Source organism: Chryseobacterium cucumeris (assembly GCF_001593385.1).
Classification (GTDB): domain Bacteria; phylum Bacteroidota; class Bacteroidia; order Flavobacteriales; family Weeksellaceae; genus Chryseobacterium; species Chryseobacterium cucumeris.
Genome location: NZ_LUVZ01000003.1, coordinates 1 through 57671, shown reverse-complemented (window position 1 = coordinate 57671; position 57671 = coordinate 1). Strand labels below are relative to the sequence as shown.

The following is a 57671-nucleotide window of genomic DNA, read 5'->3' as shown; positions in this document are numbered from 1 at the left end:
GGATGATTCCGGCCGTAATGGCGCTTTTGTGCGTACTTTTTTACAAATTCATTTTAAGAATTTTCTTTGGATTGATTATTGTTCCCCAGGACAAAATCGGTTTGGTGACCAAAAAATTTGTGTTGGTAGGAAAACAGGAACTTCCGGAAGGTAGAATTATTGCCACCAACGGAGAAGCAGGTTTTCAGGCTCAGACATTGGCTCCGGGAGTATATTTTGGAAAATGGATCTGGCAGTATTCTATCGATTTTCAATCTTTTACAGTGATTCCGACGGGTAAAATAGGGTTACTGCTGGCAAAAGACGGTATAGAACTGGAAACGGGAAGGATCTTAGCCAGAAAAGTAGACTGCGATTCTTTTCAGGATGCTGAAGCCTTTTTAAAAAACGGAGGAAGAAAAGGCCGCCAGACTGCGATTATTGCACCGGGATCATACAGGATCAATACATTATTATTTGAAGTAGAATTAACGGAGATGACTCAAATTCCTGACAATGCGGTGGGAATTATCACAACAATGGAAGGAAGTCCTTTAGAAGAAGGTCAGATTGCCGGTAAAATTATCAATGATCATAATAAGTTCCAGGATGTGGACACTTTTTTAAGTAACGGAGGATATAAAGGCCTTCAGGAGCAGGTAATCCTGGCTGGTTCCTATTTTCTGAATCCCTGGTTTACAAAAGTTGAAATGGTAAAAATGACGGAAATTCCGATCGGTCATGTCGGAGTAATCATCAGCTATGTAGGTGAAGAAGGAAAAGACCTCAGCGGAGTCGATTTTAAACATGGAAATATCGTAGAGAAAGGCCATAAAGGTGTATGGGCAGAACCCATTGGTCCGGGAAAATATCCTATTAATCCTTATATTATGAAGGTTGAGCTTGTTCCTACCACCAACTTAGTTTTGAACTGGGCTTATGAAAGAAGCGAATCTCATCAACTTGATAAAAATCTTTCAACGATTACCGTTCGAAGTAAAGACGGTTTCCCTTTTAATCTTGATGTTTCCCAGATCATTCATATTCCAACTTATGAAGCTCCAAAAGTAATTGCCCGTTTCGGGAATATGATCAATCTTGTAAGTCAGGTTTTAGAGCCTACGATTGGGAATTATTTCAGAAACTCAGCGCAGGACAGTGATGTGATTGCATTTTTAGGGACACGAAAAGAAAGACAACAGTCGGCAAAAGACCATATCAGCAGTGTTTTGGAACAATATAACGTGAATGCTGTTGATACTTTGATTGGAGCTATTGTTCCACCGGAAAGTTTAATGAAAACTCTAACAGACAGAAAACTGGCGGAAGAGCAGAAAATAACTTATGAAACTGAAATGCTGGCTCAGGAAACCCGTCAGGCACTGGAAAAAGAAACGGCTGTTGCGGATATGCAGAAAGAAATTGTAAAAGCAGATCAGGGGGTTGTGATTGCAGAAAGGATTGCAGATGCATCGGTGAAAAAAGCAACCGGAGACGCCAATTCTGTAAGACTGCAGGCAAACGCGGAAGGAGACCGATTGAAACTGCTGGCAACCGGAGAAGCTGAGAAAACTAGACTTCTCGCAAAAGCCGAAGCAGAAAAAATAGAGTTGCTGGCCAAAGCAAGTGCTGAGCAGATTTCGTTGACCGGTAATGCTGAAGCAGAAAAAATTCTGGCTATCGGTAAATCTAATGCAGAATCTTACAAACTGTCTGTGGAAGCAATGGGCGGCAATAATTTTACCCAATTAAAAATCATGGAAAATATAGCGAATCAGAATGTAAGAATAATGCCTGAAGTGTTAATCGGAGGAAGCGGAGATTCTGCGAATGGAGGAATCAGCGGGCTTTTAGGACTTCAGCTGTTGGAACAGGTTCAGAAGAAAAATGGAGAGACTGTTTCTACTTCTGAAGAAAAGCCTGATAACAATTCTTAACTCAATTGACAAATAATTTAAACTTAACTCAAATTTTGAATTTTTAAAATGATTTATATCGTTCAGCTCATTATAACATTACTGATTATTAGTTTTTTTGTTTTCTCTATTATTGAAATCTATTGTGAAATTGTGAAAAAAAGTTCTTGGGCCTTTTTGGGTATGCTTATCAGCTTGATTTTATTTTTTTTAATGATTACAGTACGCAATCATATGGTTAAAAATGAACTTGTAAAAAATATAAATGCTTCAAAAATAGAACAGAAAAATTCACTTTTTTCAAAAAGAGAATTGTCGGATATTCATCTTGTAAGCGAGAAAATGAGAGTTGTTGATAAAGATATTTATGTTGTGCTTATGCCTCAAAAAGATACACTTTACATGAATCAGGATTTTAATAACAAGAATAAATTCTGGATCCACTATAAAAAGTATGAGATTTTAAAATTTACAGCACCTGTAGGATATATCATTAAAAACTAAAAAATCGCCCGAAAAACTTTCGGGCGATCTCATACTTTTATGCGGTATAACTTGCAAAAGCATCTTCCAGGCTTTCAAATTTAGCTTTAAACTCATCAATAGGGCAGTCCTGAAGAATATTTCCTTTATGGATCAGAATGACTCTAGAGCAAAGCGCCTCCACTTCCTGCATAATGTGGGTAGAAAGTAAAACAGTCTTTTGCTGTCCGATTTCTTTTACCACATTACGGATTTCAATGATTTGGTTAGGATCAAGACCGTTGGTAGGCTCATCAAGAATCAGTAAATCCGGTTGATGAATAATGGCCTGTGCAAGCCCTACACGCTGTTTATATCCTTTAGATAACTGGCCGATCTTTTTAGATTTTTCGGGAGTAATTCCTACCAGTTCGATCACCTCATCTACCCTGGATTCAGAAATTTTGTGGATGTTGGCAACAAACTGAAGGTATTCTTTCACATACATCTCCAGATAAAGCGGATTATTTTCAGGAAGAAAACCGATTTTCTTTTTGCTTTCGATCTCATGGTCTGAGATATTCATTCCATTGAAAATAATTTCTCCCTGATCAATTTTCAGTGCACCGACAATAGATTTCATCAGGGTAGATTTTCCGGCACCGTTTGGGCCAAGAAGACCGATGATCTCATTTTTATCAATAGAAATGTTGATGTTGTCAAGGGCAGTCTGTTCACCAAATTTTTTGGTTAAATTGATTATCTGAAGCGGCATAAGTTTTACTATCTTTCTGCAAAAATAAAATAAAAAAACTCATCCGATAGAATGAGTTTCGCAATATTTATAAAATATAATTATTTTCTTGATTTTTTCTTGGCTCCGCCTGATGCCGGAGTTGCTGTAGAGGCTGTATTTGTGGTTCCCTTATTACCCGTTGGGTTTATCGTGGCCGGTTTGTCATACATCGCATACTTTCCATTGGTTCTTCCAAAAATTTTTTCCACCTGTTTTTGGGTTAAAAACTGTGATTTTCCAATGTACTTTCTGTTTTTGTTGATCACCTGGATAAACTGCATGGTTTGTTGACCATAGTTTTTTTCATAATGAAGTTCTATGATGTCATTGGGAAGTTCCAATACAACATTTTCTTCTGGAGTGGTAACAAAACCATCCATAATAAGCTTATATAATCCGGCCACATCACCATTAAGATTCTGGAATGAAAAAGAGCGGATTGTGTTCAGGTTGCTGGTGTTCAGATCCTGGTAGTTGACTGTAAATTTATCTTCCTTTTTATAGAGACCAACGGAATTATCTTTACCAATTTCCACCAAACTTTCATTTTTCAACACTTTGATCTGTGAGAAAACTGAAATACCGAACATACATGTAATAAGTAGAATTATTTTTCTCATGGAATGAATTTTAATGTTTTATAACTTGGTGCACATAAATTTACTCATAAAAAAGCTAAAAAACAATTTTAATCGTTAAAGCAAAAGTAACACTTTTTTTTAATATTGATACGTGATCATCTGCTGATGCTATGGATTTCATGGTTTATATAAAAGTTTGGTAACCATGAGATTAATTCTTTTTTACTAAAGTGCTGCTATGCTTGTTTGCGATAGGTTTTTGATCGTTGGAAGGATGTAATGTATTGAAAAACAGTTTGAAAAACCTTTACGTAAGATTTAATTAAAAAAATAATTTAAAATAAATAGTAAAATTGAAATTTTGTGAAATAAAATTAGAGAAATTATAACAGTTTGTTTTTAGAAACAGTGTCTACAAAAGCATCAAACTCTTGTTTGTAGCTTCTCCCAACAGAGATCTGGTGTTTGTTGACAATCAGTTTATTATTGTTGAAAGCAGTATTTAATTTTATCTGCTATAAAATTAAATACTGTGTGTTTTAAAAGCCTTTGGTGGATATTTTTTAAAAACTTTTTGTGGTTTACTTAGAAGTTATTGCCTTCAGAACAGCATTTTTTATTGCAGCTTCTTTGAAACTCCAGTATTCACGGTTTTCAGGCATCTGATTTTCAAGGATGATCAATGTTGTATCTGTGGAAGGAAAGTAGGTGTTAAGACAGGTGAACCCATCGCCAAGACCAGTCACGGCAAAATAATCCAGACCTGATTCTTTGATGAACCTTATATTGTACCCGAATCCCATGCTTTCTTTTCCAAATACATTATGCTGAGAACGTGTGGAAGGGGTCATCATTAATTTCTGAAATTCCGGGGAGAGAAGTTTACCTTTAAATAATGCCTGATCCCATTTTGCCAGATCCTGTACGGTGGAAATGATTCCTGCGGCAGGAGCAATGTCATCATTCAGAAAAGACTCTTTTACTTTCTCAAACTGATTGTTTTCATTCATATAACCGGGAACGAGAGATTGATTATTCTTTGGGTTATAAACAAAAGTCTGATCCATTCTTAGTTTTTTAAAAAGAGAACCGGCAAGTTCTGTGAAACTTTTTCCTGTAGTATTTTTAAGAATTTCTCCAAGCATCATATAAGAGAGATTTCCATATTTAAACTGTGAACCGGCTTTGAAAGCTGAGGATTTTTCCAGTTTGGTAATTCCGTGAGTATGGTTCAGGAGATGATGGATTGTTACTGTATCTGCCCAGGTTTGTGTAAGAGTGGGAAGATATTTTTTGATAGGAGTATGAAGATACAGTTTTCCCTGTTCGGCAGCCTGTAGAACCAAAACAGCGGTCACCTGCTTGGAGTTTGACATGATTTCAAACTGATCATCTGTTTTCAAAGGAATTTTTTTTTCAAAATCCTTGTAACCGTTGGATTTCAGATATTGTATATTTCCTTTTTGAGTGACCAGAACAACGCCATTGAACTGTATCGGGCTGGAAGCTGTGATAATGCTGTCAATTTTATGGGCATAAATGTCTTTTCTCTGAGCTGTGGCGTTAATAGATAGCAGGGTAGAAATTGCACCTGTGAAGAGTAATTTTGTTATGGTCATCATTTATTTTTTGTTGTAATATTCATAGGCTGCTTTGGAGATATCAGCAATAATAGCTTCCGCATCACCGAATTTTTCATAAGTATCATGAATAAAAACAGCGATGTAGAACTTTTTCTTACCGGAAATTTCTATAATACCAAAATCATTAACAGCGCCCGTCATTCCTTCTTTATTTGTAAAGGAAGTTCCTGTTCTATGGGCTGTTTTTACATGTTGTGGCAAATTGCCCTTCAGCCTTTTTGTTCCTGTAGTGTTATTAAGCATGGCGTTATAAAGCCACAATGTATGTTTTTTGTTGAGAATTTTTCCATTGTTGAATGCCTCAAGCAGTTTGGTAGTCTCATTGGGTGTTATTTTGTTTACAAATTGAGATTCCCAGTCTTTATGCATATCTTCTTCATTGTTCCTAATTATGAAATCTTTACTATTGATGAATTGTTGTACAGGCTCAGGTCCGCCAATTAACCTTAGCAAAATATCAGTTAAATTATTGTCACTGTAAGAAACCATCCATTTTATAGCTTCTTCCAAACTGATTTCTATATTACCATCAGGATATTCTTTCCTGAATGGGCTCCAGGTATCTTCCAATAATTCCTCTTTTTTAATGAGCAGTTTTTGCTGTAAAGAAAGTTCACCTTTTTCTATTTTGTTCAGAACCGTTAATGCAATTGGAAACTTTACGGTACTGAGCATTGGATAAAGCTTATTGCCATTAATCTGTATTCTTTCTTTGTGGTAAGGATCAATAATTGAAACTCCTACATCTGCCTTTTTATTGGAAATAATGGATTCAATTGTTTTTTTTAGATCCGGAAGTTTAGAACCCTGAGAGAAAAGAGATAAGTGGAATAACAGAGCGAAGAATGTGAAAATAATTCCTTTTTTCATGTGAGTTTGGTCTTAATTTTTAGGTTTCCAAATATATTTTTTTTTGATTACACAATAAAATATTTTCGTCAATTATTATGAGTATAAGCATAAACCTGTCAGATAAATAGTATTATTTTTATCACAAGTTTTTGAATTATATAATTATTTACAGTGCCCTCTCTTATGGAAATTATGAAGCATAAAAATGAAGTCTCTTCTTTAAAAGAAGATAAAAAACATTCAATTAATTCTTCTGTAATGTACAGCCGATTTGTACTTATGGCTTTGATGATGTTCTGTTTTATGTACATCATTATGTACACGATGATAGACAACCCGAGAAATTTTATTTCAAATATTAATAATTTATACATGACTCTCATGATGGTTTCAGCCATGTTACTTATTGAATTATGGGTTATGCGAAAGAGGTATAGAAACAGAAAACTCAATTGTATCATTGTAAGTATTGGAGTGATGACAAGTCTTTTTTCCTGGTTTGGAATCAGAGAACAGGTGAATGTGGATGACAGGCAGTTTGTAAAAAGTATGATTCCTCATCATGCAGCTGCCCTTTTGATATCTGAAAAAGTACACCTCAGCGATCCACAACTGATTATTCTTCAGAGAAATATTTTTAAAACCCAATCTGCAGAAATTAAGCTGATGAAAAGAAAACTTAAGGAGTTGGAAAGAAGGTAGAGTAGGAGGCAGAAAACAACAAGAATGGTGATCTACTGTCATTTTATTCAGGATATTTTAATAATTTAGTTCGTATGAAAATTAAAATTATCTGCTTTTTTGTACTTCTTTTCTCCGTTATTTCCTGTAAAAAAGATAAAGAATACCCTAAATATGTTGAATTGGAATCGGGAAATGGAAGCTATTCACTTTATATAAAAGATGGGAATTTTGAGTTTTTAAAAACAGAACTTGTAAGCTATGATCAAATCTTAACAGCACCTTTTTCAGAAGGTAAATATAAGATATCAGGTGATGAACTGATTTTGAATAGTGACAAAGGGAAAAAATATATTTTCAAAATCGGGAATGACTCTGAACTGATCCCTGAAAAAGTGGATTTCCTGAAAGACCTGAAAGGATTGTATCCTGTTAAGATTCTTCATAACAACAAAATGCCGAAAGAAATGGGACGTCTGGATTCTTTAGGAAGAAAAAATGCGTTGTGGCTTTATTTTAATGAAAAGGGAAAAGTGGTTAACCAGAGATTGTATAAAAATGGTGAACTCGTAAAAGATCATTACAAGTCTGATATTATTATAAAATAAAGAATCTGTAAGAGGCTTTGAAATAAACAGTATTCAATTTTATCGCAGATAAAATTCTTGCGCCTTATAGCAGTCTTCTTAATAGAATTTGCGTCTTTACGTTTTTCAATTATACCTTTATTATTTGTGTTTTTTGAAAACGCAAAGACGCGAAGCTTTTTAATTCTATGAATAATTTTAAGGCGCGAAAAAATCAAAGATTTTTAGCAAGTAAAAGTCAAAAATATATCAGCAACTTACCTTAGTCAATAAAAAAGGCGCCACTTACAAGTAAATGGCGCCTCGTCACTGAATATATTTGAATGTAAAATTGTTTCTGTTTATCTACTCATTCTGTTTGATTTGCGGGTTATTATTAATCTCTTTATTAGGAATCTGGAATCTGAATTTATCAGGAGTCAGGTTGAATCTTCCAAAAGTATGATTCGTTCCGGTGTATACTCTTTCTAAAGGAGTATTAAGTCTTTTCATATCAAACCAGGCGTAGCCTTCACCCCAAAGTTCTATTCTCTTTTGCAGGACAATTTCATTAATCAGCTCGCTGCCTGATTTCGTAGATAATGTGTAAGCCTGATCTCTTTTGGAGGTAATGTCAAATAATACCTGTCTTGCTTCTGCTTCTCTTCCTTGTCTGGCAAGAGCTTCCGCTTGTATATAATATAGTGAAGATGCTCTGATGTAAATATAATCTCCTTCAAAAAGCGTGGGATCTTTAAACTTCCAGCTTACGTAAGGCGGATAATTCTTCGTTTTTCCGTTGAATGTATATGCAGCATTCTGGTTTCCATTGAATACTTTTTTACGGTAATCCGTTGCCGGAATGGCTTCATAAAGACGCTTGTCAATCAGCTTACGGATCTGTGCGGCTCCGGCATATCCTTCATTCGTATTATCAAACATGGAGAAGAAAGAAGCATAATAATTTCCGATGCTCATTGTGGAGATCGTATTATGAAAACCCCATATTACCTCAGGATTATTGATATTGGAAAATCCGGTATTGGTATAATCATCCTCGGTCATAAGGGCAATTCCCTGTTTACTTTCCTGAGCATATTGGGCTGCCTTGATATAATCCCGTGTTTCCAGAAATACTTCTGCGGCAATAGCTTTAGCAGTTCTTTGGTCTATCTGGGCTCTGGAAGGTCTGGTGTAAGTATCCAAAAGCGTTACAGATTCTTCTATATCTTTTTTGATTTGCGTATATACCTCAGCAACTGTTGATCTCGGAAGTCCCTGACTTGGATTAGCTGCGGTAAGAACCAATGGAAGGCCGGGCTCAGACTGATGTCCGTTATAATCATTGGCATAAAAACGCACCAGATAAAAGTAGGAATAAGCTCTTAAAGCGAGCAGCTGTCCTGCAATGGCTCTGTTTTTTGCATTGGCATTTTTATCCAGACCATCCAGCAGCTTGTTGATTACGAATATTCTTGCATAAAAAGTAGTCCATACAATCTCAGAAGCAATATTACTGGCATTAGTGGCTTCATAATTATAAAACATTCCTAAATGCTGGTTGGTAGACTGGATCACATCATTAGACATCAGATCAGCACCTGCTTTAATTCCCATGATTCCGAAATCTGAGTGAACGGTGGTACCGCCTGCACCATTGCTTCGAAGATCAAGATAGATTCCACCCAGAATTTTTTCCGGACTGTTTGCATCGTTATTGAGCTGCTCTCCGGAAATATCCCCTTCCGGTAACGTATTGAGATCATTAGCACAGCTGGTAGCCAAAAAACTTAGGGTTACAGCTGTTATAAAGTATTGTATTGTGTTCATTCCTGTTCTTTTAAAAGTTAAGTTTAAAGCCTAAAGAGACGCTTGACAACAGAGAATACCGGTACGAATCTGAAACTCCCGTCAGCGAAGCTCTCGGATCATAGCCTTTTCTCTTGGACCATAGGTACAGGTTGTTTCCTGTCACATAGATTTTCAAACCTGATAAGCCTGCCTGTTTTGCAAAACCATCGGGAAGCTGATAGGAGAGGGTTACGTCCTGAAGGCTGATATAATCCGATTTGATCAGATACAGCGTTGAATTTCCGTTCTGGTTTGTAGCGGTAAGATCTACTCTCGGTAAGGCAGCCGTTGGATTTTCCGGAGTCCAGGTTTTATCCAGATCTGTTGAATAGTTGGAACCATAGCTGTCAGAATGGAATAAGCTTCTGTAAATATCATCATAGCCATAGCCTCCGAACTGGTAAGCGAAATTCACTGAAAGATTAAATCTTTTAAAGCTGAAATCTGTTCCGAATCCTCCATATACCTTTGGAATCGCTGACTTTCCGGTGTTATAGTCGGTGGCTTCCTTATAATTATTGGTCACTGTTCTTTCTTCCTTTTGGGTAGTTGGGTTGATGGTTGTGCGATACCATAAAGCATCACCGTTCTCAGGATTTACTCCGGCAAATTCTTTTAGGAAATAGGTGTAACGGTCTCCACCTTCTGTCAGGATAAATAAACCTGAAATAAGTCCTGTATTTCTTTGCTCAGCCGGTAATCTGGTAATCTTATTTTTATAGTGAGTGGCATTCGCATAAAAACTCCACTGGAACTCATCACCGCGAAGGATATCTACATTGACATTCGCCTGAACACCTCTGTTGGTCATATCTCCGATATTTCCATACTTCACATAGGAGCCTGCATTGGAGGGAGGAAGAGGAAGCGTGTAAATCATATCCGAAACTTTCCTTTCAAAATAATCAGCATTCAGGTTGATTCTGTTTTTTAAAAGTGAAATTTCAAAACCGGCATTCAGGTTTTTGGAGGTTTCCCATTTTAAATCCTTATTTCCTTGTTTTTTAAGCGACAGAACAGGTTTGTCGTCCCCGAAGTTGTTGATTCCGTAGATATCCTGATACGCATAATAATCTCTGCTGGAACTTCCTAAAAGAATGTTGTCATTTCCCTGCTGGCCGTAAGAAGCTTTTAATTTTAAAGAATTAATCACACTGTTGTCCTTAAGGAAATTCTCTTTTGCGATATTCCATGCCAGTCCCAGTCCATAGAAATTTCCCCATCTGCTTTCCGGAGAAAATACAGAGGAACCGTCTCTACGGATATTGGCATTGAAGAAATATTTTCCGTCATAATTATAGAGTAACCTTGTGAAATAGCCTTCTACCGCATATTCATAACCGCTTCCTGATAAACCGGTAATTTTCACGGCATTATCAAAAGCTTGTGAGTCAGGTAATAAAAGCTGCTGTTTTGATCCTGAAAAGCCATCATCTTTTATTTTATTCAGTTCATGTCCTACAAGGAGGTTGAAGCTGTGATTTCCCAGTTTTTTCTGGTAGGTAAGCAACTGCTGATGGTTCAGTGTATATTTAAAGTTTGAACTCTGCGAAATAGTTCCTCCCACAGAAGATGAAGTTCCTCCTTCCGTATTTCCAAACTGAAGGTTTCTTGTATTTTCAAGATAGGCACCAAAATTATAAGTAAAATCCAGTCCTCTGATGATTTCATAATTTAACCCAAGATTAAGATTGGTCACATTACTTACGATTTGTGATTTATTCTTCTGAAGATTCCCTACAGGATTTTCAAACACCGCATAAGATCTTGTGGCTCCGTTGGGACCCTGGCCGTCTCCGTAATCATATAGAGCATTTCCATAACTATCATAAAGCCTCTGGTAATTGTTATCTCTCAGGAAAACAGGATAGAAAGGAGCAATATTTCTGGCAAACTGGAAAGGGTTGGAAAAACCTCCGGTCTCACCGAAATCCTGCTTGCTGTAAGTGTAAGATAAAGCACTGGTCAGCTTCAGTTTAGAGGTGATAGAGTAGTCCACATTAGACCTGATCCCGAATCTTTCGAAACCTGAAGAAATCAGATATCCTTTATCATCCAGATAATTAAGAGAAGTATAAGATTTTATCTGATCCCCATTGGCATTGATTCCCACTGTTGCTTCCCTTCTCAAAGCCGGTCTGAAAAGCAGCTTTTTCCAGTTGTCCTGGTAGAGCAGCTTTGCGTCGGGATTGAAAGAACCGTCCTTTGAAATCAGTTGATTAAAAGGAACGTTATATACATTATATCCCAGTTTGGTAAGAGCAGCAAGTCCCACATCATGAGGAGAAGGGCCTGAAGGAACAGCTCCCGGCTGTTTCAGTCTTGCAATTTCACCAATTCTTGCTCTGTTGTAATAAGCTGTGTAATAATCCTGAGGAGAAGTATAAACCGAATAATCTTCAATAGACCTGAAGTTGACTCCTGTTTTTACATCGGCCTCAATACTTACACCTTTACTTTTTCCTCTTTTGGTGTTCACAATAATAACACCATTAGCCCCTCTGGAACCGTATAAAGCATTCGAAGAAGCATCTTCAAGAAAAGAGATGCTTTCAATATCCGATGCGGCAATACTGTTCAGGTTTCCGCTGTACGGAATGCCATCCAGTACAATTAAGGGGTCACTGGACGCGTTGATAGAGCCTATTCCTCTCATTCTGATGGTGGGCTGGGAGCCTGGCTGTCCTGAGGAAATCACCTGTACCCCCGCTACTTTTCCTCCAATTCCCTGAAGAATATTTCCGTTTTGAAGATTAGAAAGATCTTTAGCCTTCAGCGACTGTACAGATCCCGTAATTTCTTCTTTTTTCTGCTTCCCAAAAGCTACCACCACCACTTCTTTGATGGAAGTTTCTTTGGAAAGACTGTCTTTGCTTTGTGCAAAACCATATTCCGCGAACAGGAGTAAGGCCAATACACCAAGCTTGCATTGTTTCTTTTTCATTATATTAATCTAGGTTTAAAACTGAATTGTGTATTACTGCTGATCTCCCGGTAAAAAATGTGACTTTCCGCCTCCTTTTTTCAGGGAGGTTATAAAACGAATAGTAAAATTACAGGAGAGGTACCCGGATGAAAGAAGCCTTGAACTCTTTGGCTTTAATTCCTACAGTAATGAATGTATCTCTTAAAAAGTTAGCACATCATCATCATGCACATCATATCAAAGCACATGTTTTGAGAAATGCAGTTGTGCTGTGAAAGGGCAGACATTCCACAACAATTTTGCTGTGCAGAAGCTGCCACCGTAATGGTGCATAGGTAAGAATTAAAGGTATTCTTATTCATGAGAATAAAGTTTATGATTTTTTTAACTGGGTCAAAATTATCTAATAAATGACGAACCCAGATAAAACAAGAGCATGAGATAAATCATATTAGTCTACTAAATTAGTAGGTTAATTGATTTGAATTAAATTTATGAATCGTAAATATTTGATTTTTAATTAATTAATTCCATGTTTGAAAATGTTAAAAAATGATAAAAAAGTTAATTTTTCAAGTGTGAATTAAATTTAAAATTATAAGTCTATTTATTTTGTGGACTTTTTATTTATTTTATAGCTGTATTTTCATGGGAATAAGGATCAGGAGCGTCATCCTGCTATCCGCTCATACTCCTCGCACCTGGCTGAATCCACTTTCTGCTGCGGGGTAACCGCTGCTATCAGGGCTAAGGGCGGTTTGAATTATAATTGATCAATTATCAATTATCAATCATAATATAAAATTATCCCAAACCTCTGTGTCAATCTGTGAGATCTGCGGTAATAACAAAAAAGAAGCCCATCTTTCGATAGACTTCTTATGAAAACAAGATTAAAATATGGATTTATTCTTTCTTAATATCCGGAACTGCCAACGGAGCCTGATCCCAACCACCGCCAAGCGCTCTGTAAACAGCAACACTCGCTTTAAGTTGGTTCACTTTCTTCTCTACCAGCTCAAACCTGGATTCCAGAGCATCCCTTTGAGTCAGTAAAACTTCCATGTAATCAGCACGGGCATATTTGAACAGGTCGTTGGAAATATCTATAGACTTTGTTAAAGCATCCACTTCCTTCGTTTTGATATTCACACTGCTTTCCAGATTATGAATTTTAGCCAATTGATTGGCTACCTCAATATAAGCTCCCAAAACAGTCTGCTCATAATGATACACTGCCTGAATCTGTTTGGCGTTGGCATTATTGTAAGCGGCCTTAATCGCCCTTCTGTTGATCAATGGTGCCGTAAGTTCTCCCGCAAGAGAAAACAGAAACGACTGAGGTTTGATGATATACAACGGATTAAAAGCCTGTAACCCGGCTCCTGCAGAAAGATCAAGAGAAGGGTAGAACCTTGCTTTGGCCACTTTAATGTCAAGCTTGGCAGCAGCCAGTTCATATTCAGCCTGTTTGATATCCGGACGGTTTTCCAATAGTTCGGAAGGCATTCCTCCATACACAGCTTGCGGAATAACAGAATCAAAAGAATCCTGACTTCTTTCCACGGGTTGTGGAAATCTTCCCACCAGATAATTAATCCTGTTCTCCGTTTCAACTATCTTCTGCTGAATGTCATACTGCATTCCCTGAGTTTTCAGAACCTGGGCTTCAAATCTCTGTACTGCCAGTTCATTGGATCGCGCATTCTTCTTTAATTCTTTGATAATATCCAGCGCATCATTCTGAATTTTGATATTCTGATTCAGGATTACCAACTCATTATCCAATGCCAGGAGCTCATAATAAGAATCTGCAATCTCAGAAATAAGATGAGTGGTCATGAAGTTCTTTCCTTCAATGCTGGCAAGATATCGCTGTACCTGTGCTTTTGTCGCATTATGCAGCTTTCCCCAGATATCCGTTTCCCACTGTGCCTGAACACCTGCTCCAAAATCAAATAAAGGTTCCGGCATTTCTCTGCCGGGCTCTATTTCGGTATTGGCCTCCATAGCTCCGATATTGGTGTATCGGCTTACTTTGTCTACACCAGCTCCGGCTTTTAAACCTACAGAAGGAAGATATTCCCCTTTCCTGGCTTTGATTTCATTTTTAGACATTTCAATTTCCTGAAGGACAATATTCAGTTCCTGATTATTCTGAAGGGCCTGACTGATCAGCTCTTGGAGATGCGGATCACTGAAATATTCATTCCACTTCATTTTTCCGGTATTGATAGTGTCGTTTTCTGCTGAACCGTATTTTTCAGGGACGGTTTTATTTTCAGCACGCTGTGCTATTTCTATAGGTTTACAGGCAGTAAGACTTAATAAGACGACTGCCAGACCTGCATATTGATATATTTTTCTTTTATTCATAATGGATCATGTCTTCGCTTAATGGAGATTCATCTTCGTCTTTGATCATTTTTTTACCATCAGACCACTTGGCAAATATGTAGTAAAGCCCCGGAATTACAATCACTCCGAACAGTGTTCCTATCAGCATTCCTCCCAGTGAAGATGCCCCAATGGTATGGTTTCCGATCGCTCCCGCACCTCTTGCAAAAACAAGCGGAACCAATCCTGCAATAAAGGCAAAAGAAGTCATCAGAATCGGTCTGAAACGGGCTTTGGAGCCTTCTACGGCAGCTTCGAGAATAGAATCTCCTGCCTGACGCCTTTTCACGGCAAATTCTACAATAAGTACTGCGTTTTTACCCAGTAATCCGATAATCATGATCAATCCTACCTGTGCATAGATGTCATTTTCAAGTCCCATTGCTTTTAATAATAAGAAAGACCCGAAAACTCCTACCGGTAAAGAGCAAAGTACCGCAAACGGAATCAGGAAACTTTCATACTGAGCCGCCAGAACCAGATACACAAATACCAAAACAACAAGGAAGACATAGATCGCTTCATTACCACGTTGTGCCTCATCATAAGACAACCCTTCCCATGCCACTTTATATCCGTGAGGAAGTGTTTTGGCAGCCGTTTCATTAATGGCCTGGATAGCATCAGCAGTTGTATATCCTGCAGCAGGAAGCCCACGGATGGCAGCGGAATTGTACATGTTATAGCGGGTAATTTCATTAGGTCCCTGTGTCTTTTTCATCGTCATAAATGCTGAATAAGGAACCATTTCATCACGGTCATTTTTCACATACAGATTCATAATATCTGTCGGAAGTCTTCTGAATTCCGGAGAAGACTGTACATACACCTTGAAGAACTGCCCGAAACGGATAAAGCCCTGTTCATAGGTACTACCGATCAGAATGTTGAGGTTGTCCATCGCTTTTCCGATAGAAACTCCTTTCTGCATGGCTGCATTATTATCAAATACCAGCTCATACTGAGGATAATTAGCCGCAAAAAAGGTGAAGACTCCTGAAAGCTCCTTACGCTTTTTAAGCTGTGCGATGAAATCTTTATTGGCTTTATCAAATTCCTGATAATCTGTCGTTCTGTTCAGATCCAGAAGTCTCATAGAGAAACCTCCCGAAGATCCGAATCCCGGTACAGCTGGTGGTTCAAAGAACTCAATGGTAGCTCCAAGATCTTTTGATTTTTCTTCCAGTTCTTCCATGATCTCCTTCACAGAATGATCACGGTCGTTCCAGCTTTTAAGGTTAATCAGACAGGTTCCTGCATTCGAACCACGGCCTTCCGTCATGATTTCGTATCCGGCCAGTGATGATACAGATTCCACACCGTCTACACCCATACAGATTTTCTGCAATGTTCTGGAAACCTTATTCGTCTGTTCAAGGGTAGAACCCGGAGGAGTCTGGATAATAGCATAGATAGTTCCCTGGTCTTCATTCGGGATAAACCCGCCAGGAAGTACTTTATTGATCATCACAATTCCGGCACAGAAAGCAATCAGAATTCCCCATGTTACCACCTTTCGGCTTACGATTTTTCTAAGGAATGAAGCATATTTTCCTGTTATTTTATCAAACCCGCTGTTAAAAGAGTCTAAAGCTTTGGTGAAAATATTGACTTTCTTAGGCTTTCCATGATGGTTTTTCAATAGCATTGCAGCTAAAACCGGAGTCAGAGTAAGGGCTACTACCGCAGAAATCACAATAGAGCTTGCCATGGTAATAGAAAACTGACGATAGAAAGTTCCCACCGGACCTGTCATAAATGAAATAGGAATGAATACGGCTACCATCACGGCTGTAATGGCAATAATAGCTCCGGCAATTTCACCCATCACTTCTTTTACCGCTTTATAAGGCGAAATATTACTGTCTTCCATTTTGGCGTGAACGGCTTCTATCACTACAATCGCGTTATCAACCACAATACCGATGGCCAGTACCAAAGCAAAAAGAGTAACAAGGTTGATGGTTAACCCAAAGAATTGGATCACAAAGAATGTTCCGATCAAAGAAACCGGCACGGCAATAATAGGAATCAAAGTAGAACGCCAGTCGCCAAGGAAAATGAAAACCACGATGGCCACAAGGATAAACGCATCTCTCAACGTATGCATTACCTGTTCGATAGAAGCATCAAGGAATTGGGAAACGTCATAACTGATTTTATAATCAACTCCCGGAGGAAAGTTCCCTTTCATTTCTGCCAGTTTTGCTTTCACATCTCTGATTACGTCATTGGCATTACTTCCGTAGTTTTGTTTCAATACAATGGAAGCAGAAGGATGTCCGTCAAGATTGGAATAAATATCAAAGAATTCACTTCCCAATTCTACTTTGGCAATATCTTTTAGCTTTACATTTTCTCCTTCGGCATTGGAACGCACGATAATATTTTCATATTCTTCCGGTTTGTTGTATTGCCCTTTATAAGTCAGTACATATTCCAGTGACTGTGCTGCAATACCGGAACTTTGTCCGATTCTCCCCGGGCGTCCAATGATACTTTGTTCGCCGATAGCTTTCATCACCTCATCTACAGAGATGTCATAAGCACGCATACGGTCAGGGTTCAGCCAGATACGCATGGCATATCTTCGGCTTCCCAGGATCTGAGATTTTGCAATTCCGTGGATACGGTTAATTTCCGGGATGATATTCACCATAGAGTAGTTGTACAGGAATTTTTCATCCATACTTTTATTGGTGCTGTAAAGGTTCACGTACATCAGCATACTGGGCTGAATCGGGTTTACTACAACCCCTTCTTTCTGTACCAGTTCCGGTAATAAAGGCATTACCTGATCCACTCTGGTTTTTACCAGAACTACCGCTTCATTGGGATCGGTTCCGGGATCAAAGACAACGTTCACCGTAGCTTCCCCGGCACTGGTAGCATCGGTGGTGATATAACGCATTCCCTGAACTCCATTGATGGCATTTTCAATTGTAATCAAAGATGATTTTACCAATACATCTGCACTCGCTCCCGGATAAGCAATAGAAACAGCTACGGTGGTAGGGGCAATTTTTGGAAACTGTTCAGTAGGAAGCTGCTTCATAGCAATCCCTCCCATAAACAGGATCACAACCGATATCACAATGGCGAAAACCGGTCGGTGTATTACTTTTTTAAACATAATGCTGTTTTTGGGTTACTCGGCGTACAGATCCAGGTTCGACATTACTTTTTCAGGCTTTTGGTATTTTGAGCTGATCTTCTGGTTTTCCTGAACCATTCTAAGCCCTTCCAAAAGGATTCTGTCATCCTTTCCAAGCCCTGAAGCGACGACATAAATATGGGGTAATTCAGCAGCCACTTTTATTTCTCTCGCATGTACTTTACCATCTTTACCAATCACATAGACATATTTCTTTTCCAGCTCTTCGAAAGTCGCTTTCTGTGGAATCATCATTGCATTGGCATAAGGTGAGGTGATAACGATGTTTCCGGTTTCTCCGTATCTCAACAGTCCTTTCGGATTTGGGAAAGTAGCCCTGTAAGCGATATTTCCGGTTTCATTGTCAAAATCAGACTCTATGGTTTGTACAATACCATCTTGTGTAAACTCTTTGCCATTGGCCATTCTTAAACGTACATGCATTGGATTATTATCCTTTTTGGCATCCATCTGATTAAGATATTCAGCTTCCGGTACATTGAAATATACCCACATTTTGCTGTTGTCGGAAAGCTCGGTTACAAGCTCACCTTCATCTACAAGACTTCCTTTACGTACGTGTAATTTTCCTACAATTCCATTGAAAGGAGCACGGATTTCGGTAAATTTTAAATGGGTATTCATTGAAGCAAGTTCGGCCTGCGCTTTTTCATACCTTGCTTTAGCCATAGCCATTTCCTGAGGGGCAACAATGTTTTTGTCAGAAAGATTTTTGGTATTCTGATATTCAATTTCTGCGTATTTGGTTTCCGCTTTGGCACGGTTTACATCAGATTCATAAAGATTAGGCATGATTTTGAACATGAGCTGCCCTTTCTGAACAAACTGCCCTTCATCTACATAAATAGACTGGATGTATCCTTTTTCCTGGGCACGAAGCTCAATATGATTGATAGAACGGATCTGTGCAACATAATCTTTGTTGACTAAAGTATCTTTAATAAGCGGGCTTGTTACGTTGAATGACGCTGCTTCTGTTTTTTCCTTTTTTTCAGATTGACAGCTTACAAACAAGAGAATAAGGCACAAGTTGATATACATGAGACTTTTCTTGACCATGATAAATATTGTTTTTATAATAATTTATAATTGAAAAAATAGAGTTACCGGCTCTCACAATAAAGCATGAAAGCAGATAAGGTTTTCGAAAAAATTAGTATAAAATCACAGTCGGATGACCCTGTACTGAAGGTACAGATCATCATGTAAGGTCTTTAAATGTTCTGATTGAGCAAGTGAAACAGCAATTTGTTTGTTGTGAAATGTCGTGACAAAGCCTGAAATAAGATGCCAGAAGCCATCTTTGAAAAGAGCAATAAGTTCTGTAGAACCGGAGGACTCTACGTTGTCGTCATTTTCATTGTCGTTTTCAGAAAGATTAGCTCTGATTTTATTGTAGCGGGGATGGCTGACATTGTAGGCATCATTAGACTCATTTTTAAGAAATGCAAAAGATTCTTTGATGCTCTTTTTTTCATGAACAAGAAGATCCGTAGTAAAATGAAGGTCAGAAGAAATATCCGTTGAAATATACTGCTGAATTTGCCCATAGTACCATCCTAAAACGGTAAGCAACGCAAATAACAAACTGTACAAATATTGATAAAATCTTTTCCGCATTCCAGAGACAAAGGTAATTAAACTTAAAAATAGGTGCAACGGCTAAAGATTAAAAAAGTGTTAAAAATTTGACCGCTTCATTGAAAAAATACATCTGTTTATGATGTTTCCTTTTTGGCTAATAAGAAAATAGGTTTTAGTGAAGTCTTCTGATGAATATTTCCAATTTTGTCTATGCAAAAAAATAACAGGTGCTTTAGGGAACATCTTAAACCATTTACAAAAGGATTATATTTTTTATATGAGCATGAACAAAAAAATTAAAGCATAATATTTCTAGCTGGAGGCTCAAAAAAATAATATTATCTTTGAATTAGCTTTACTTTGCACAATTTTTGCTATAACAAGCTACTTTTATTTTATCGGTTAAAACATAACTGACAGTACAAACCCCTCCAATATTTAGTATGATGAAAAAATACCTTATTTATATATCACTTTTTGCAGCACCCTTATTTTGGGGGCAAGGTAAAGTAACTGAAGAATCTGCATACCAGCAGAACCTGACATTATCAGAGAAAGAAAATGCAGCAATGGCATTTGATGCCGATATAAAATTGTCCGATGCAGAAATGACTTTGGATAAAAAACTCTTCCAGATCCGTAAACAGTTTCTCAGTGATTCGGAAGCAAAGAAAATATCTTTATATAACAGTTCTTTTAATGAATTAAAACCATTAATAGAAAGCAGCAAACTGTTTGAAATCCTTCAGACCATGCCGAAGGGTGGTCTGTTGCATACCCACAGTGGGGGAATTACAGATGTGAAATGGATTATTTCGACTGCCAGAAAATATCAGGAATGCTATGTTTTTGATCAGAAAGATAATGATCAGTACATTTTCGGACAGCTGGCTTTTTTTGAAAAAGGAAAAGTTCCGGAAGGATTTGTAAGCCTTGATAAAAAGCTGGCCTCAACCACTGGTTTTGAAAAAGAACTGCAGGACCTTCTTACATTGAAACGAGACAATCTTTGCTCTTACACAGATTATTGGATTGAATTTGAAAAACGTTTTAAGCGCATCAGTCTGCTGCTTCCGTACCGTCCTTTCTTTAAGGCATATTATCTGAAAGGATTTCAGGATTTGATAAAAGACAAAGTACAGCACGTAGAAATCAGATATATCTTTGATGAACTTTATGATTTTCAACATGGAAAATATCCTATGAAGACGACGATTACAGATCTGCAGGATATTCTTAAAGAAGTACATCAGTCAGATCCGCAGTTCACCCTTAAACTGATCTATTCGAGTTTTAAATTTTTAGATAATGAAAGTATTGAGAAGCAGCTGGAAACAGCATTTGAAATGAAGAAGGAATTTCCGGATATGATCTCAGGCTTTGACCTTGTGGCAGATGAAGCAGCGGGACATCATATCAGTTTTTTTGAGAAAAGCTGGGCCAAAATGAGCGGACTTCATAAAAAATACGGAGTAGAACTGCCTCTTTTCCTTCATGCCGGAGAAAGCAATTCTATCCTGAATAAAAATATTCTGGATGTAGCGCTGCTCAACAATAAAAGAATTGGTCACGGACTGAATCTGATCTATTTCCCCCAAACGATGGAACAGATCAGAAAACAGGATAGGCTGGTGGAAGTAAGCCCACTTAGTAATCAGATCTTAGGATATGTAAGTGATTTAAGGAACCATCCTGCAAGGGTTTTATTGAGCAACGGAGTACAATGTTCCATTAACAGTGATGATCCTTCAGTGTATGGATACACAGGTCTGAGCTATGATTTTTGGGTAACACAGATCTATTGGGAACTTAATGTGAAAGCATTGAAAAAACTGGTTTTTAATTCCATTAATTATTCTTCTATGAATGATGGTGAAAAAAAGAAAGCAATAACTTATTTGAACCAGCAATGGAATGATTTTGTTCAGAAAACAAATCAGAAATTAAATTAATCGGAGTTTTTCTAGAAAATAAAATCGCATTATTGAAGTCAATAGTGCGATTTGTCTTTTTAATAGCTCTCCATTACTTTTTAAACATTACTTTGGATAATTCTTTTTTGATAACAGTGGTCAATTTTGATGGACTTACTTGAGTCAGAGCCAAAGACTCACAACCATTGAAAATGGCAAAGCGTTTTAAGGTCTCTATGAAAGGCTTAAGCCATAAATCAAGATTAATAGTACTGTTTTCAATATGTAAATGAATAAGCTCCAGTTTTTTTTCTTTTCTGTGCGCTTTACAGTCAACCCTTCCGATAAACTGATCTCCAAACAGGATAGGCAGACAGAAATAACCATACTGTCTTTTTTCTTTTGGAGTATAGCATTCCAGACGGAAATCAAAATCAAAAATCTGTTTGATTCTATCCCGATGAATAATGGAATTGTCAAACGGAGACAACAGCCATACACTGGAGCTTGCCTGATCAAATGTTTTTTCCAGTATTTCATTTTGAACAAAAACAGAAGATCCTCCTTCACTGGTCACTTTTGATATTGTATCTTCTTCAAGCATCATCTGTAAAACCTTATTGACATTCGTTTTTAAAGCATTTCCTTTTCTGAGGTGAGTGATTTGTTTTAATGTCGTAAATCCATAGGCTCTCAGATTGGTTTTTACCAGATATTCTGCAAACTCCAATGGAGTAGGTTCTGAGGTATTCGTGGAAGATGGCAGAACCCTTTCGGCCAGATCATAAGTTTTCTGCATTCCGGAACGTCCGCTGATCATCAGATCTCCCTGCATGAAAAGTCTCTCTAGAGCCAGCTTGGCAGGTTTCCAATTCCACCAGCTTCCTGCTTTATGGCTTTCATTCTCAAAATCTCTTGCTCTTTTAGGACCTTCATTGCGGATGGTATCTACTACATACTTCATCACTTTAGGATCAGCATTGTAATAACGGGATTCTCCTCTTTTAATCATCAGCATCTGAGGCAAAACATATCGGAAATCCTGCATCGGAAGGTAAGAAGCAGCATGAAACCAATACTCAAATACTTTACGGTCCTCTACCAGTTCTTCCAGATTATCTGTCTTAAAATCCGGGATTCTTGTCCATAGCGTATGGTGATGAGCCCGCTCCACTATAGATAATGTATCAATCTGTATATATCCGAGATGTTCCAAAGCGTTCAAAACTGCAGTTTTTCCGGTTCCGAATGGTGTATTTTGTGTTAATCCCTGACTGTCTAATGTTAGCCGTTTTAAGTGTTCCGGTGTCAGCTTCTTTTCCATATTTTAATTTGAATAAAACACGTTTGATGATGTTCCTCCAAATATAATGATTTGGCAGAAAAACATTAAAGAGTTTCTGACTTAAGTATATTGAGGATGAAGTGCAAAGATCAGTTGTTTTGACGGTTATTTCTTTTCAATTCTCTTTCTACTTCATTTATATAAGGAAGGGGAGTAAGGTAGCTTTCTTCAATATACTTTCTGATACTTTCGTCCGTTTTTTTGTTAACCTTTCTGATGAAAAGCTGATTACCAGATTTTAATGATTGAATATAATTGAATGTATTCTGTGTATTTTGAAAAAAGGAGGTCTCAAGTACTGCTCTTTTATCATCATTGACGATAATATCATTGAAAGATGTATTCATAAGAACAGTCTGAAAAAATGAATCTGCAGGTAAAAAAGTATGAAGATAATAGTCTTCAAAATCCATTACCATTTTGTTGTTTGTTAAAAATAAGCAGGTTTCTCTTGTAAACATAAACCATTTACCACCTATATAAGGAATCACATCTTTCATAAAAGATCTTTTGTAGATGAAAGATGAAATAACATAAGCCAATTCTGTAAAGTGATTTTGTATTCTTTTCAGCGTGTCGGGTCTGTAAAACTTTTGATCATAATAAAAAAGATAATTCCTGCCTTTATTGGTCGTAAGAAATTTACGGATAATATTTTGTGATTTCAATGGATAATCTTCACCGCTCAGATTAATAAAATAATCCCATTCTTTGCTTACATTCAGGAGAAATTCCATAGCGTTCAATTCTGCCTGAACGATGTTGAAACCTCCCGAAACTATATTCATACTGTCCAGAATATAGACATTGGGAAAATGAACGATGTAAAGTTGTATTTCTTCAATGAACTCTTGTTTCGCTTTTTTATCAATATGGATAAGATAAAACTGATCCCTTGTATAGATTTTCTCAAACATGCTTTTAAATACTTCAGGTTTATGATGTATCATAATGAAATAAGCAATTCTTACATGTGGGCCGGAATGGGATTCTGATATTCTGGGAGAAGGTTGGGGGATGGGTGAAAAAGCTTGCATATTCCGGAGTTTAAAATCATCCGCGTCAGCAAATAATTTGGTTAATTTGCAGAAGGTACGAATAAATTTTTGATAATCAGTTAATTAAATAATGTGGTATTCTTTTTTTTTATTGTAGGTTTGCAGAACATTTATAAAAACAGGTCACTGCCTTTGCTATTCTGTCATAGTTTAAAATCACTTTTTTCTTTCAGTTTTGCTTTTTCAGCTACCAATTTATAGCCTTTGTTTTCATAGTGGAAATAAAAGATTATAAAGTTCTATTGTAGATAAGAGCGACACGTTATTGCCTGGCCATTCGTAATATAGATAAAAATATTATTGTAGCTGAAGCAAGAGAAAGATAAACAGAAAAGAATACTCTTTTGTTTGTCATTATAATATACCGATTCAAATTCTGATCAACAGATTTGTGTTAAGATACCGGGAATGCCGGATTTATAATGAATTTTAAAAATTTAAATCTAATTAATCCTATTATCCGTGCAGTGACAGAAGCCGGATATTCCAGGCCTACTGAAATACAGTATTCTGCAATTCCGCATATTTTGGCAGGAAGAGATATTATAGTGTCTGCACAGGCAGGTGCTGGAAAAACAGCTGCATTTGCGATGCCTATTTTACAGCTGCTGAAAAGACAAACTCCGGATCATAAAGAAATAAGAACTTTAATACTTACACCCACTCAGGAACTGGCAATACAGATAGAAGAGAATTTTAAAATCTACAGTAAATATTTACCATTATCTCTGCTTTCTATTTATGAAGGGGTTTCCATTGGAAGCCAACTTGCTGCACTGAGAAAAAGAGTAGATGTTCTTGTGGCAACACCCGGAGGATTGCTTGATGTAGAAAATCAGAGACATATTGATCTTTCTAAAATTGAGCTGTTTGTTTTAGATGATGCCGATAAAATGCTTGATATGGGATTCGCTAATCATATAAAAAAAATATTAAATCTGGTTTCTCATAGAAGACAAAACCTGCTTTTTTCTGCTGCAATGCCGGGAAGTTTAAAATATTTCGCCAAAGCAATCCTGAACAAGCCTGTAGAGATTATTGCAGATCCTGCATCTTCAATACCACAGACGATGAAGCATCCGGATCTTAAAAATATTCAACCATTGATGGGAAGCACAATACCCCTCAGAATATCATAAATAAAATCTGTAGCGTTTACAGATCATAATACACAATTTTTTAATAACAATTACAATGCAAGAAGGCACCGTAAAATTTTTCAATGAAGCAAAAGGCTTCGGTTTTATTACTCCGGCAGACGGAAGTAAAGATATATTCGTACATTCTTCAGGATTAAACACAAGAATGATCCGTGAAAATGATAAAGTAGTTTTTGATATACAAAAAAGCGATAAAGGTTTAAATGCTGTTAACGTAACGTTGGCATAATAAAAGTCTCAATTGCAAATATGTTGAAATAATATACTTTGCCATATCAAGCCTCATATTTTATATTTTTTCTTATTCAAATCCATAAAACTTCTGGATCTGGATATATTGTCTGAAAGAACATTGATGTAATACGGATTACTTTTTATTTTTTATTTTCATGATGTTCATTAGCCTCTTACTTTTATGTAAGAGGTTTTCAGGGATTTAAGAAAATAAGGCAGCAATTGGTCTGAATATTGACAGACTAAGACCGGATGCCTGGAAAATAAATATGCAGACTTGATATACACTCGGCTACGATGATAATGATTGAGCTGTACATATTGTAATTCCTAAAAGGTTCAGAAAAAGATATGATTATTATTAATAATTTTAGTGAGTATAAGTCTCTTGAAGGGCAAATGCTGGGAGATTCTGCCTGGCATACGATAAGTCAGGATCAGATTAATAGATTTGCAGATGCCACCCTGGATCAGCAGTGGATTCATACGGATCAGAAAAAGGCAGAGAAAGAAGGACCTTTTAAATCAACCATTGCTCATGGGTATTTAACATTATCTTTGATTCCCTATCTCTGGAAACAGATTGCAGATGTGAGAAATGTAAAAATGGAAATCAATTACGGAATAGAAAATCTTAAGTTCGGAGAAGCTGTTCCCGTAAATAGTGATGTCAAACTACAGGCAACCGTAAAATCTGTTACTAACCTCAGAGGAACTGTAAAAGCAATCGTGGAAGCCAAACTCCTGATTAAAGACCATGTGAAACCTGCCTATACTGGAGATGTGATTTTCCTTTATCATTTTAAAGATTGATTTTATTGTGAATGTTCAAGTTGTTGATATTTTGCATTTTATAAATAACAAAACATCATTGAATACAATGATGTTTTCGATTTTGATGACCTTCTAATAAAATAATTACACTGTAAGTACAATCTTCCCCAATAAAGGTCTGTCCCGTTTAGAATCCTCTATTCTTTGATGAGCTTTTTGAACCTCTTCAAGCGGATATATACTGTCTATCACAGGTTTTACTTGTCCGTTCTCAATTAATTCAGTGATCTGATACAGCTCATCTCTGCTTTGTCGGGTAAAAACAAAATGATAGGTGGCATTTTTTTCCCAGGCATTGATAAGGTTTTGAGGTTGTGGAATATCTACCAGTGTTACAACAGAACCATAATCTGCTAAAGCAAGTGGGCTGTCTGAAAGTGTTGTTCCTCCTACAGTATCAATAATCACATTAACTCCTTTTCCGTTGGTATGTGCTTTTATTTCTTCAATCCAGTTTTCCTTATGGTGATCAATGACTACATCTGCTCCAAGCTTTTTTAATTCCTCATGCAGAACACTTTGTCCAGTTGTATACACAAAAGCACCCAGTGATTTCGCAACTTGTATAGCCAGTGTTCCTACGCCACCTGCACCACCAAGAATGAGAATGCTGTCTCCTTTTTTCAATTGAGCTCTTACTACAAGCATTTCCCAAACTGTTCCTCCAATAAGTGGAATGGCAGCAGCCTCTTCATAGCTGATGTTATCCGGCATTCTGGATAATGAGGACTCATCAGTAAGGTGATACTCCGCATAACTGCCTGAGCTGCCAAAGCGAGGAGAATAGTAGACTTTATCACCAGGCTTCCATTGTTTGACCGCTTCACCTACAGTCATAATATCACCAGCGATATCATGACCCGTTATAATAGGGAGTTCGAAAAATGATTCATAATCTCCCCGTCTTATCTGATAATCAAGAGGATTAATAGATGTTGCTCGTACTTTTACTAATACCTGAGAAGGATTTGTTATCATAGGAACAGGCATTTCCGCAAGTTGCAGAACTTCAGGTCCGCCAAAGTTTTTAATGACAATTGTCTTCATAATGAAATGTTTCGATTATTTCTTAATTGATTCAATAGCTTATAGCCACTATCGAGGTAATGTTCCCATGAATTCAAAGATTTCAGCACCTATTTCTTCCGTATTCGTTTCCAGGGCAAAATGTCCGGTGTCATAAAATTTTAATTTGGCTTCCGGCAGATCTTTTTTATAAGCTTCAGCTCCTGCAGGTAGGAAATAGGGATCTTTGTTCCCCCATACCAGTAATAATTTGGGCTGATGCTTTCTGAAATATTCATGGAATTTTGGATATAAAGCCACATTGGTTCTGTAATCTTTAACCAGATCCAGCTGGATTTCAATATTTCCAGGTCGGTCAAGGAATTTTTGATCAAGAGTATAGGCTTCCGGAGCAATCAAAGAAGGATCAGACACACCATGCTGATACTGAAACAAAGTAACTTCTTTAGAAACAAAACCTTTTAATGCAAGACGGTTGGCTTCCGTTGTGTCATGCCAGTATTTTTGGATCGGATTCCATTCACTGCTTAATCCTTCTTCATATGCATTTCCGTTTTGTGAAATGATCCCTGTAATTTTCTCAGGATTGTTCATCGCGAGACGTAAACCTACCGGAGCGCCGTAATCAAAGATGTAAATAGCAAAACGTTTCATATCCAGCTTTTCTACAAATGCCTGTACGGTTGCTGCAAGATTGTCGAAGGTATAAGAGAACTCCTTATGATCAGGAGCGTCAGAATAACCGAATCCCGGTAGATCCGGTGCTATGACATGGTATTTTTTGCTTAAAATCGGGATCAGATTTCTGAACATATGAGATGAGGTAGGATAGCCGTGTAAAAGAAGTATCGTAGGCGCATTGGCTGGACCTGCTTCTCTGTAAAACAGATTTAAATCATTTACTTTGATGTTGCGGTAGTGAACAGGTTGATTTTTCATAATGTGATTATTTACATATAATTTTTGATTGTTTTATGCCATTGTCATAGTGCCAGTGAAAAAGGACAACTGATACACCTGCAATGAATGGTCTTGAAATTATTTTCATTTATTTTTTTTGATAGTCCAAAATTAATACGGATATTTGATTATTAAAAACGATTAATTGTAATGAATTGGATCACTAATAATGATTGATTAAGATGAACATTAATGATTTGAAAATATTTGAAGCCGTAGCTGAAACGGGAAGTTTTACAAAGGCTGCTTCTGTGATGTTTACGGTTCAGTCAAACGTTACGGCAAGAATAAAAAGTCTTGAGGATGAGTTTGATACAAAGCTTTTCTCCCGTACATCCAGAAGGGTAGAGCTTACTTCTGAAGGGATGATCCTGATGCAGTATTCAAAACAGATTCAACATTTGGTGGAAGAAGCAAAAAATAATATCCGGAGTGGTGATAATATCAGAGGATGTCTGAAAATAGGCTGTATAGAAACAACCATGGCGCTGAAAGTTCCGGAAATCCTCCATACTTTTGATGAAAAATTTCCTGATATTGAGCTTGAATTCAAATCAGATACCAGAGATTCAGTGTTGTCTGATGTTTTGAATTACAACCTGGATGCTGCCTTTGTTTCTGCTCCAGTGAATGCCAAAGGACTGGAAAAAATCTGCATTAAGGAAGAACAGCTTGTGATTCTGGCTTCCTCAAAAGGTCCGGATCTGCAGACGTTGATGGATAAAGAACCCTTAAAAATAGTGGTATTTGATGAAGGATGTATTTTCAGAGAAAGATTAGAATCCTGGTTAAGCCACAAAGGAATTCTTAACTACAAAAGTACAGTTCTGAATTCCATTGAAGGAGTCATCAACTTTGTGGAAGCAGGATTGGGAGTCAGCATATTGCCGGAAGAAGTGGTTACTAAATATTATGCCGGAAGAGGCATTAAGACCTATAAACTGAATAAGCAGCTGGGAACGATGAATACCATTCTTGTTTTCAGAAAAGACGGACCACAGTCAAGAGCATTACAATGTTTTATTGATATGCATTTAGAGGTATAAATTTTACCGGGAAAATAAAGGTTATGGCAAAAACTACCGAGACACTTGATGAGTTTTACAGGAATAAATAGGAAGCTTTATCAGGCGATTTTCCCAAAAATGACGGACAGTTTAATGTCTTCAGAACAGATACAATATTGGAAGGAACTTTCCTCATCCACAGATTTTAAAGAATAGCGCTACAGTCATTTTAATGATGTCATTTTTTACCAAATGGTAAATACACCCAAATGATAATGGCTAACTTTGTCGTTATGAAAGAGTTTATAGAATTTATTCTGCAGTTTGGTCATTTGAACCAGCAGCAAATAGACCTCATCACAAGCAAAGCAAAAGAGGTTGAGCTAAGCAAAGATGAGTATTTTGCAGAAGCAGGAAAAGTCCTCAGGCAGGTAGGTTTTATTCTTGACGGAATCATTCGTATCTGCTATTATAACAATAAAGGGGAAGAAATTACCAAGATCTTTATTGAAGAAAAACATTTGCTCTTCAATCTGAAAAATGTGCCTTCCACAGAATATATTCAGGCAGCTACGGATTGTAAACTGCTTGTGTTTTCTAATCAGGATTGGAAAGAAATTTCAGATACCATTATCGACTGGGAAAATATTATTCAAAAAGTGACCAATAAAGCCCTTGCCCAAAAGCTGGAAAGAGTAAGCCCGTTAGTCTCTCAGGATGCCACCACCCGCTATCTGGAATTTATGGAAAAATACCCCACATTGGTCAATCGTATTCCTTTGTCCTATATCGCTTCTTATCTTGGAATCACGCAGCAGTCATTAAGCAGAATCAGGAAAAATATCAGGTAAGATGCTTTTTACCAAATGGTAAACAGGTTCTTTTTTTATCGTTGCAACTTTGCAATATCAATCTAAAACAATAAAAAATGAACCCAACAATTTTCATTACCGGCGCTTCATCAGGACTGGGAAAAGCCACCGCCAAACTGTTTGCATCAAAAGGCTGGACGGTAATTGCAGCAATGCGATATCCTGAAAAAGAAACTGAACTTACAGAATGGTCTAACATTCATCTCCTGAAATTAGATATCAGCGATTCGAAACAGATTTCAGAAATTGCTTCAAAAGCAGAAAAAATAGGTCCGGTAGACGTAGTCCTTAATAATGCTGCTTACGGACTTATGGGACCTTTTGAAGGAATTGAGTATGAACAGCTTGCCAGCCAGATCAATACCAATTTCTTAGGAACACTACTGGTGACAAAGTCATTTCTTCCTTATTTAAGAGCCAGAAAAAATGGAACAATTATTACGGTAACATCATCTACTGCCAATATTCCTTACCCGTTTGTTTCCGTATATGCTGCCACAAAATCTGCATTGGAAAAGTGGTCTGAAGGAATGAGCTATGAACTGAAAGAGTGGAATATTAAGATTAAAACAGTAGTTCCTGCTTATATGCAGACCAATTTCGGAAATAATGCACAAATGGTTTCGCATCCGGATTACCAGTCTATTTTTAATCAATATATAACAGCCATGAGAGCCGATTCATCCTCAAAACGTGATACTCCTGAAACCATTGCTGATATTGTGTATGAAGCCGCCACAGACAACAGAGAGCAGCTTCATTATATTGCTGGTGCATTGGCAACTTCTGAGTATGAATGGTTGAGAAAAGAAGGAATAGAAACGGTAATTAATGAGATGAATGAACATTTTTTTGGCTAATGAGTCAATAGTTAGTCATGTCTGTAAATAAACTCCTCAATTTCAGTTTGTCTGGCATTGGCAAACCCTTTATCGGTACCGATTTTTACAAAACCACATTTTTCCAAAACCTTTTGTGAACCCAGATTATCAAAGGCAACCCGTCCAAAAATTGGTCTTGTGGTTTCTATTGTGAGAAAATCTTTTAGAGCGGTTGTGGCAATACCTTTTCCCCAGAAATTTTTGTCAATCCAATAAGTGATTTCGACATCATCTTCCATGATAAACTTGGCTATACTTCCAACGATCACTGTACCGGCAATGATCGTTTGGTTGTTGATGGTGGGATCAGCCAGTAGTTTGGTGAACTTGGCGATATAGGCTTCTTTATTGGTAGAATCTTTTGATGTAAATGCTGCCAGATGATTGGCTTCATAATCAAGCTGAAACTGAAAAAGAGTTTCTAAATCTTCCACTACAGTCGGCCTGAGTTTGATGTCATGTTGAATATCTTTCATGGTGTGAGATAGGTGTTGATTGGTTTTCAAATATAGAATTTATTTAAGCTATTTACCTAGTGGTCTGATCTTTAAAAATTAAATTATAGAAGATTTATTTTTCCCACGGATGAAACAGATTTTCCCAAATGTTGATGTTTAAAGTAATGAATTCTTTTTTATACGTACAAATGCCTATCGTCTACAGTACAAATACTTGGCTTCAAAATCGGAAACTTATACTCTGAAATTCGCTCTTTTTTCGCCGTTACTTTGGTATGTTCAAAAGAAGCTTCAAAACCCTGAACAACGGCAGCATCCGAAAAGCCAAGAAAAGAGTAGGAACCATATCAATATTATTATCATGAAAAATCCAGAAAATGTTGCTCCCTTTGTAGAAGCATCACAAATTATTACAGAACTGAAAGACAGAGCTAATGATATTCTTTCCAGTGTTTTAAGTACAAAACTGTCTGCGATCACCATTAACGGAAAAGGAAATTTTCCTTATTACTGGCAGGACCCTTCTAATCTGAAGTTTAATAAGAAAACTTACGACTGGATCTCTTCCAACCTTAGAGCCAATACTGAACCAGTGCAGCTGGATCAGGTGTTTACCAATTATTTTATTGATGCGTTCTCAAAAGTCAATTATTCTTTATCTGTACAAGATACTGCTGTCCTGAATGATGCCCATACAAGAGCTACAGATCAGCAAATGGCTTTACTCAATGCCTGGGTAGCGGCTTATAATACGCTTCCTCCTGCTACCGAGACCATGCAGCCTATTGATATCATTATGGATAAAATAGCTACGGAATGGGCGAATCCTTCCACTACTTTATACCAGATTCAGAAGAGTGATAACCTTGATGCATTATTGAATAAGACCCCGGCAAGTGGTAAACCCATTCTCCCTGTCTTAGCCAATTATCTGGATGCGCTGGGAGCTACAATATCATTACAGAACAATGTAACGATGAATAACGGTTACCTTTCCAAAGCATTGAAGAATGTACAGAACCCTAAAAAAGAAAATGGCGGACTGCTATTGAATGACGATAGTATTTTACCGGCTTTTGAGGTGACCACTCCGCTTAACGAAATTTTAAATGGGCTTAAAAATACTTCTCAGACCGCTCAGATTGATATGCAAGTGACCCGTGAATCTGAAAGCCGTTTCAGTGTTTCCGTAGAAGGGAAGACTGGTTTTTCTATTCCTATCTTTGATTTCTTTACCTTAGGAATTGGGGGGAATGCCAATTATTTCAGTGAAGATATTGCAATCAGCAAAAACTCCATCCAGATCTCGATGATGTTTACGGGAGTTACGCTTGTGAACTTTGGACCCAAAGACTTTAATATTGCCAGCAATATGTACTGGGCGTGGTTTGACCCTATCCGTAAAGCGCAGATTAATAGCGCTGACAAAGAGAATATCTCAGGATATAAGTTTTCTCCGGATCCGGGGATGAAATTCGGACCGGAAGGACCTTTCGGGTTACTGAATGGAGTAGCGATTTCCAATTATCCTACTGTAGAGATCACGGTAACAGGTGAAGATTATAAAAGTATTCAGAAAACTTTTGAGCAATCTTCTTCAGCCACGCTTTCTTTCTTAGGAATTCCGTTGGCAAGCGTTAAAGAATCTACGTATTCTTCTTCCTACTCTGTAGACCATTCTAAATCTTCCATCAAGATTACACTCAGTCCTCCGCCAAGTCTGGTGGCTGGTAACAACAGAGATTCCATAGCATGGGTTCTGGGTGCGGTTGTGGATTATCCGGCTGAGGTAAGTGATGACGTTGAATTTCTTCATGATGAAGAGTTAGTTGCTAAAGGAGCTTATCCTAACTATCAGCTGTATAAAGATAACTTCGGCACTACTTATTGTTCTGTAAAAAAAGTAAAATCTCACGCTGTGGGTGCTACATGGGTAAGTGAATGTCTTGCTGCCCATCCGGGAACAAGCCCTGCAGGAAAACCATGGACAAGCCCTAAACAATCCGGGGTGATCTGGCCTTAAACAACAAAATACGTATAATAAAATAGACTGTCTCAACAAGGCAGTCTATTTTGCTATATTTTAATTCGAGTTTTTTTTATTCTGTCAATTTTCAGACTTTTTTGGTTGAGACCTATTTGACCAGGAGATAGATTCCTACCCCAATGGCGGCATAAGCCGTAACGGTAAGAATATCAGCAATAGGCTGCGAAAATCGTTTTTCTGCAATTCTCTCACTATTGATCTGATTCTTATGGAATTTCAGACTTTTCTTAGCATTGCGAACAGGGTGTGCTACCAGACTGTCTCCTTCCCAACGGTCAACAATGACTTTATAGCTCTTGTTGTCTACTTCAATTCTGACATTTTTACCGGCAGCCAGTTTTTCCTGAACATTCACCGGTGCAGGGGCTGGTTGTGCATTCATGTTTGGAGCGGCAGTAGTTGTCCCCATCATTTGAGAAGAAGTATTATTCGCTATATCGGTATTCTTTTTAGGGCCTTGATTATTGTTAGCTGCCACAGCCGGATCCACTGGCTTTTTTACCTGATAGGTATAGCAGCTGGTAAGCGTAGATAATATAAAGATGAAATAAAGATTCTTTCGCATAAGCCAAATTTAAGAATTAAACGGAATATTTGGGATTTTCTTTTGAAAGATGATGTTTTTTTATTGTTTTTCACCGCATGTAAGACAGGTATCATCCATATCTATAACATTTCTCTGCTACCGCACGAATCCTTTCTTGCGGTAGCAGAGAGAGCTAAAGATGCTTTAAAAGCAGCCCATATTACAATTTTAAAGCATATTTTAAAAACAGAAACAAAAACAGAGCTAAGCCCGCCTGAAATAAAAAATCTTATTCATCAACTGGAGCAATAAATGGGTAGGACCTCCTTGCTAAGAGCCGCTTGTAATGAGATGTTTTTAATAATAAAGTAATAAAAAGGGACAAGCTAAATATAACTTGTCCCATATGTTTATTTTAAAACCTGCTGGTCATAAAGAATATTATCGTCTTCATCAAAGCTTATGATCAACACTTTAAATTGTTTGGCGCTGTCGTTATTGAAAAATTTAATTCTTGGCGGAACATAATCACTGTCAAATAAATTAGGATTCCAGTACAGTGTCTCACGCGTATCATTTTCAATTTTTTCAGGAGCATCATTATCTATCATTTCAATAGGGAATTCTGAAGGTTTATCATAACCCTTGATGATGGATGAGTTGTTCTTTTTTACTTCTTTTTCGTTGCTTTTAGCCTGCATATTGCCCTTCATTGTGTAGATGGCTACGGCATCACCTACCAATCCTGATCCTTTGATGATTTTTACCATCGCAATATTGTTGATGGGAAGAGTGGAGATCATGCTGGGATCGGTAGCTATTTCATCTAAAAAGAGCTTGGCTTGCTGTCCCCGGATATAAGGAACGTTGGCTCCTGAATTATTTCTCTGAAATGTCAGGCCGGCAGCTTTTCCCTGCAGCCAGTCTAAAATATTGGTGTATCCTGACGTATGCTGGTCTTCATTCACGAAATCAAATACAGTAGAATTGACAGAACTGAACATTCCGCTGGAAAGTTGTTTATCAAGATCTGCCTTCGCATCTTTCTTTTTTCCAACTAAAGCAACTTCCTGAATTTGTATATCATTACTCTCTTTCTTTTTTATATTTTTTTGCGTATTGATGGCTCTGGAAATAGTTGGAGGAAGAGTTTTATTTTTATCAGCTTTTACCAATGTATATTTTGTAGCCGGAAAATTGCCCTTAAATGGGGAAGGTGTGACTAACGGTTCTATGGTGACAAACAAATCCTGATTCCCTGATTCTTTATTTTCTGAATTGACAAAGGCTGAAACTTCCAGCGGTTCATCATTATTGAGGTTATTTAAATAGATATATCCGTTTTGATCTGTTTTGAATTGGCTGAATACAGGCTGGCTTTGACCGGATTTTGATAATAAATTGATACTCGTGTTGGGTAGCAGAGCATTATTTTTAATAGGTTTTACTCTGTAAGAAAGGTATTTTTGAGATTGGGTTTTAATGGCGGGTACAGTTCCGCTGAGTACAGCATTCCAGTCGAATCTTTTCCAGTTTTCTGAAATAAGAAGTGCATCCAAAGCTTCAGTGTTGGCATTCTTAGCGAAGTATTGTGCAGGGCTGTCTATTCTTGTGGTAAAATCTCCCGTTAGCCAGAGCCCGCTCAGAATATTGTCTTCTTCAGGAGTTGGGTTACCATTATCTTCGCTTACCACAACTGTATAATTTTTGAAATAAGATTCCGGAGAAAGATCAATACTGTTGAAAGCTCTTGGTGTTGGTTTTAAACTCTGACCTACTATTTCTGCTTTCTCAACCTTTAAATTACCAGGTTTTATAAAGCAAAGCCTCTGTGCCACCACATTGTCCTGTTCATCAAGAATAACCAATTGCAGGATACCGTTGGCACCACTACTGATTTTTGTAGGAATAAGGCTTGATGCCTCATTCGTCAGGTGGTTGATATTGGCTCTGTAAGCAAGATGGTTGTTGATCAGTCCAATAATTTTATAACCCTGAAGCTGTTGTTTGAGATTGACACCTTTTAAATTGTACTTTATCCCTTCTTTAGAGCTTGAAACCTCTATATTCAGGCCGCTGTCGGCAACTTGTGGTAGATCTATTGTATGACTTTTTCCTGCATTGTCCTGAATAATGGCCTGATATTTCTTTCCGGATGCCGGAGTTATCTTAAAAGAAGCGACATTTTTATCAAAAGATTTGAATGTAGTAACAGGAGTATTGGGGTTTTGGCTGTCTATAATTTTTCCGGACCAGTTTTCCGGCAGAGAAGAATTGGAAGATAATCTTACAGCAAACTTTGTAGGCATACCGTTAATGAAAGTTCCGCCTTCCGGGAAGACCTTGGCAGACCAATCAGAACTTTTAGAGATTACCAATGATTCTGTAGAGTTTGGATTGTAAACCGGAATTGTTTTGACAATTTGGAAATCCTCATTAAAATTGGTCATGTAAGGGGTGTAAGCTCTTACAAAATAAACCTGTTCGGGAAGATCTTCTTTCAGTTGAAAATCTCCGCTGCCTTCACCATTCGTAAGAAGTACCGTTTTCCAGTCTATTAATTTTTTATCAGAATTATACAGCTCAACAAAAAGCGTAGTGGATAATTCAGAACGGTTATATCCGTCAAATACAAAACTTTTGAACCAGATTTTATCACCAGCTGCATATTGCGGTTTGTCCGTAAGTACATATACTTTTTCCTGCTCGTAATGATCCTCAAGATTGGTAATTGCTTTTTCTAACTTGGTTTGTGCCAGTACAGGCTGTACCATTGAAAGGAGCAATACACAGAACATATTTTTCATAGAAATCTCAGCACATTTTAATTCTTTGCTAATGTAATCATTTAAAGACTTCTGGAGTTGATATTTTATATGTTATTTCACAAGAGTGAAAAGAAATTGATGATGTTTTCAAGTCAAAAATCTTGAGATACAGTGCATGGTGAGGTATTGGAAAATACCAATAGAGAATTGTGAATTAAACAGGAACGTGCTGTAAATTAAAATTTTAGAGATGTGAATTTAATCAACATTTAGTGATAAAAAATATTTTGAATGAATATTTTTATTATTTTTATAAAATAAACTAAAACATGAAAATATATGAAATTTATTACCCTTCCCGAATTCAACCTGACATAGAACCTTAAAAAATCCTTTTAATTTAAATTACCAATAGGCCTCATCTGATGAGAGGCCTGTAGTTCTATGTATATCAAAATAAAGCATAATTCAAAATCAATACAAACAAAATTAAGCTTACACACAATCCTTAAATCCAATTATTCCCATGGAAAAATCACACAATCACACGCAGGGCTGTACTCATTGCTCTTGCCACAATCCTGTTTTGGATGTTCTTAAAGAAGAACTTTTCAGTGCAGAAAATATGACCAAAATAAATCCGGGTGCCGGAAAAGCCACCCACGAAAAACCACAAACTCTGATGGTATGCGGAGGAATTATCCGTCCTATGATTGGAGGATCAACAGCTACCGTTGAATCTGTTGGGATCGCTGATGGAAAAGTAGTGGTGACCGGTACAAAAGATCAGGTAGAAGAGTATATGAAACAGCATTATCAAGGGTTTCAAAGAAAAGAACTAGCCGGTACTCAAACTTTGCTTCCGGGGCTGATAGAACCCCATGTTCATATGGTTCCAACAGCAATGATGCAGGGCTGGCTGGATCTGAGCCCTTTTGAAGGACAGAATTTAAAGGCTGTTTATGACCTGACCTCTGTAGGGACCATTATCAACAATCATGTTCCTAAAATTCCGGGGGCTGTTATTTTAGGGAGAGGTCTAGACCCTTCATTAATGCCTTTTAAGGAAAAAGATGGTAAAAAAGAGTTAATAACCATCGATAATATACTACTTGACAGTATTAATCATAGGACACCGATGATGTTGTTAAGTGCTTCTATGCATACACTTTATCTGAATACCAAGGCGCTGGAATATGTATTTAAACATAATTCCGATATCAGTACCGAGTATAAAACCGTTGAAAATTATATTGCTGAGACCAAAGGTCAGCTGCAGGAAGGCTTACAAATGACTCCTGCATTGAAGACGGTAAAGCTGCAGATCATTGCGATGAGCATAGAGATTAACAGATATCTTACCAATCTTTTCAATACAGCCAATTCAAGAGGGGTTACTTTTATGTATGATGCCGGATTGAATAAAGGTTCAGAAGTACTGTTAACCAAATACTTCGAGACTCACCCGGAACGCGTAAGAACAGGAGGAGCTTATCTATGTTCCAGCCAGGAAGATGTTGATAAACTGGAACCTTATAAAGAGCCGGAGCATTATAAACCTGTATATTACGGGCATATTAAAGTGGTTTCAGATGGTTCCAACCAGGGATTGACAGGTTATCAGAGCACTCCTTATCTGTGTAATCCTGCGAACAACACAGGGGTATTTAATTTTCCGCAGACAGGTATTCCGGCCCATACGATTCCTCCGAACTATAATACATTAATCAACAGCGTGGTCGCTGTAAAAGGCTGGCCGCTGATGGTTCATGCTAATGGAGATCAGGCAGTAACATTTGCCATTAATGCTTATCAGCGTAGTTTGGCTCAATATAGAGGTCCGGAGCTTCGTAACCGTATTGAGCACTGTTCACTGCTGACATCAGAGCAAATTACCAATATGCTTCAAATGGGAGTATCTCCAAGTTTCCTGATCGGGCACGTAGGCTACTGGGGCTATGCTTTTAAAGAAGTAATATTCGGGGAAAAAGCACAAATGCTTGATCTTTGTGGTTCAACGCTTGCCGCCGGTATGAGAATTACCCTTCACAGCGACAATGAGGTGAGTCCATTAGGTCCTCTGAGAATGATGGAACAATCCATTACCAGAATCATGGAAAAAAATCCAAACGATATTGAGGTCTTAAACAGCGCGGAACGTATTACCCCGGAGCAGGCCTTAATTGCCGTTACTTATGATGCTGCCTGGCAGTGTTATGCAGATAAATGGGTAGGATCGTTAAATGAAGGATACTTTGCTGATTTCGTTATTTTGGAACAGGATCCTCTTTCATTGAATACACCTTCATTACAGTATATGAAAATGAGAGACATTCCGGTATTGGAAACCTGGGTAGGCGGTATACCTGTGTATGTGAATCATAAGACTGAAAAAACACTAACAGAGAAAGATGTTGTTTTTTCAGATAAATCATAAAAGGTTCTGAAAAGAGCTTAAATAGTTGCTAATTAAATACCTATCAGAGCAGATTATTTCTGCTCTGATTTTTTGTTTTTAATTAAGAGGTTTTCTGCCGGTAAAAATATTGATCAGAACAACAATAATGGCAACAACCAAGAGTGTGTGGATTAAACTTCCTGTGTCCATACCGGGAATGATTCCGAGCATTCCCAGTAGCCAGACAGCGATGCAGATGACTGCAACAAGCCATAATAGATTTCTCATAATATTATTTTTTGTGGTTAGTGTTGTGGTGTTGTAGCGGCTTCATTTTATTGATGCCTTAAACCTTTATGGTGATATCGTGTGCTTTTATGATCAGTTTTATAATTTGAATAAATGGTATCAGTGGTAGTACTGTAATTTTTATTGAAAGACTGATCATCCTCTAACTTGGGCACGGGATAATGAAACTCCTTGCCGTTCTTATAAAGCTTATTATCGTAAGTCCGGTAAATCTGGTTTTCTTTATAAGTGTTTCCGTCAGGGGCAAGATATACTTTGCTTTTCTTGCCTTTCTTTCGCAGGCCCATATAAAGCAAAGAACTTCCTGCTGCAAGAGCCAATGTAATTTTTACTATATTGTTCATACGATTGTGATTTGATTTTAATAATTACAATTTTTTTGCCATAAGATAGAAATGTGGTACTTTTTAGGCATATAAATGTTTGATGAAAAGAAAAAGCCTGGCAGAGCCAGACTTTATTTGTTTCAGAGCGTTTGTTCTGTATGTTTTCCTTCCCTGATCTCTTCTACCATTTTGGCATTAAAGGCAGGAAGATCTTTTGGTGTTCTGCTTGTCACGAGTCCGGCATCTACTACCACCTCGCTGTCTTCCCAGTGTGCACCGGCATTTTTTAGATCCTGGCTGATGGAGTTAACGGAAGTCAGATTCCTTCCTTCTACCACACCCGCGTTGATCAGTACCTGCGGTCCGTGGCAAATGGCTGCTACAGGTTTATGCTGGGCAAAAAAATCTTTTACAAAGGTGAGTGCTTTTTCATTGGTTCTCAGCTGATCGGGATTAATAACGCCTCCCGGTAATACCAGCGCATCATAATCTGAAGCCGCTGCATTGTCGAGCGTTTGATCTACCGGATATTCCTTACCCCAGTCTTTTTCTGCCCATGCCTTAATACTTCCGGATTCAGGACTTACGATATGGGCGGTCCATCCCTGTTGTTCAAGATATTCTTTTGGTGAGCTTAATTCACTTTCTTCAAAGCCATGTGTGGCCAGTATTGCGATTTTCTTTGACATAGTACTGTTTTTTGTGTTAAGTATCGGAAGGTCTGTGACCTCCGATTACAACGTTCGATTGTTGTGTGATGATTAAATAAAAACTTACCTCGTGAGAAAGAGGATATCTACTTTTTTAAATCTTCAAGAACTTCAAATTTATCATGAGAAGTCTTAAGCTGATGAAGCTGATCCAGTACCACTCTCGAACTTTCCGGGCAAAGATCACCGCTGTCTAAAGCATCCTGATAAGCATCAATAGCCGCATTTTCACCATATACAACATTTCCTAACGTAGAGCCGGCTGTATCTGTGGCAAAAGAATTTTTGACATCAATCCATGCTCTGTGGATGGCTCCTGCAGTAGATCCTGATTGATCCGGTGTCCCTCCTCTTTCTGTAATCAGATTGCTCAATTCGTTTTTCATCTTGTGAGACTGGGCCACCATCGTATCATAATCTGCTTTCAGCAGTGGATATTCATCCCAAACTTTGTCTTCCACTTTTGAAAATCCCTGAATTCTGTCGTTGGTAATGTTCAGTAAATCATTTAATACTGAAACTGTTTTCTCGTTGTTCATATTTTTATATTTTAAATTGGTACTATGAACTTTGCAAGCGCCGTGCCTCAAACACCATATCTGCAAAGATGTGGTATTTAAAAAAAACTTAAAATTTTGAAAACAAATCTTAATTAAAAATACCTGAAGAACTGCAAAACACCACAATCAAAAGTGGCACAGAGGTATAGAGAATTTGTGCTACAAAGTTATGCTTCTCTGACAAGACATTTATCGGCCAGTATTTTTGCAAGCGATGTTTTGATTGATCAGCAAACAGAATTGATAAAGGTTTCAGCTTCTTTAGATAGAGTAGAAGGGGTGCTTAATAAAAATATAATGTGGCATCCGTGAGTACAATGCCATAATTTTTTCTATATTTATAATAAGTAAGTATATGTTTACTAATGGTTAGAAAAATGGCTTGTGTTTGTATTGTACACTCTAGAACATGCCTGTAAATAATATAAAAAAAGACAATGCCAATAAACCTAATACCTCCGGACGGAGGCCTGTTATATAAGGAAACAGATATGACTCAGTTTTTCCCTGAGCCCTTCAATGCAATAACAGCCCTATTATTTTTAGCCATCGCTATTTTCTGGACCTTTAAAATGAAAGGTAATTTTAAAAAACACCCTTTTTTAACCTACTGCCTGGTATTATTATATATTGGTGCCATAGGGGGAACGGTTTACCATTCTTTCAGGCAATGGCCGGTATTTATCATGATGGATTGGCTGCCTATTATGCTGCTCTGTCTGTCTGCCGGATTTTATTTTATAGCGCAGAGTACCCGATGGTACTATGCTGTTGTTCTGGTTCTGGTATATACAGCACTTATGGTGGGTTTGAGAAACTGGATTTTGGCAGATAACCCTTCTCTTTTTATCAACGTGAATTATGCCATCATGGCTTCATTGGTAGTTTTCTCGGTAATAAGGTATTTGATCTATACCCAATGGAAGGCTGGCAAATGGGTAGGCTTTGCGGTATTGTCATTTGTGTTTGCACTGACCTTCCGTATTGCTGATAAGTGGGAATGGTTCAGTTTCGGGACCCACTTTTTGTGGCATACTTTCGGGGCGGTGGCGACGTTTTGTATGTTTAATTATATTTATCTTACCCGCGATATCATCAGGAAGGCGTAAGTTTTTAGATCTTTCATCAGATCATGACTGGAATTCTTTTTTTTATGCAAAGGTTCATTGATCATTTTGTTGTATTGTAAGTGAGCTAAGTGCTTCGGCTTCGGTGCTCATGAAGTGGTGTGCTTATCTATGCATTTCGGGGAATCAGCAAAGTTCATTCTACATTGAACTCTATTAAAAATCATCAGTTTCAAAAGTAAAAATCTCCGTCAAATATCATCAGGATATCATCTTTTTACTCACTAAATTCCTTAAAATTAGGGATTTCCTATCCTTATTTTTATTTGTAAGTTAGTACCGCAAAAATAGTACGGGATAAAAATATACAGAACAATTCTGATGAAGAAGGATTCGTATTGTTTTATCGTTCACTGTTTTAAAAAAATTATACACCCAAAAACTAAATTTATTACAATGAAGAAGACACTGATTATTCTATCAATAGGCGCTTTGCTTGCTGCATGCAACAAAAAGACTGAAGAGAAAACAGAGGCCGCTAAGGATACTGTCGCCATAGGAAATACTACAGCCACAGAAAAATCTCCGGGAGAAACTACTCAGTTTGACATCAACTCTGTGCCGGTTTCCACCGCTGAGGTAGGAGATTTTCCCTTTTTCAGTTTTCCCAAAGGACTGGACTTTCAAAATAAACCCGTACAAAGAAGCTTTGACAGGCTGTATTTTCCACTTAACGGAGTAATGACGCCCATAGAAGGAAAAGTATGGAAAACATATGTAGTCAATGGGAAAGGTAATACGGAAGAATGGTCATTGCCCTATTTTTTGAAAAGTTATGATGATGCTATTACAAAAGTTGGCGGTGTGAAAATATTTGATGGTAAAGTTTCTCAGCCAGAGCTTGACAGAATAAAAGAAGATGCCAAATACTTTGGAGAGGAAGGTTCTATAGATTATTGGAATGAACCCGTAAAAGTATATGTCATCAGAAGAACAAATGGCGATGATATTTATATTCAGCTTTATGGAAATACCTCTACCGGAGCCATACAAATTTTACAGAAAGCGCCGGTTGAGCAAGGCACAAAACTGTAGAGTGAAGATGGTGAAAATATAAGATAAATACTGGAACAATAGAGACTTGAAGCTTGTTTTGCTTAAAAATCCCAAACGAAAAGCTGGGATTTTTTTGTTTTGATTTATGCTATGGAAATGTTCCTGATTTTAAGCTGATGAAATAAGTTTTTTTTCTTTGAACTTGCTCCGAAGTCGGGAGACTTCGGAGAGCGGGGAGCAGATAGTAAGTTTATCCAATATCTTGCAAATGAACTCTATATTTTAATCCATTTTGCCAGACTATTGTAGGCTTATTATTTTTGTATCTTTCTTTTATTACTTTAGAAATATGTTCATTCGCAATCATATCACTATCGTAAAAATTTGGAAGCTTGAAATTGTACTTATAATTAAGATGTAATTCTTCAACTAAACCCTTTGCAAAATCAAAATTTTCTAAATCATAAAAAATTTCATATTCGTCTAAACCAATATTTTTTCTTGATAGAAAAGAAAAATATGATAAAATACATTCAAGGATTGTTTTATGTGAGAATTTATAATCGCCATTTGAATTTCTGTTTAAAAGCGTTCTGCTACGAATTTCTAATTCATTTAAATTGATATTATTTTTTAACGCAATTGCTTGTGATTCCTCAAAACTAATAAAATACCCATTTTCTTTATAGTTATTATAAATAGATATTGCCAACTCATATGTAAATAGATACAAATTACTTTTAAAAATATATCTTTCTGATTCAAAGTATTTATTAGATTCTCTATTAATCCACGCTTCAATTAATGTTTCATATACTTCAAATTTTAAGAAGTCATTTCTATTTAATTTTACCAAATCGTCAATATAGGATAATAACATAGGGCGGAAGAAAATATCTTTTGTACTCAAAATAATTTTTTTTGCTTTTTCTTTCTTTTCGATTTCCCAGAAAGGGAATGTATTATTTAGATATTTATTAACATCGGCTTGATTAAATGGTGAAAGATAAACCTTTTTAATGATATGAAAACCATTACCTTCTGTATTGTATTTTTTTATTTTTAATTCGAATGGTTCATCTTTTTCATTAATAAAAAAATTAGTTCGACAAGTGATTATTACCTGTTTAAAATGAGAGATTGAATTTATTAATTTGTCCAAAAATAAAGAGTAGTTATTTGTCTGTTCGTGAAAAAAAAGATTTGATTCGTCAAGTGCATCCAATAGCAATATAGTTTGTTCTGGCTCTGGAATTTCAGAAATTATTTTTTTTAACTCATCAAAACTTTCTCCTAAAGGTAAAAGCTTCATTTTTTCATTTGAAAAAATAAGATTTCTAATGTTTTTATTATAAAGTCTAAATAGGTTTAGAAGGAAAGTAGTTTTTCCCATACCTGCATCTCCTAAAATTAAATAGTATTTCTGTTCAGGATCTTTAATTCTAAAAACATTCTTTAAAAAAAAATTCAGTAAGTCCTCACGGACTGCAAATGCAAAGTTGTTATTGTACTCAATTTCGTTTGATGGATCAATATTTTGGCATTTTGAACGGATATATTTTTTTTTAGCAGACTGTAGAACTGTATTTGTATAGTAAGGCTTAAGACTAAGATTGTTTTTTCTTTTTAAAAATAAATTGTAAAAATATTTAGTAATAAAAGTGATTGCAGTGCAAATGGCTCCAAAATTTATAATTTCAGATAATATTTTAGATATTTTAGGTGTAAAAAAGTGATTGAAAAAAGTTTCAATTAATTCATTCATTGTTAAAGTTTTATATGGTAAATGCTGATGTTTAATGATAATGATAAATCCCAACTCGTCATAATCTACTATTGCAATTCGATTATATTTTTCTTAAACTTCTGGCATTTATTTTAAGAGTTGAACTTAGTTAAATCTTAATCTAAATTTTCAAATATATAATTCAATAAATTAAGTTTCTTACGGGTTCCCGCAGTAGACAAAAATAGGGGCCATCTCCAAATTTTGAATCAGTATTTTCACGGATTTTTTAAAGATTTTAAAAATTTAATCACAAGAAAATCCCAACTTTTGTCGAGACTTTCAATTCTATTTTTTCAACATGATCCATTATTTTCTTCTCGGGGCACTTCTGGTATGTGGCCTTACATAAGTTCCATCTTTTCTTGTGTAGCCTTTTACATGCACTGTTCCTCCGCCGCTTGTACTAGGAGTGTAATTGTAGGAAGGAGTGGATGTATTGTAATGGCTAGTCGATGTATAAGTACTATAAGAAGTATAACTTGGATTATAAGCCAAGCCGTAATAATTTCCCCATTTTATTTTTTTGTAATTCTTTTTGTTTGCTTTATTTGATATATAGACTTGAGTGTCTTTGGGTATTGTGGTTATAAGATTTTCATTACTGCTGGTTGCATATACATTGGTATCTTCAGTTAGTAATACCGTATAGTAATTTGTACAAGAGGTCATTGATAATAGAATTATCAAAAAGAAAGCGATTTTTTTCATGGATTTATTATTTAGTAATTAAAATTTTTTGCTGTTTTATAGATGCAAACTTATCCTATTATTTCTGTTAAATATTACGGTTTTCCATAAAACAAAAAATCCCAACTTTCGTCAGGATTTTCTCTTATTTTGGTTTTTAAATTCTTTTTGTAGCTGGTCGATTTCACTTTCAATCTTCTTTAATTCTTTTTCATTGAGTTTTGTGAATAAATGTAACAGATCAATTTCAAGAAAATTACAGAATGTGACAAGACTTTCAATGGTTGGGTTTGTTTCAGATCTTTCAATCCTACCAACATGGTTACTTGAGATATTGAGCTCATTTCCAAGTTGAAACTGTGAAAGTCCCTTTTTAAGCCTATATAATTGAATAAGCTTTCCAATTTGAAATTTTAATTCTTCTATTTGCCATTTATACATTTAGTAAAGGTTGAGTTTTCTAAAATTTTTCATCAACACATATATGTGTTTTATTGTTTTTTTTCTTACATTTATAAAAAATACAAACAATGAAAAAAAGCAGAACAAACTTTGATCCCCGGTTTCGGGCAGAAAAGAAGAACTCCGGCTTGCAGCTGATAGAAACTTTCTTTCAGTTCAATGAGCTGGATGTTTCCAAAGAAAGGCTCAGCAACATTATGAATTATGCGGTAAAGAGAAACAGCTGGATCCATGAAGATCCGGCGGTGATCTTCCAGTTTCATCAGTCGATGAGGTCATTGATCCGGGCAGGATATCTCATGATGCTGAAGGACAGAAAATGGATAGTCGATACACAATCGGAAAAGATTTCCCCTTGGGTTCTTGGCCTTCTTTCGGAGAAAGAATACCGGAATCCTCTGCTGGTTTTCAAAAAAGCCTTCAGTGCCTACACCCTCAAAGAATTTGATTATTTTATGTCCGGAATCGTCTATTTTTCAATGGGTGTTTATGAAAATCTACCGGAAAGAAATATCGTGATGCCCTATATTCATACGGTGAAAATGCTGGATGCTGCACACCTTATTCTTCAGAGAAGAAGAGAAAAGAAGATAGCTGAAACCCGTTAAAAATAAAAATGCCCCTTTTTCAGGGGCATTATATTATTGAGCTTTTACTTGCTCTATCTTTATGTAAATTTTAGAAAGGTTGGGTTGGGCACTCCCTGAGGTGGGGGCTCCTGCCATAATGGTTGCGGTATAAGCAGTTTTTGAAGAAGCGTTGCTGTCTATCCAGGTATATCTTCTATGCTCAGGTCCGCCACTGGAACCATCTATAATCCCTACGTTCCCCCAGTAAGCGCTTCCTACTGCTCCGGTGCCTTGAGGAAACCAGGTAGCTGTTGCATCTCCCATACCGCCCCATACTCCTGAAGTAATATTGTTGGTAGTTTGAGCTGCTCCAATATAACCGCCATATTCGGTATTGTAATTCCAATATAGATTTACGGTAGAACCTGTATTGTTAAATAATTGTACATTAGGAATGGCAGCGGTTGTACCACTGGTGGTGTCAAATATTACTCTGATGGAATACTTACCATCCGGGGTAGCAAGAGGGAAGGTATAAGCTTGTTTCCCGTTGGAATCAGTTGTCAGAGTAGGATATCCCATTGCTGCAACAGGTGCAATGTCTGCACGGCTGCTATTTCCCACTGTAGCGGTACAGTTTTGCGCTGCTGTTAGGAAAGAAACCGTACTGTTGGTCATCGGAATAGTCATGTCATTAGCAGTGGTGGGAGTTCCGCTTACTGAGAATACCAGTTCGCCATCACCAAACTCTAAAGTTCCCGGTCTTAGCTGGAAAGTCAATCCGTTGATGGTAAAAGGAGTTCCTGAATTATAAGCTCCGCCGTTTCCTCCGCTATAAGTAACTCTCAGGTTTCCGGTGTAAGGAGTACCGGGAGTATAAGTAGAAGGACTTAAGTAAGCTGTGGTACACTGTAATGTAGAAATTGCCGGAGCTACGGCATTGGTTGCCTGTGTCAGTCTTTGCCATACTGTTCCGTCAAAATAATAATAACCCATAGCAGTAACATTGATACGTTGCCCTGTGGCATCTCCGCCGGTGACGTCCGTAATATAAATTAATGCGCCGGTCTGATTGGTGCCATAGGTAGCGGTATTGGCTGTAAGCTCAGCTCTGGTAAGCCTTGGGGCCTGTAATCCGAATGTTTGTGTGTTATTCGTAATCACTCCTGAAGTGTCCCTTGTGGCAGATACATCCAATGTTGTTTTAGGTGAAGCTGTGTTGATCCCTACTTGGGCAAAAGAAATACCTGAAATAAGAATAGCAGTGAGATGTGTAAATTTTGTTTTCATATGAGGGTGTATTTTGTGTGAACCAAATATAATTCTTTTTTTTGTGAAAAATGAAAAAAAGAAGTTTGTGATTGATAAAAATTAACTAATTGGTAATATTGAGTATCATTATGATATGTTTTTTAAGATAAAAATTTAATTTTTTTATCGGCTAATTTTCATTTTTTATGAGCAATAAAAGGCACAAGAGCTTTTTAAACACTTTAGTTATGTAAGCTAATCTACCTTGTGTATAAGAAGTCCACTAAAGTTTTGTAGAAAATCGAAGATATTCATCTTATGTGAACTTCATTATGTAGTGTTTCCTTAGACTTTGTGAAGTGTACTAAAGTGTTTAAACAATAAAATTTTTCTGCCTTTGCGGTTAATTTTAAAAAAAATTCTGTAAAATTCACAGCCTGATTCTTTTAATGTTGAAAGAAAGAGGATTTACTTATATTTGCCGCAAAGCAAATTTAAATGTTCAAAAAAGTAAGCACTATATTTATCCTTGGCTTTTATACGGTATTTTGTTCGGCCCAGCAGGTCCGGCCTTCCCAATCATCTGAAATTTACCGTGAAATCAAAACGCTGAAACATCTTCCTAAAGTTTTATACCTTGCAGCTCATCCCGATGATGAGAATACGGGATTGCTCTCCTGGTTAATCAACGACCAAAATGTAGAAACGGGCTATCTGTCTTTAACCAGAGGTGATGGCGGGCAGAATTTATTAGGCACAGAACAAGGTGCTGCATTGGGTTTAATCAGAACGCATGAGCTTTTGGAAGCAAGAAAGTTAGATGGTGCCCAACAGTTTTTTACCCGTGCGATTGATTTCGGGTTTTCTAAAAATACGACCGACACTTTTAAACAATGGAATGCAGACAGTATTACAGCAGATGTAGTCTGGGTAATCCGTAAATTCCGTCCGGATATTATCATTTGTCGTTTTCCTCCTACTGCTGCGGCAGGGCACGGACAACATGCAGCTTCGGCTGTGGTAGCGGAAAAAGCCTTTAAGCTGGCAGGTGATAAAACGGCTTTCCCGGATCAACTGAAATATGTCAATGCATGGCAGCCAAAACGCGTATTGTGGAATACTTTCCGCTTTGGTGGAGTGAATACCACTGCTGAAAACCAACTGAAAGTGACCGTTGGGCAATATGACGCTCAACTGGGAATGGGTTACGGAGAATTGGCCGGATTAAGCAGAAGTTTGCATAAAAGCCAGGGAGCAGGAACACAGTCTGTAGCCGGGATCAGAATAGAATATTTTGCCCACGTTGCCGGTGAGCCTGCAGAAGCAACTCTTTTTGACGGAGTTACTAAAACCTGGACTTCACAAGGAAACGCTGATATTGATCAGTCATTAGATCAGATTATTTCTGCTTTCAATTTCAATCATCCAGACCTCAGCTTACCTGCTTTGCTTGCTTTGCGAAAAAAGGTCATGGCAATCAAAGATGGAGATTTTAAAAAGGATAAAATTAAATCTCTTGACCATATTATTTTAAGCTGTGCCGGATTTATGGGTGAGGTTGTTACCAATCAGGCTGAAGCGGTTGCCGGAGATCATTACACTTTCAGGTTAAATCTGATTTCAAGAGCTGCAGATCCTGTTATTTTAGAGGATGTACAATGGCTAAGTCAATCAGAAAATTTTAACCGAAAACTATCAAAAGATTCTTTAATTACCATTCAGCACGACATTCAGATTCCTGCTGATGCAGCACTCACAGAACCTTACTGGTTGGCAAAACCTCCCGTGAATGCAGCCACTTTCTCCGTTCCCAATGATACTTTAATCGGTTTACCGGAGGCAGAATCACCGCTGAATGTTTTACTTGGTTTAAAAATCGGTTCAGAAAAGTTTCAGGTTAAGCTTCCTTTATCTTTCAAGAAATTAGATCCGGTGCGTGGTGATGTGGTCGAAGCTTTGCGCATTGTTCCAGCATTGGAACTGAAATTTACACAATCACTTTATTGGGTCAAAGAAAATGAAGATTTACATTTGAGTTTACATTTTAAGATGAATTCCAACAAACCATTCAATAAAGGTGTTTTGAACCTCATGTATAACGGAGAAAGATTAGGAAGTGCTGAAGTAAATTCTGTAAAAGAGAAAGATTTTACTTTCGATTACGTTATTCCAAAAGCTAAGCTTGCTTCCCTAAGCTCAAACCGTTTGCAACTGGACGCCAATTATGTTGCAGATGGGGCTATCTATAATAAAAAACAAATATTAATTCAGTATCCGCATTTGCCTTCCCTGCAATATTTTGCGCCTGCCACTGTGTTAGTAATGAAAGGCGATATTCAGGCGAAAGTAAAAAAAGTAGGTTACATACAAGGTGCGGGTGATTTTATTCCCGAGTTTCTGCGCATTGCAGGTGTTCAGGTAGATATCCTGAAAGACGAAGATTTTTATGGAAACATAGATGAATCCGGCGGAAACGGCAATCAAAACAAACTATCACAATATGATGCCATTGTATTGGGTGTTCGTGCCAATAACACCGAGAAAAAGCTGGGCCGCTGGATGCCGTTTTTATGGTCCTATGCCAAAGCCGGAGGTAATCTGGTGATGCAGTATAATACCAACCAGGATACAACCGTTGACAAATTGGGAATGTACAATTTCACTATTGCCAATAAGCGTGTTACTGAAGAAAATGCTGCGGTTAGGTTTTTAAATCCCAATCATAAATTACTGAACTTTCCGAATAAAATAACTGCGGATGATTTTAAAGGCTGGGTACAGGAACGTGGTGCCTATTTCCCTGCTCAATGGGATGCCGCATATGAACCGCTTTTTGAAATGCATGATACGGATGAAGAGCCTCTTCAGGGATCAACTTTATATGCCAGATACGGAAAGGGTAATTTTATTTATACACCGTTAGCATTTTTCAGACAGTTACCTGCGGGAAATGTAGGAGCTGCACGTTTATTTTTAAACTTTTTATCTGCACAGAAAAACTGATGAACAAACAACTTAAAAACTGGAATATCTGGTACATACTATTAGCCGTTGCATTAGTAGTACAGATCATATTTTATTATGGGTTTACTAAATTCTGGGCATGAGTAATATAGATTGGACGGTTCTTATTGTTACACTGGTTGCAGTGGTGGTTTACGGCGTATTCATCGGTCGTGGCCAAAAAAGCAACGAATCCTACCTGAAAGCAGATAATAAAATGCCCTGGTATATTGTGCTCATCGGTATTATGGCCACCCAGGCAAGTGCCATTACATTTCTTTCAGCACCGGGTCAGGCTTATACAGACGGAATGCGCTTTGTGCAGTATTATTTCGGTTTGCCTTTGGCGATGATTGTGATCTGTATTACTTTCATCCCGATTTTTCAACGCTTAAATGTTTATACTGCCTATGAATATTTAGAAAACCGTTTTGATAAAAAAACAAGGGTGCTCACTTCACTGCTTTTTCTTTTTTCCAGAGGGTTATCAACCGGAATCAGTATTTACGCTCCGAGTATTATCTTATCAAGCGTTTTAAACTGGAATATTTATGTAACCAATGTTTTAACAGGTGGCATTCTGTTGATCTACACTTATATTGGAGGTGCAAAAGCGATCGCTCACACCCAGAAATTACAGTTTCTTATTATTCTCGGAACTATGGCTTTTGCAGGGTATCTCCTTATTCAGAATATGCCGGATGGAATCGGTTTTAATGATGCGCTGTATCTGGCGGGGAAATCCGGGAAGCTTAATGTCATCACCACGGAATTTGACTGGAAAGATAAATACAATATCTGGAGTGGAATAATTGGTGGTTTTTTTCTGGCGCTTTCTTATTTCGGGACAGACCAGAGCCAGGTCGGTAGGTATATCACTGCAAAAGATAATACTAATGCAAAAATGGGCTTGCTGCTGAACGGATTGGTTAAAATTCCGATGCAGTTTGCTATTCTCCTGATCGGTGCTTTGCTTTTCGCTTTCTTTTCTCTGAAACCGGCTCCGATTTATTTTAATGAACGTTCCTATCAACATTTAAAGGAAGCAAATCCTGAACAGGCTGCGGCTTTTGAAAAAGAACATCAGGATTTACAGTTAAAATTTAATGCAGAATCGAAGGAAATTCTCAAGTTAAAAGAAACGCATTCTCCACAACTTCAAAAAACAATTCAGGATTTTAAAAATACACAGACAGAAGTCAAAGCATTACACAGCAGGGTAGAGGAAGCTATCAATCATTCCAACTATACTACGGAGAAAACAGATACGAATTACATTTTCCTGTATTTCGTAAAAAATACATTGCCTGTAGGGATGATCGGTTTACTGTTTGCCGTCATTTTTCTGGCCAGCTGGGGTTCCATTTCGGCCGCGCTTAATTCCCTTGCTGCCTGCTCATTAAAAGATGTTCATTTACTATTTAAAAAAGAACTTCCTGATGAGAAAACCGAATTGAAGTACAGCCGCCTGCACACTTTAGCATGGGGTATTTTCTCAATCGGTGTAGCCATGTTTGCCACGCAAATGGGTTCTCTCATTGAAGCGGTTAATGTATTAGGTTCTCTTTTCTACGGTCCGATCCTGGGAATTTTTCTGGTGGCATTTTACTATAAAAAAATTGACGGACCGAATGTATTTATTGCTGCAATTTTATCAGAAATTACGGTCATTGCCATTTATCAGTTTGATATTGTTTCCTTCCTTTGGCTTAATGTAATAGGGGCAGCAGCGGTGATTATATTTTCAGCAATCGGATTGCTGTTTTATAAGCAGAAAACAGTAAATTCGTAAGCAAATAATAATAAAAACAAACAAATAAAATATTATGAAAACAATGATTAAATCAGCTACTGTACTTTTTGCAGCAGTGACGCTTTCCGTAAACGCTTTTGCACAGGAAACTAAAAAACCTGCCAGCCCTCCGGCTACTGCTACAGGAAAAATTAAAGATGCAAACATTACAATTGCCTATAGCAGTCCTTCAGTAAAAGGACGTACAATCTGGGGTGGTTTGGAAGCTTATGATAAAGTTTGGCGTGCAGGTGCTAATGAAGCCACTACTTTCGAAACGGATAAAGATATTACCGTTCAGGGTAAAAAACTGCCTGCAGGTAAATACAGCTTTTTCTTAATCCCTAAACAAAGCGGAACCTGGACTGCGATTTTTAACAAGGAGCCAAAACAATGGGGTGCTTATAAATACGAACAATCTAAAGATGCTTTACGTGTTGATGTAAAAACAAAGGCTTTGCCGGCAACACAGGAAACTTTAGTTTATAAAATAAACAATAATGGATTTACAATGGATTGGGATAAAATCTCAGTGCCTGTAGAGATCAAATAAATGTAAGTATAAGAAATGAAAATCCCGGATTAACCGGGATTTTTTGTTTATCATTTTGATATTGTATCCAAGATTACTGTCATTACATCGAAAAAAGTGTAATTTATTTTTGAGTAGTCAAAAGTTGATTGATTTTCAAAATCATTTCCTTCGCATTCTGATTGGTCGGATCAAGTTCCAATGATTTCTGATAGTCGCTTTTTGACAATGTATATTCTTTTTTGTTAAAATAAGCTTCACCACGACTGTCATATACATTTCCTGACGTTGGAAATTCATTGACATTTAAGTTAAAAATCTTAAGTGCTGCCTCTGATTGGTTGTCTCTTAGCAATTCATAGCCAAGCTCGTTGAGTTCGTTTTCATTGGAGAAGTTGTAGCCATTGGGATTATTCTTTTTCAGTTCCTGGTACAATGCAATTCCTTTGTCAATATTTTTTAAACATTCCTTTCTGATAGTTAAGGCAATGGATTCTTTTTGAGGCTCAATGGGATAATTTTTCCATTGGTTCAAACTGGCAATACTTAAAAGAATTTCATCGATGAGTTTGAAATTATTGCCGTTAGTCATTACAACCAGACCGTTTCCGTCTTCAACACTTCCAATATAGTAACACGCAAAACCTTCATTCCCACCACTGTGTCCGAAATATTTTGTGCCTTTGAAATCATTCAGAAACACGCCGTAATTATTTTCAATTCTCTTTACAGACATTTCCTTTGATAAAACTTTATTCGATTTGCCTGCAAATGACAATTGGGTTTCGATGATATATTTTGCCAGATCATTGGGGTTGGTCCATAAACCGGCTGCTGCTTTTTCAGGATAAATATGATATTTACCTTTTACTTCCTTTCCGTTAACATAAGCCGTTGCCAGTAATTTTTCTTTATCTGAAGAAGGCGGTTGATTATAAGAACTTTCATTCATCCCTAAAGGGGTCAAAACATTTTTCAACATATAATCTTCATACTTTTCTCCTGTAGTATTTTCAAGGATTAATTGTGAAATGGTTGTTCCCCCTCCTGAATATTGAAATTTCAGGTTGGGCTCAAACACAGACCGCACCGCAGGAGAATTGGCAGGTTTTTGTCCATCGAGAATTTGTAGGAGAGTAGGTAATTCTTTCCCTCTTTGATAGCCTCCGAAACCATGAACAGATAAACCTGCTTTATGGCTCAACAGATTAGCAAGGGAAATTTTTTTGCCTTTTGAAACCGAGTCGTATGGAAATTTCCAGGTTTTTAAATACTTATTGATGTCATTGTCCAAGTTTAATTTTCCTTGTTCAACCAATTTTAAAAGACCGAGACTGTTGATAGACTTGCTAATAGATGCGGCCTGAAACAGCGTTTGCTGAGTTGCTTTTCTGTTTTCAGCAACATCTGCATAGCCATACGCTTTTATCCATTCTATCTTATAATCTTTTATGACCGCAATGCTTACTGCATTCATGTTGTAGAAAGCCATTCTTTCTTTTAGCGTCCACTTTTTTGTTTTCGATGTATCCCAGCTCAGCAGATTATCTTCGAATGATTTTATTTTATCCTTCACACTTTGGGCGAAAACATTCAACGATAAAGAAAGCAGTAGGATGAGGTGTATTTTTTTCATTTAGAAATATTGAATTGGTTATGTATGTAATAAGACAATTCAAAAGAAGATGTTGTTACATTTTGTACTTGTTTTACTTTTCCGTTTGCCTCTCCATTTTTTCTGTCATTTCTTCGTTCCCCCAAGACCTATTGCTTTTTTATAATAATCTAATGCTACATCATATTGCTGATTGGTATAATACACTTCTCCCAGACTATTCAATAGACTATTTTATCTTGTATAAAAAAAGGGGAATCATTTTCGATTCCCCTTTTATATTTTATATTAAGCCTCAATAAATTCCAAAAGATCTTTATTAATGGTTTCGTGCTCCGTAGTAGGCATTCCGTGAGGGAAACCCGGGTACGTAATCAGTTTTCCGTTTTTCAACAGTTTTGCAGATTTAATGGCAGAGTTTTCGATGGGAACAATTTGATCATCTTCTCCGTGAAGAACCAAAACAGGAATATCTACAGCTTTTAAATCTTCAGTAAAGTCAGTCTCGGAAAATGCTTTGATTCCGTCATAATGTGCCACGATTCCGCCCATCATTCCTTGTCTCCACCAGTTTCTCTGTACCCCGTCTTTTACATTAGCTCCTTCTCTGTTGTATCCGTAGAAAGGGAAAGTCAAATCAAAATAAAACTGGTTTCTGTTATTCAAAGTCTGTTCTCTGATTCCATCAAAAACTTCCATCGGAACACCGTCAGGGTTGTTTTCACTTTTTACCATTACTGGTGGAACGGCGCTGATTAAAACTGCTTTTTTGGCTCTTCCGTTAGAATATTTATGAACGTAACGGATCACTTCACCCCCTCCTGTAGAGTGACCAATGTGAACGACATCTTTCAGATCAAGGAATTCAACCAATTCTGCAGCGTCAGAAGCATATTGCTCGATGGTGTGATTGTAAATATTCTGGCTGGAACGACCGTGGCCTCTTCTGTCGTGTGAAATTACTCTGTAGCCTCTCTGAAGGAAGAAAATTACCTGTGCATCCCAATCGTCTGATGATAATGGCCATCCGTGGTGAAACATTAATACTGGCCCTTCTCCCTGGTCTTTATAAAAAATCTCTGTTCCGTCTTTTAATTGTAATGTGCTCATTGTTTTTAATTTTTAATGTTGGGTTAATTTATTTGATAAGTATTTGTTTTCTTATTTCTTTAGCAAATGTATGGTGGATAAAGCAGATAGAAATTAATCTAGTTTAATTTCGTACATTTTGATAAAGTTTTTTTATTCTGATAGTTATTTTTATCTTCCACTTGCCCCACTTATCATGCTGCTTTCAAAATCTGTATCTACTTTCTCTTCAAAACTAACACAGCCACCTAATTTTTTTAGGATTGTAAAAAACATGAAATTCTAGAAAGGATGATCGAAAACAATGGAGGTTGAAAAGGGAAAATACAACATGATGAAAGAGTTTGTCTGGGTTATGTCAAAGAAAATGAAGCAGATATTATTTTGCTTGGTTCAGGATTGTAAAAAAGTTTGAAAATGAGATTTAAAAAAAATGTAAAAATATAAACCGAAAATATGAAGATAATTGATCATTACGGCTGTGGCACAGGGCTCCCGGAGATTGAAATTTACACACTTTTGCCTAATTTGCAGCTGTAAAATAAATTTATGTTTCAAAATATTATCAAAAACATCTCACGATTTGTTACTTTAACAGAAGAAGAGGAAAACATTTATGAAGGTTTGCTCACACTTCAGAAGTACCCGAAGAAAACACACCTTCTGCGTGAAGGAGAAATTTGTCAGTTTGAAGGTTTTATAAAGCAGGGCTGTACACGAACATATTATCTTGATGAAAACGGTTTTGAAGTGACTCTTCTGTTTGCTGTTGAAGATTGGTGGATTACGGATATTGATTCTTTTAATAATAAAACGCCTTCGAAGATTTTTATAGAAGCCCTGGAAGATACCGAAATTTATATTTTGAATCCGGAAACCAAAGAGGAATTACTGCAGAAGGTTCCGAAGTTTGAAAGAGCATTCCGGCTGATGATGCAGCGGTATGTGGTGACGCTTCAAAATCGCCTTATCAATACAATTTCTCAACCTGCCACTGACCGTTACCTGGAATTTATCAGAGTTTATCCTACCATCCCGCAGCGTGTAGCGCAGTATTATATTGCATCATACCTTGGCGTTTCTAAAGAGTTTGTGAGTACAATTCGAAAACGTTTAGCTAATAAAGAAAAACAGAAACAATAAGCAGAAAATTTTCCTTTCCCGAGGTGAAAACGAAAATTCTAAGAATTTTTAGGGTGGTTTATACAAAATGTGTAAATCACTTTTTTATTGAGAATACAAGAAAAAGTCATTTATTAAACCAGTTCAATTTCTCAGATTTTTATCAGTTCTATATTTGCTTTATTAATTTAAACAATAAAAAAATGTTACAGGAAAACAACAAAATAGCAGAAGGCTTAGGAATGCCTTGGGAAGATATCTACGGATATGCACAGGCGGTAAAAAAAGGAAATACCGTTTGGATTTCCGGTCAGTTGGGTCATGACAAGAAAGGCGAATTGGCAGAAGGAATGGAAGCACAAATGAAACAAACTTATGCAAACATCAAAGAATTATTGTCAAGATATGATATGACGATGGAAAATGTGGTGGAAGAAGTGATCTATGCAATGGATATGACGACGGCGTTTGAGGCGAGAAAAAATTTCAAAACAGAATTTTACGATAACCCTAAAGCTGTTGCCAGTACTATGGTTGGAGTAAGCGGACTTGCATTGCCTGAACAGCTTGTTGAAATTAAAGTTATAGCAACTGTATGATTTTGTAGACTTTAAGAGGAAAAGAAGATGAAAACGGATGCGGATTGATAAAACTGATTTATTGTAATATTGATGAGGTTTTCAGATAAAAAATCAGAGCAGAAATAATCTGTAATAGCCACGACTTTATCTGACAGTTAGGGGTTAAAAATAATTGTCAGTTATCCAATATTGTCCTTACTTCCAAAAGTAAGGATTTTTTGTTCCTCTGCAAGAGTTTCCAATAATTTATCTTTT

At 37.1% G+C, this 57671-nt stretch carries 51 protein-coding genes (1 of these 51 running past the window's edge); 22 read left to right on the top strand and 29 right to left on the bottom strand.

Annotated elements, in window-relative coordinates:
- Positions 1-1916 carry the 3' portion of an SPFH domain-containing protein gene (locus A1704_RS07240; protein ID WP_062671992.1) on the top strand. The gene continues 22 nt to the left of window position 1, outside the view, so only the last 1916 of its 1938 coding nucleotides appear in the window; its start codon lies off the left edge, out of view; the stop codon is at positions 1914-1916.
- Between the two features lie 48 nt (positions 1917-1964).
- Positions 1965-2399: a hypothetical protein gene (locus tag A1704_RS07235; protein WP_062671990.1), complete on the top strand. Its 435-nt coding sequence runs from the start codon at positions 1965-1967 to the stop codon at positions 2397-2399.
- 37 nt (positions 2400-2436) lie between these two features.
- Here the strand turns inward: A1704_RS07235 and A1704_RS07230 are convergent, their stop codons facing one another.
- The 4 genes from A1704_RS07230 to bla form a co-directional block, all read right to left on the bottom strand.
- The gene (locus A1704_RS07230) at positions 2437-3132 is read right to left on the bottom strand and encodes an ABC transporter ATP-binding protein (protein WP_062671987.1); all 696 of its coding nucleotides are present in this window, start codon (positions 3130-3132) and stop codon (positions 2437-2439) included.
- Between the two features lie 80 nt (positions 3133-3212).
- Complete coding sequence (locus A1704_RS07225) at positions 3213-3773, bottom strand: hypothetical protein (RefSeq protein WP_062671985.1); 561 nt, start codon at positions 3771-3773, stop codon at positions 3213-3215.
- A 542-nt stretch (positions 3774-4315) separates the two neighbouring features.
- Positions 4316-5356: a serine hydrolase domain-containing protein gene (locus tag A1704_RS07220; RefSeq protein WP_062671983.1), complete on the bottom strand. Its 1041-nt coding sequence runs from the start codon at positions 5354-5356 to the stop codon at positions 4316-4318.
- A complete protein-coding gene (bla, locus tag A1704_RS07215; protein ID WP_062671980.1) occupies positions 5357-6247 on the bottom strand; it encodes a class A beta-lactamase in 891 nt (296 codons plus the stop codon). It abuts the gene before it with no gap.
- A gap of 174 nt (positions 6248-6421) precedes the next feature.
- On the opposite strand from bla, the gene A1704_RS07210 reads away from it, so the two are divergent.
- Both A1704_RS07210 and A1704_RS07205 read left to right on the top strand, forming a co-directional pair.
- Entirely contained in the window at positions 6422-6931 is a 510-nt protein-coding gene (locus A1704_RS07210) for a DUF305 domain-containing protein (RefSeq protein ID WP_228432473.1), read from the top strand.
- Between the two features lie 74 nt (positions 6932-7005).
- The gene (locus A1704_RS07205) at positions 7006-7518 is read left to right on the top strand and encodes a hypothetical protein (protein WP_062671976.1); all 513 of its coding nucleotides are present in this window, start codon (positions 7006-7008) and stop codon (positions 7516-7518) included.
- Positions 7519-7842: 324 nt separating this feature from the next.
- On the opposite strand, the gene A1704_RS07200 is transcribed toward A1704_RS07205, so the two are convergent.
- The 7 genes from A1704_RS07200 to A1704_RS07175 all read right to left on the bottom strand — a co-directional run bounded on the left by A1704_RS07200 (position 7843) and on the right by A1704_RS07175 (position 19421).
- Positions 7843-9306 (bottom strand): RagB/SusD family nutrient uptake outer membrane protein, encoded by a 1464-nt coding sequence (locus A1704_RS07200; protein WP_062671974.1) that lies wholly within the window; start codon positions 9304-9306, stop codon positions 7843-7845.
- Between the two features lie 10 nt (positions 9307-9316).
- Positions 9317-12271: a SusC/RagA family TonB-linked outer membrane protein gene (locus A1704_RS07195; RefSeq protein WP_062671972.1), complete on the bottom strand. Its 2955-nt coding sequence runs from the start codon at positions 12269-12271 to the stop codon at positions 9317-9319.
- Positions 12272-12462: 191 nt separating this feature from the next.
- Entirely contained in the window at positions 12463-12615 is a 153-nt protein-coding gene (locus A1704_RS24410) for a hypothetical protein (RefSeq protein ID WP_157885756.1), read from the bottom strand.
- A gap of 544 nt (positions 12616-13159) precedes the next feature.
- Positions 13160-14629 carry a TolC family protein gene (locus tag A1704_RS07190; protein ID WP_062671970.1) on the bottom strand — a complete coding sequence of 490 codons (1470 nt, stop codon included), beginning with the start codon at positions 14627-14629 and terminating at the stop codon, positions 13160-13162.
- Positions 14622-17783, bottom strand: coding sequence for an efflux RND transporter permease subunit (locus A1704_RS07185; protein ID WP_062671968.1), 3162 nt, complete (start codon positions 17781-17783; stop codon positions 14622-14624). Before A1704_RS07185 ends, A1704_RS07190 begins: the two co-directional genes overlap by 8 nt.
- Positions 17784-17798: 15 nt before the next feature.
- Positions 17799-18884, bottom strand: coding sequence for an efflux RND transporter periplasmic adaptor subunit (locus tag A1704_RS07180; RefSeq protein WP_062671966.1), 1086 nt, complete (start codon positions 18882-18884; stop codon positions 17799-17801).
- A gap of 105 nt (positions 18885-18989) precedes the next feature.
- Positions 18990-19421, bottom strand: coding sequence for a hypothetical protein (locus A1704_RS07175; RefSeq protein ID WP_131797483.1), 432 nt, complete (start codon positions 19419-19421; stop codon positions 18990-18992).
- A gap of 431 nt (positions 19422-19852) precedes the next feature.
- Between A1704_RS07175 and A1704_RS07170 the strand changes: the two genes are divergently transcribed.
- Positions 19853-21361: an amidohydrolase family protein gene (locus A1704_RS07170; protein ID WP_062671961.1), complete on the top strand. Its 1509-nt coding sequence runs from the start codon at positions 19853-19855 to the stop codon at positions 21359-21361.
- 73 nt (positions 21362-21434) lie between these two features.
- Here A1704_RS07170 and A1704_RS07165 read toward each other — a convergent pair whose 3' ends face one another.
- Positions 21435-22646 carry a winged helix-turn-helix domain-containing protein gene (locus A1704_RS07165; RefSeq protein WP_062671959.1) on the bottom strand — a complete coding sequence of 404 codons (1212 nt, stop codon included), beginning with the start codon at positions 22644-22646 and terminating at the stop codon, positions 21435-21437.
- Between the two features lie 110 nt (positions 22647-22756).
- A complete protein-coding gene (locus A1704_RS07160) occupies positions 22757-23704 on the bottom strand; it encodes a beta-1,6-N-acetylglucosaminyltransferase (RefSeq protein WP_062671957.1) in 948 nt (315 codons plus the stop codon).
- A gap of 443 nt (positions 23705-24147) precedes the next feature.
- Between A1704_RS07160 and A1704_RS07155 the strand changes: the two genes are divergently transcribed.
- From A1704_RS07155 to A1704_RS07145, 3 genes are all read left to right on the top strand, one after another.
- A complete protein-coding gene (locus tag A1704_RS07155) occupies positions 24148-24864 on the top strand; it encodes a DEAD/DEAH box helicase (RefSeq protein WP_228432471.1) in 717 nt (238 codons plus the stop codon).
- 55 nt (positions 24865-24919) lie between these two features.
- Positions 24920-25114 carry a cold-shock protein gene (locus A1704_RS07150; RefSeq protein ID WP_062671956.1) on the top strand — a complete coding sequence of 65 codons (195 nt, stop codon included), beginning with the start codon at positions 24920-24922 and terminating at the stop codon, positions 25112-25114.
- Positions 25115-25470: 356 nt separating this feature from the next.
- Positions 25471-25932, top strand: coding sequence for a MaoC family dehydratase (locus A1704_RS07145; protein WP_062671953.1), 462 nt, complete (start codon positions 25471-25473; stop codon positions 25930-25932).
- A 105-nt stretch (positions 25933-26037) separates the two neighbouring features.
- Here the strand turns inward: A1704_RS07145 and A1704_RS07140 are convergent, their stop codons facing one another.
- A complete protein-coding gene (locus A1704_RS07140; RefSeq protein ID WP_062671951.1) occupies positions 26038-27000 on the bottom strand; it encodes a zinc-binding dehydrogenase in 963 nt (320 codons plus the stop codon).
- A 48-nt stretch (positions 27001-27048) separates the two neighbouring features.
- A complete protein-coding gene (locus A1704_RS07135) occupies positions 27049-27918 on the bottom strand; it encodes an alpha/beta fold hydrolase (RefSeq protein WP_062671949.1) in 870 nt (289 codons plus the stop codon).
- Between the two features lie 203 nt (positions 27919-28121).
- On the opposite strand from A1704_RS07135, the gene A1704_RS07130 reads away from it, so the two are divergent.
- From A1704_RS07130 to A1704_RS07120, 3 genes are all read left to right on the top strand, one after another.
- Positions 28122-28985: a LysR family transcriptional regulator gene (locus A1704_RS07130; RefSeq protein ID WP_062671947.1), complete on the top strand. Its 864-nt coding sequence runs from the start codon at positions 28122-28124 to the stop codon at positions 28983-28985.
- A 254-nt stretch (positions 28986-29239) separates the two neighbouring features.
- Positions 29240-29797, top strand: coding sequence for a Crp/Fnr family transcriptional regulator (locus A1704_RS07125; protein ID WP_062671945.1), 558 nt, complete (start codon positions 29240-29242; stop codon positions 29795-29797).
- A gap of 77 nt (positions 29798-29874) precedes the next feature.
- Entirely contained in the window at positions 29875-30678 is an 804-nt protein-coding gene (locus tag A1704_RS07120; RefSeq protein WP_062671943.1) for an SDR family oxidoreductase, read from the top strand.
- An 11-nt stretch (positions 30679-30689) separates the two neighbouring features.
- Here the strand turns inward: A1704_RS07120 and A1704_RS07115 are convergent, their stop codons facing one another.
- Complete coding sequence (locus A1704_RS07115; RefSeq protein ID WP_062671941.1) at positions 30690-31175, bottom strand: GNAT family N-acetyltransferase; 486 nt, start codon at positions 31173-31175, stop codon at positions 30690-30692.
- Between the two features lie 343 nt (positions 31176-31518).
- Here A1704_RS07115 and A1704_RS07110 point away from each other — a divergent pair, with 343 nt between their 5' ends.
- Positions 31519-33180, top strand: coding sequence for a hypothetical protein (locus tag A1704_RS07110; protein WP_062672140.1), 1662 nt, complete (start codon positions 31519-31521; stop codon positions 33178-33180).
- Between the two features lie 112 nt (positions 33181-33292).
- On the opposite strand, the gene A1704_RS07105 is transcribed toward A1704_RS07110, so the two are convergent.
- Positions 33293-33769, bottom strand: coding sequence for a hypothetical protein (locus tag A1704_RS07105; protein WP_062671938.1), 477 nt, complete (start codon positions 33767-33769; stop codon positions 33293-33295).
- 42 nt (positions 33770-33811) lie between these two features.
- On the opposite strand from A1704_RS07105, the gene A1704_RS07100 reads away from it, so the two are divergent.
- Positions 33812-34042, top strand: a complete 231-nt coding sequence (locus tag A1704_RS07100) for a hypothetical protein (RefSeq protein WP_062671936.1) — start codon at positions 33812-33814, stop codon at positions 34040-34042.
- Between the two features lie 98 nt (positions 34043-34140).
- Here the strand turns inward: A1704_RS07100 and A1704_RS07095 are convergent, their stop codons facing one another.
- Entirely contained in the window at positions 34141-36537 is a 2397-nt protein-coding gene (locus tag A1704_RS07095) for a hypothetical protein (RefSeq protein WP_062671934.1), read from the bottom strand.
- 487 nt (positions 36538-37024) lie between these two features.
- On the opposite strand from A1704_RS07095, the gene A1704_RS07090 reads away from it, so the two are divergent.
- Positions 37025-38935, top strand: coding sequence for an amidohydrolase (locus A1704_RS07090; RefSeq protein ID WP_065119569.1), 1911 nt, complete (start codon positions 37025-37027; stop codon positions 38933-38935).
- Positions 38936-39013: 78 nt separating this feature from the next.
- On the opposite strand, the gene A1704_RS24165 is transcribed toward A1704_RS07090, so the two are convergent.
- From A1704_RS24165 to A1704_RS07075, 4 genes are all read right to left on the bottom strand, one after another.
- On the bottom strand, positions 39014-39184 hold the full coding sequence (locus tag A1704_RS24165; protein ID WP_047433678.1) for a lmo0937 family membrane protein: 171 nt from the start codon (positions 39182-39184) through the stop codon (positions 39014-39016).
- 47 nt (positions 39185-39231) lie between these two features.
- Positions 39232-39549: a hypothetical protein gene (locus A1704_RS07085; RefSeq protein WP_062671931.1), complete on the bottom strand. Its 318-nt coding sequence runs from the start codon at positions 39547-39549 to the stop codon at positions 39232-39234.
- A 122-nt stretch (positions 39550-39671) separates the two neighbouring features.
- Complete coding sequence (locus tag A1704_RS07080; RefSeq protein WP_062671930.1) at positions 39672-40220, bottom strand: type 1 glutamine amidotransferase domain-containing protein; 549 nt, start codon at positions 40218-40220, stop codon at positions 39672-39674.
- A gap of 107 nt (positions 40221-40327) precedes the next feature.
- A complete protein-coding gene (locus A1704_RS07075) occupies positions 40328-40780 on the bottom strand; it encodes a PA2169 family four-helix-bundle protein (RefSeq protein WP_062671929.1) in 453 nt (150 codons plus the stop codon).
- Between the two features lie 458 nt (positions 40781-41238).
- Between A1704_RS07075 and A1704_RS07070 the strand changes: the two genes are divergently transcribed.
- Positions 41239-41910 (top strand): hypothetical protein, encoded by a 672-nt coding sequence (locus A1704_RS07070; protein WP_062671928.1) that lies wholly within the window; start codon positions 41239-41241, stop codon positions 41908-41910.
- A 414-nt stretch (positions 41911-42324) separates the two neighbouring features.
- A complete protein-coding gene (locus tag A1704_RS07065; protein ID WP_062671927.1) occupies positions 42325-42963 on the top strand; it encodes a hypothetical protein in 639 nt (212 codons plus the stop codon).
- A gap of 211 nt (positions 42964-43174) precedes the next feature.
- On the opposite strand, the gene A1704_RS07060 is transcribed toward A1704_RS07065, so the two are convergent.
- The 3 genes from A1704_RS07060 to A1704_RS07050 all read right to left on the bottom strand — a co-directional run bounded on the left by A1704_RS07060 (position 43175) and on the right by A1704_RS07050 (position 45841).
- Positions 43175-44689: an NACHT domain-containing protein gene (locus tag A1704_RS07060; RefSeq protein WP_062671926.1), complete on the bottom strand. Its 1515-nt coding sequence runs from the start codon at positions 44687-44689 to the stop codon at positions 43175-43177.
- A gap of 330 nt (positions 44690-45019) precedes the next feature.
- A complete protein-coding gene (locus A1704_RS07055) occupies positions 45020-45421 on the bottom strand; it encodes a hypothetical protein (RefSeq protein ID WP_131797482.1) in 402 nt (133 codons plus the stop codon).
- Positions 45422-45532: 111 nt separating this feature from the next.
- Entirely contained in the window at positions 45533-45841 is a 309-nt protein-coding gene (locus A1704_RS07050) for a helix-turn-helix domain-containing protein (protein WP_062671924.1), read from the bottom strand.
- Between the two features lie 89 nt (positions 45842-45930).
- On the opposite strand from A1704_RS07050, the gene A1704_RS07045 reads away from it, so the two are divergent.
- Positions 45931-46470: a hypothetical protein gene (locus A1704_RS07045; RefSeq protein WP_062671923.1), complete on the top strand. Its 540-nt coding sequence runs from the start codon at positions 45931-45933 to the stop codon at positions 46468-46470.
- A 33-nt stretch (positions 46471-46503) separates the two neighbouring features.
- On the opposite strand, the gene A1704_RS07040 is transcribed toward A1704_RS07045, so the two are convergent.
- Entirely contained in the window at positions 46504-47721 is a 1218-nt protein-coding gene (locus A1704_RS07040) for a hypothetical protein (protein ID WP_062671921.1), read from the bottom strand.
- A 459-nt stretch (positions 47722-48180) separates the two neighbouring features.
- Here A1704_RS07040 and A1704_RS07035 point away from each other — a divergent pair, with 459 nt between their 5' ends.
- From A1704_RS07035 to A1704_RS07025, 3 genes are all read left to right on the top strand, one after another.
- Positions 48181-50685 carry a PIG-L family deacetylase gene (locus tag A1704_RS07035; RefSeq protein ID WP_062671920.1) on the top strand — a complete coding sequence of 835 codons (2505 nt, stop codon included), beginning with the start codon at positions 48181-48183 and terminating at the stop codon, positions 50683-50685.
- Between the two features lie 100 nt (positions 50686-50785).
- A complete protein-coding gene (locus A1704_RS07030) occupies positions 50786-52477 on the top strand; it encodes a sodium:solute symporter (RefSeq protein ID WP_062671918.1) in 1692 nt (563 codons plus the stop codon).
- Positions 52478-52511: 34 nt separating this feature from the next.
- A complete protein-coding gene (locus A1704_RS07025) occupies positions 52512-53030 on the top strand; it encodes a DUF2911 domain-containing protein (RefSeq protein ID WP_062671916.1) in 519 nt (172 codons plus the stop codon).
- A 103-nt stretch (positions 53031-53133) separates the two neighbouring features.
- Here the strand turns inward: A1704_RS07025 and A1704_RS07020 are convergent, their stop codons facing one another.
- From A1704_RS07020 to A1704_RS07015, 3 genes are all read right to left on the bottom strand, one after another.
- Positions 53134-54645 (bottom strand): serine hydrolase domain-containing protein, encoded by a 1512-nt coding sequence (locus tag A1704_RS07020; RefSeq protein ID WP_062671914.1) that lies wholly within the window; start codon positions 54643-54645, stop codon positions 53134-53136.
- Positions 54646-54750: 105 nt separating this feature from the next.
- The gene (locus A1704_RS24635; protein ID WP_131797481.1) at positions 54751-54849 is read right to left on the bottom strand and encodes a tetratricopeptide repeat protein; all 99 of its coding nucleotides are present in this window, start codon (positions 54847-54849) and stop codon (positions 54751-54753) included.
- A gap of 63 nt (positions 54850-54912) precedes the next feature.
- Positions 54913-55734 (bottom strand): alpha/beta fold hydrolase, encoded by an 822-nt coding sequence (locus A1704_RS07015; protein WP_062671912.1) that lies wholly within the window; start codon positions 55732-55734, stop codon positions 54913-54915.
- Positions 55735-56262: 528 nt separating this feature from the next.
- On the opposite strand from A1704_RS07015, the gene A1704_RS07010 reads away from it, so the two are divergent.
- Both A1704_RS07010 and A1704_RS07005 read left to right on the top strand, forming a co-directional pair.
- Positions 56263-56856, top strand: coding sequence for a Crp/Fnr family transcriptional regulator (locus A1704_RS07010; RefSeq protein WP_062671909.1), 594 nt, complete (start codon positions 56263-56265; stop codon positions 56854-56856).
- 182 nt (positions 56857-57038) lie between these two features.
- Positions 57039-57434 (top strand): Rid family hydrolase, encoded by a 396-nt coding sequence (locus tag A1704_RS07005; protein ID WP_065119573.1) that lies wholly within the window; start codon positions 57039-57041, stop codon positions 57432-57434.
- Positions 57435-57671 lie beyond the last annotated feature (237 nt).

What these genes read in the sequence shown, in the direction of transcription:
- A1704_RS07235 (WP_062671990.1), top strand. Translation starts at nt 1,965, where the DNA reads ATGATTTATATCGTTCAGCTCATTATAACATTACTGATTATTAGTTTT.
- A1704_RS07230 (WP_062671987.1), bottom strand. Translation starts at nt 3,132, where the DNA reads ATGCCGCTTCAGATAATCAATTTAACCAAAAAATTTGGTGAACAGACT.
- A1704_RS07225 (WP_062671985.1), bottom strand. Translation starts at nt 3,773, where the DNA reads ATGAGAAAAATAATTCTACTTATTACATGTATGTTCGGTATTTCAGTT.
- A1704_RS07220 (WP_062671983.1), bottom strand. Translation starts at nt 5,356, where the DNA reads ATGATGACCATAACAAAATTACTCTTCACAGGTGCAATTTCTACCCTG.
- bla (WP_062671980.1), bottom strand. Translation starts at nt 6,247, where the DNA reads ATGAAAAAAGGAATTATTTTCACATTCTTCGCTCTGTTATTCCACTTA.
- A1704_RS07210 (WP_228432473.1), top strand. Translation starts at nt 6,422, where the DNA reads ATGAAGCATAAAAATGAAGTCTCTTCTTTAAAAGAAGATAAAAAACAT.
- A1704_RS07205 (WP_062671976.1), top strand. Translation starts at nt 7,006, where the DNA reads ATGAAAATTAAAATTATCTGCTTTTTTGTACTTCTTTTCTCCGTTATT.
- A1704_RS07200 (WP_062671974.1), bottom strand. Translation starts at nt 9,306, where the DNA reads ATGAACACAATACAATACTTTATAACAGCTGTAACCCTAAGTTTTTTG.
- A1704_RS07195 (WP_062671972.1), bottom strand. Translation starts at nt 12,271, where the DNA reads ATGAAAAAGAAACAATGCAAGCTTGGTGTATTGGCCTTACTCCTGTTC.
- A1704_RS24410 (WP_157885756.1), bottom strand. Translation starts at nt 12,615, where the DNA reads ATGAATAAGAATACCTTTAATTCTTACCTATGCACCATTACGGTGGCA.
- A1704_RS07190 (WP_062671970.1), bottom strand. Translation starts at nt 14,629, where the DNA reads ATGAATAAAAGAAAAATATATCAATATGCAGGTCTGGCAGTCGTCTTA.
- A1704_RS07185 (WP_062671968.1), bottom strand. Translation starts at nt 17,783, where the DNA reads ATGTTTAAAAAAGTAATACACCGACCGGTTTTCGCCATTGTGATATCG.
- A1704_RS07180 (WP_062671966.1), bottom strand. Translation starts at nt 18,884, where the DNA reads ATGGTCAAGAAAAGTCTCATGTATATCAACTTGTGCCTTATTCTCTTG.
- A1704_RS07170 (WP_062671961.1), top strand. Translation starts at nt 19,853, where the DNA reads ATGATGAAAAAATACCTTATTTATATATCACTTTTTGCAGCACCCTTA.
- A1704_RS07165 (WP_062671959.1), bottom strand. Translation starts at nt 22,646, where the DNA reads ATGGAAAAGAAGCTGACACCGGAACACTTAAAACGGCTAACATTAGAC.
- A1704_RS07160 (WP_062671957.1), bottom strand. Translation starts at nt 23,704, where the DNA reads ATGCAAGCTTTTTCACCCATCCCCCAACCTTCTCCCAGAATATCAGAA.
- A1704_RS07155 (WP_228432471.1), top strand. Translation starts at nt 24,148, where the DNA reads ATGAATTTTAAAAATTTAAATCTAATTAATCCTATTATCCGTGCAGTG.
- A1704_RS07150 (WP_062671956.1), top strand. Translation starts at nt 24,920, where the DNA reads ATGCAAGAAGGCACCGTAAAATTTTTCAATGAAGCAAAAGGCTTCGGT.
- A1704_RS07145 (WP_062671953.1), top strand. Translation starts at nt 25,471, where the DNA reads ATGATTATTATTAATAATTTTAGTGAGTATAAGTCTCTTGAAGGGCAA.
- A1704_RS07140 (WP_062671951.1), bottom strand. Translation starts at nt 27,000, where the DNA reads ATGAAGACAATTGTCATTAAAAACTTTGGCGGACCTGAAGTTCTGCAA.
- A1704_RS07135 (WP_062671949.1), bottom strand. Translation starts at nt 27,918, where the DNA reads ATGAAAAATCAACCTGTTCACTACCGCAACATCAAAGTAAATGATTTA.
- A1704_RS07130 (WP_062671947.1), top strand. Translation starts at nt 28,122, where the DNA reads ATGAACATTAATGATTTGAAAATATTTGAAGCCGTAGCTGAAACGGGA.
- A1704_RS07125 (WP_062671945.1), top strand. Translation starts at nt 29,240, where the DNA reads ATGAAAGAGTTTATAGAATTTATTCTGCAGTTTGGTCATTTGAACCAG.
- A1704_RS07120 (WP_062671943.1), top strand. Translation starts at nt 29,875, where the DNA reads ATGAACCCAACAATTTTCATTACCGGCGCTTCATCAGGACTGGGAAAA.
- A1704_RS07115 (WP_062671941.1), bottom strand. Translation starts at nt 31,175, where the DNA reads ATGAAAGATATTCAACATGACATCAAACTCAGGCCGACTGTAGTGGAA.
- A1704_RS07110 (WP_062672140.1), top strand. Translation starts at nt 31,519, where the DNA reads ATGAAAAATCCAGAAAATGTTGCTCCCTTTGTAGAAGCATCACAAATT.
- A1704_RS07105 (WP_062671938.1), bottom strand. Translation starts at nt 33,769, where the DNA reads ATGCGAAAGAATCTTTATTTCATCTTTATATTATCTACGCTTACCAGC.
- A1704_RS07095 (WP_062671934.1), bottom strand. Translation starts at nt 36,537, where the DNA reads ATGAAAAATATGTTCTGTGTATTGCTCCTTTCAATGGTACAGCCTGTA.
- A1704_RS07090 (WP_065119569.1), top strand. Translation starts at nt 37,025, where the DNA reads ATGGAAAAATCACACAATCACACGCAGGGCTGTACTCATTGCTCTTGC.
- A1704_RS24165 (WP_047433678.1), bottom strand. Translation starts at nt 39,184, where the DNA reads ATGAGAAATCTATTATGGCTTGTTGCAGTCATCTGCATCGCTGTCTGG.
- A1704_RS07085 (WP_062671931.1), bottom strand. Translation starts at nt 39,549, where the DNA reads ATGAACAATATAGTAAAAATTACATTGGCTCTTGCAGCAGGAAGTTCT.
- A1704_RS07080 (WP_062671930.1), bottom strand. Translation starts at nt 40,220, where the DNA reads ATGTCAAAGAAAATCGCAATACTGGCCACACATGGCTTTGAAGAAAGT.
- A1704_RS07075 (WP_062671929.1), bottom strand. Translation starts at nt 40,780, where the DNA reads ATGAACAACGAGAAAACAGTTTCAGTATTAAATGATTTACTGAACATT.
- A1704_RS07070 (WP_062671928.1), top strand. Translation starts at nt 41,239, where the DNA reads ATGCCAATAAACCTAATACCTCCGGACGGAGGCCTGTTATATAAGGAA.
- A1704_RS07065 (WP_062671927.1), top strand. Translation starts at nt 42,325, where the DNA reads ATGAAGAAGACACTGATTATTCTATCAATAGGCGCTTTGCTTGCTGCA.
- A1704_RS07060 (WP_062671926.1), bottom strand. Translation starts at nt 44,689, where the DNA reads ATGAATGAATTAATTGAAACTTTTTTCAATCACTTTTTTACACCTAAA.
- A1704_RS07055 (WP_131797482.1), bottom strand. Translation starts at nt 45,421, where the DNA reads ATGAAAAAAATCGCTTTCTTTTTGATAATTCTATTATCAATGACCTCT.
- A1704_RS07050 (WP_062671924.1), bottom strand. Translation starts at nt 45,841, where the DNA reads ATGTATAAATGGCAAATAGAAGAATTAAAATTTCAAATTGGAAAGCTT.
- A1704_RS07045 (WP_062671923.1), top strand. Translation starts at nt 45,931, where the DNA reads ATGAAAAAAAGCAGAACAAACTTTGATCCCCGGTTTCGGGCAGAAAAG.
- A1704_RS07040 (WP_062671921.1), bottom strand. Translation starts at nt 47,721, where the DNA reads ATGAAAACAAAATTTACACATCTCACTGCTATTCTTATTTCAGGTATT.
- A1704_RS07035 (WP_062671920.1), top strand. Translation starts at nt 48,181, where the DNA reads ATGTTCAAAAAAGTAAGCACTATATTTATCCTTGGCTTTTATACGGTA.
- A1704_RS07030 (WP_062671918.1), top strand. Translation starts at nt 50,786, where the DNA reads ATGAGTAATATAGATTGGACGGTTCTTATTGTTACACTGGTTGCAGTG.
- A1704_RS07025 (WP_062671916.1), top strand. Translation starts at nt 52,512, where the DNA reads ATGAAAACAATGATTAAATCAGCTACTGTACTTTTTGCAGCAGTGACG.
- A1704_RS07020 (WP_062671914.1), bottom strand. Translation starts at nt 54,645, where the DNA reads ATGAAAAAAATACACCTCATCCTACTGCTTTCTTTATCGTTGAATGTT.
- A1704_RS07015 (WP_062671912.1), bottom strand. Translation starts at nt 55,734, where the DNA reads ATGAGCACATTACAATTAAAAGACGGAACAGAGATTTTTTATAAAGAC.
- A1704_RS07010 (WP_062671909.1), top strand. Translation starts at nt 56,263, where the DNA reads ATGTTTCAAAATATTATCAAAAACATCTCACGATTTGTTACTTTAACA.
- A1704_RS07005 (WP_065119573.1), top strand. Translation starts at nt 57,039, where the DNA reads ATGTTACAGGAAAACAACAAAATAGCAGAAGGCTTAGGAATGCCTTGG.